The organism is Salinivibrio sp. PR932, from assembly GCF_001996125.1.
In the GTDB taxonomy this organism is placed as follows: domain Bacteria; phylum Pseudomonadota; class Gammaproteobacteria; order Enterobacterales; family Vibrionaceae; genus Salinivibrio; species Salinivibrio proteolyticus.
Genome location: NZ_MUFM01000003.1, coordinates 115,344 through 165,649, shown reverse-complemented (window position 1 = coordinate 165,649; position 50,306 = coordinate 115,344). Strand labels below are relative to the sequence as shown.

The 50,306-nt window shown below is 48.5% G+C and carries 42 protein-coding genes, 1 rRNA gene, 1 other RNA gene and 3 pseudogenes (1 of these 47 only partly in view); 25 read left to right on the top strand and 22 right to left on the bottom strand.

Annotated features, from left to right (window positions below):
* The 5 genes from BZG84_RS02380 to BZG84_RS02360 all read right to left on the bottom strand — a co-directional run.
* A 16S ribosomal RNA gene (locus BZG84_RS02380) occupies window positions 1-138 on the bottom strand; the annotation flags it as partial.
* A gap of 405 nt (window positions 139-543) precedes the next feature.
* Window positions 544-966, bottom strand: a complete 423-nt coding sequence (locus BZG84_RS02375; RefSeq protein WP_069591131.1) for a type IV pilus modification PilV family protein — start codon at window positions 964-966, stop codon at window positions 544-546.
* 5 nt (window positions 967-971) lie between these two features.
* Window positions 972-2,357, bottom strand: a complete 1,386-nt coding sequence (locus BZG84_RS02370) for a hypothetical protein (protein ID WP_077480958.1) — start codon at window positions 2,355-2,357, stop codon at window positions 972-974.
* Entirely contained in the window at window positions 2,354-2,992 is a 639-nt protein-coding gene (locus BZG84_RS02365; RefSeq protein WP_077677960.1) for a hypothetical protein, read from the bottom strand. Before BZG84_RS02365 ends, BZG84_RS02370 begins: the two co-directional genes overlap by 4 nt.
* Window positions 2,979-3,596, bottom strand: coding sequence for a pilus assembly FimT family protein (locus tag BZG84_RS02360; RefSeq protein WP_077480962.1), 618 nt, complete (start codon window positions 3,594-3,596; stop codon window positions 2,979-2,981). Before BZG84_RS02360 ends, BZG84_RS02365 begins: the two co-directional genes overlap by 14 nt.
* Before the next feature lie 100 nt (window positions 3,597-3,696).
* Between BZG84_RS02360 and BZG84_RS02355 the strand changes: the two genes are divergently transcribed.
* Window positions 3,697-4,152, top strand: a complete 456-nt coding sequence (locus BZG84_RS02355) for a type IV pilin protein (RefSeq protein WP_077480982.1) — start codon at window positions 3,697-3,699, stop codon at window positions 4,150-4,152.
* Window positions 4,153-4,216: 64 nt separating this feature from the next.
* Here BZG84_RS02355 and dnaJ read toward each other — a convergent pair whose 3' ends face one another.
* From dnaJ to grpE, 3 genes are all read right to left on the bottom strand, one after another.
* Window positions 4,217-5,365 (bottom strand): molecular chaperone DnaJ, encoded by a 1,149-nt coding sequence (dnaJ, locus tag BZG84_RS02350; protein ID WP_077457704.1) that lies wholly within the window; start codon window positions 5,363-5,365, stop codon window positions 4,217-4,219.
* Between the two features lie 119 nt (window positions 5,366-5,484).
* The gene (gene dnaK, locus BZG84_RS02345; protein ID WP_077480964.1) at window positions 5,485-7,407 is read right to left on the bottom strand and encodes a molecular chaperone DnaK; all 1,923 of its coding nucleotides are present in this window, start codon (window positions 7,405-7,407) and stop codon (window positions 5,485-5,487) included.
* Between the two features lie 233 nt (window positions 7,408-7,640).
* A complete protein-coding gene (gene grpE / locus BZG84_RS02340) occupies window positions 7,641-8,288 on the bottom strand; it encodes a nucleotide exchange factor GrpE (RefSeq protein ID WP_077480966.1) in 648 nt (215 codons plus the stop codon).
* Window positions 8,289-8,461: 173 nt separating this feature from the next.
* Between grpE and nadK the strand changes: the two genes are divergently transcribed.
* From nadK to BZG84_RS02320, 4 genes are all read left to right on the top strand, one after another.
* Window positions 8,462-9,343 carry an NAD(+) kinase gene (nadK, locus tag BZG84_RS02335; RefSeq protein WP_077480968.1) on the top strand — a complete coding sequence of 294 codons (882 nt, stop codon included), beginning with the start codon at window positions 8,462-8,464 and terminating at the stop codon, window positions 9,341-9,343.
* Window positions 9,344-9,516: 173 nt separating this feature from the next.
* The gene (gene recN, locus BZG84_RS02330) at window positions 9,517-11,184 is read left to right on the top strand and encodes a DNA repair protein RecN (protein WP_077480970.1); all 1,668 of its coding nucleotides are present in this window, start codon (window positions 9,517-9,519) and stop codon (window positions 11,182-11,184) included.
* 256 nt (window positions 11,185-11,440) lie between these two features.
* Window positions 11,441-11,797 (top strand): outer membrane protein assembly factor BamE, encoded by a 357-nt coding sequence (gene bamE, locus BZG84_RS02325; RefSeq protein WP_069591158.1) that lies wholly within the window; start codon window positions 11,441-11,443, stop codon window positions 11,795-11,797.
* A gap of 91 nt (window positions 11,798-11,888) precedes the next feature.
* Complete coding sequence (locus tag BZG84_RS02320; RefSeq protein WP_077480972.1) at window positions 11,889-12,710, top strand: alpha/beta fold hydrolase; 822 nt, start codon at window positions 11,889-11,891, stop codon at window positions 12,708-12,710.
* Window positions 12,711-12,803: 93 nt separating this feature from the next.
* Here the strand turns inward: BZG84_RS02320 and BZG84_RS02315 are convergent, their stop codons facing one another.
* Together BZG84_RS02315 and BZG84_RS02310 are read right to left on the bottom strand one after the other, a co-directional pair.
* On the bottom strand, window positions 12,804-13,154 hold the full coding sequence (locus BZG84_RS02315) for an RnfH family protein (protein ID WP_077480974.1): 351 nt from the start codon (window positions 13,152-13,154) through the stop codon (window positions 12,804-12,806).
* Window positions 13,147-13,578, bottom strand: a complete 432-nt coding sequence (locus BZG84_RS02310) for an SRPBCC family protein (protein ID WP_069591154.1) — start codon at window positions 13,576-13,578, stop codon at window positions 13,147-13,149. The genes BZG84_RS02315 and BZG84_RS02310 overlap by 8 nt, the downstream gene beginning before the upstream one ends.
* Before the next feature lie 157 nt (window positions 13,579-13,735).
* Here BZG84_RS02310 and smpB point away from each other — a divergent pair, with 157 nt between their 5' ends.
* The 9 genes and pseudogenes from smpB to BZG84_RS02265 all read left to right on the top strand — a co-directional run bounded on the left by smpB (window position 13,736) and on the right by BZG84_RS02265 (window position 23,932).
* A complete protein-coding gene (gene smpB, locus BZG84_RS02305; RefSeq protein ID WP_069591156.1) occupies window positions 13,736-14,221 on the top strand; it encodes an SsrA-binding protein SmpB in 486 nt (161 codons plus the stop codon).
* 47 nt (window positions 14,222-14,268) lie between these two features.
* Window positions 14,269-14,635, top strand: a transfer-messenger RNA (tmRNA) gene (gene ssrA / locus BZG84_RS02300).
* Between the two features lie 96 nt (window positions 14,636-14,731).
* Complete coding sequence (locus BZG84_RS02295; RefSeq protein WP_077677959.1) at window positions 14,732-16,021, top strand: site-specific integrase; 1,290 nt, start codon at window positions 14,732-14,734, stop codon at window positions 16,019-16,021.
* A gap of 263 nt (window positions 16,022-16,284) precedes the next feature.
* Window positions 16,285-17,448 (top strand): site-specific integrase, encoded by a 1,164-nt coding sequence (locus tag BZG84_RS02290; protein WP_077480978.1) that lies wholly within the window; start codon window positions 16,285-16,287, stop codon window positions 17,446-17,448.
* Window positions 17,449-17,537: 89 nt separating this feature from the next.
* Window positions 17,538-18,593, top strand: coding sequence for an AAA family ATPase (locus BZG84_RS02285; RefSeq protein WP_241825745.1), 1,056 nt, complete (start codon window positions 17,538-17,540; stop codon window positions 18,591-18,593).
* A 436-nt stretch (window positions 18,594-19,029) separates the two neighbouring features.
* Window positions 19,030-19,326, top strand: a pseudogene (locus tag BZG84_RS02280) (cytosolic protein).
* Between the two features lie 616 nt (window positions 19,327-19,942).
* Complete coding sequence (locus tag BZG84_RS02275) at window positions 19,943-20,566, top strand: hypothetical protein (RefSeq protein ID WP_077481540.1); 624 nt, start codon at window positions 19,943-19,945, stop codon at window positions 20,564-20,566.
* Window positions 20,566-22,689, top strand: coding sequence for a hypothetical protein (locus BZG84_RS02270; protein ID WP_131826260.1), 2,124 nt, complete (start codon window positions 20,566-20,568; stop codon window positions 22,687-22,689). Before BZG84_RS02275 ends, BZG84_RS02270 begins: the two co-directional genes overlap by 1 nt.
* 142 nt (window positions 22,690-22,831) lie before the next feature.
* Window positions 22,832-23,932 (top strand): hypothetical protein, encoded by a 1,101-nt coding sequence (locus BZG84_RS02265; protein WP_077677957.1) that lies wholly within the window; start codon window positions 22,832-22,834, stop codon window positions 23,930-23,932.
* Between the two features lie 108 nt (window positions 23,933-24,040).
* Here BZG84_RS02265 and BZG84_RS16430 read toward each other — a convergent pair.
* Window positions 24,041-24,226 (bottom strand): annotated as a pseudogene (locus BZG84_RS16430) (IS3 family transposase); the annotation flags it as partial.
* Window positions 24,227-24,282: 56 nt separating this feature from the next.
* Between BZG84_RS16430 and BZG84_RS16375 the strand changes: the two are divergent.
* Window positions 24,283-24,530, top strand: a pseudogene (locus BZG84_RS16375) (transposase); the annotation flags it as partial.
* A 488-nt stretch (window positions 24,531-25,018) separates the two neighbouring features.
* On the opposite strand, the gene BZG84_RS02245 reads toward BZG84_RS16375, so the two are convergent.
* Window positions 25,019-25,354 (bottom strand): hypothetical protein, encoded by a 336-nt coding sequence (locus BZG84_RS02245; protein WP_077481548.1) that lies wholly within the window; start codon window positions 25,352-25,354, stop codon window positions 25,019-25,021.
* A gap of 200 nt (window positions 25,355-25,554) precedes the next feature.
* Here BZG84_RS02245 and BZG84_RS02240 point away from each other — a divergent pair, with 200 nt between their 5' ends.
* The 3 genes from BZG84_RS02240 (at window position 25,555) to dgt (ending at window position 29,923) form a co-directional block, all read left to right on the top strand.
* A complete protein-coding gene (locus tag BZG84_RS02240; RefSeq protein WP_077481550.1) occupies window positions 25,555-26,388 on the top strand; it encodes a hypothetical protein in 834 nt (277 codons plus the stop codon).
* A 594-nt stretch (window positions 26,389-26,982) separates the two neighbouring features.
* Entirely contained in the window at window positions 26,983-28,380 is a 1,398-nt protein-coding gene (locus BZG84_RS02235; RefSeq protein WP_077481552.1) for an alpha-amylase family protein, read from the top strand.
* Between the two features lie 94 nt (window positions 28,381-28,474).
* The gene (dgt, locus tag BZG84_RS02230) at window positions 28,475-29,923 is read left to right on the top strand and encodes a dGTPase (RefSeq protein ID WP_198536706.1); all 1,449 of its coding nucleotides are present in this window, start codon (window positions 28,475-28,477) and stop codon (window positions 29,921-29,923) included.
* A gap of 48 nt (window positions 29,924-29,971) precedes the next feature.
* Here the strand turns inward: dgt and BZG84_RS02225 are convergent, their stop codons facing one another.
* From BZG84_RS02225 to BZG84_RS02215, 3 genes are all read right to left on the bottom strand, one after another.
* Window positions 29,972-31,216 carry a dicarboxylate/amino acid:cation symporter gene (locus tag BZG84_RS02225; protein WP_077640211.1) on the bottom strand — a complete coding sequence of 415 codons (1,245 nt, stop codon included), beginning with the start codon at window positions 31,214-31,216 and terminating at the stop codon, window positions 29,972-29,974.
* A gap of 247 nt (window positions 31,217-31,463) precedes the next feature.
* Entirely contained in the window at window positions 31,464-31,868 is a 405-nt protein-coding gene (locus BZG84_RS02220; RefSeq protein WP_069589189.1) for a hypothetical protein, read from the bottom strand.
* 13 nt (window positions 31,869-31,881) lie between these two features.
* On the bottom strand, window positions 31,882-33,702 hold the full coding sequence (locus BZG84_RS02215) for a S8 family serine peptidase (RefSeq protein ID WP_198536705.1): 1,821 nt from the start codon (window positions 33,700-33,702) through the stop codon (window positions 31,882-31,884).
* Window positions 33,703-33,973: 271 nt separating this feature from the next.
* Between BZG84_RS02215 and BZG84_RS02210 the strand changes: the two genes are divergently transcribed.
* Window positions 33,974-34,855 carry a sterol desaturase family protein gene (locus BZG84_RS02210; RefSeq protein ID WP_077677956.1) on the top strand — a complete coding sequence of 294 codons (882 nt, stop codon included), beginning with the start codon at window positions 33,974-33,976 and terminating at the stop codon, window positions 34,853-34,855.
* Complete coding sequence (gene yjjX / locus BZG84_RS02205) at window positions 34,818-35,333, top strand: inosine/xanthosine triphosphatase (protein ID WP_077479908.1); 516 nt, start codon at window positions 34,818-34,820, stop codon at window positions 35,331-35,333. Before BZG84_RS02210 ends, yjjX begins: the two co-directional genes overlap by 38 nt.
* A gap of 58 nt (window positions 35,334-35,391) precedes the next feature.
* Here the strand turns inward: yjjX and trpR are convergent, their stop codons facing one another.
* Entirely contained in the window at window positions 35,392-35,712 is a 321-nt protein-coding gene (trpR, locus tag BZG84_RS02200; protein ID WP_069589177.1) for a trp operon repressor, read from the bottom strand.
* Between the two features lie 41 nt (window positions 35,713-35,753).
* Entirely contained in the window at window positions 35,754-37,760 is a 2,007-nt protein-coding gene (gene sltY / locus BZG84_RS02195; protein ID WP_077479907.1) for a murein transglycosylase, read from the bottom strand.
* A gap of 158 nt (window positions 37,761-37,918) precedes the next feature.
* Here sltY and ettA point away from each other — a divergent pair, with 158 nt between their 5' ends.
* The 3 genes from ettA (at window position 37,919) to BZG84_RS02180 (ending at window position 41,235) form a co-directional block, all read left to right on the top strand.
* Window positions 37,919-39,586, top strand: a complete 1,668-nt coding sequence (gene ettA / locus BZG84_RS02190) for an energy-dependent translational throttle protein EttA (RefSeq protein WP_077456225.1) — start codon at window positions 37,919-37,921, stop codon at window positions 39,584-39,586.
* A 213-nt stretch (window positions 39,587-39,799) separates the two neighbouring features.
* Complete coding sequence (locus BZG84_RS02185) at window positions 39,800-40,180, top strand: PilZ domain-containing protein (protein ID WP_069589174.1); 381 nt, start codon at window positions 39,800-39,802, stop codon at window positions 40,178-40,180.
* Between the two features lie 50 nt (window positions 40,181-40,230).
* Window positions 40,231-41,235, top strand: a complete 1,005-nt coding sequence (locus BZG84_RS02180; RefSeq protein WP_069589171.1) for a peptidoglycan DD-metalloendopeptidase family protein — start codon at window positions 40,231-40,233, stop codon at window positions 41,233-41,235.
* 72 nt (window positions 41,236-41,307) lie between these two features.
* Here BZG84_RS02180 and radA read toward each other — a convergent pair whose 3' ends face one another.
* Complete coding sequence (gene radA, locus BZG84_RS02175; RefSeq protein WP_069589170.1) at window positions 41,308-42,684, bottom strand: DNA repair protein RadA; 1,377 nt, start codon at window positions 42,682-42,684, stop codon at window positions 41,308-41,310.
* Window positions 42,685-42,807: 123 nt separating this feature from the next.
* Between radA and BZG84_RS02170 the strand changes: the two genes are divergently transcribed.
* Entirely contained in the window at window positions 42,808-45,165 is a 2,358-nt protein-coding gene (locus BZG84_RS02170) for a PilZ domain-containing protein (RefSeq protein ID WP_077479906.1), read from the top strand.
* On the opposite strand, the gene serB is transcribed toward BZG84_RS02170, so the two are convergent.
* Window positions 45,162-46,133 carry a phosphoserine phosphatase gene (gene serB / locus BZG84_RS02165; RefSeq protein WP_077479905.1) on the bottom strand — a complete coding sequence of 324 codons (972 nt, stop codon included), beginning with the start codon at window positions 46,131-46,133 and terminating at the stop codon, window positions 45,162-45,164. The genes BZG84_RS02170 and serB overlap by 4 nt on opposite strands.
* Before the next feature lie 130 nt (window positions 46,134-46,263).
* Between serB and BZG84_RS02160 the strand changes: the two genes are divergently transcribed.
* The gene (locus BZG84_RS02160) at window positions 46,264-46,857 is read left to right on the top strand and encodes an AhpA/YtjB family protein (protein ID WP_077479904.1); all 594 of its coding nucleotides are present in this window, start codon (window positions 46,264-46,266) and stop codon (window positions 46,855-46,857) included.
* Window positions 46,858-46,947: 90 nt separating this feature from the next.
* On the opposite strand, the gene BZG84_RS02155 is transcribed toward BZG84_RS02160, so the two are convergent.
* From BZG84_RS02155 to deoC, 3 genes are all read right to left on the bottom strand, one after another.
* A complete protein-coding gene (locus BZG84_RS02155; protein WP_077663308.1) occupies window positions 46,948-48,168 on the bottom strand; it encodes a phosphopentomutase in 1,221 nt (406 codons plus the stop codon).
* An 11-nt stretch (window positions 48,169-48,179) separates the two neighbouring features.
* Complete coding sequence (deoA, locus tag BZG84_RS02150; protein ID WP_077479902.1) at window positions 48,180-49,511, bottom strand: thymidine phosphorylase; 1,332 nt, start codon at window positions 49,509-49,511, stop codon at window positions 48,180-48,182.
* A gap of 61 nt (window positions 49,512-49,572) precedes the next feature.
* Window positions 49,573-50,306, bottom strand: partial view of a deoxyribose-phosphate aldolase gene (gene deoC, locus BZG84_RS02145; RefSeq protein ID WP_069589160.1) — the 3' portion only. 43 nt of this gene lie beyond the right edge of the window; 734 of the gene's 777 nt are visible here — the last part of the coding sequence; its start codon lies off the right edge, out of view — the gene reads right to left on this strand; its stop codon occupies window positions 49,573-49,575.

Genomic DNA, 50,306 nt, shown 5'->3' with positions numbered 1-50,306 from the left:
CCCAGCCGTTACTCACCCGTCCGCCGCTCGACGTCCAGTAAATCCACCGAAGCTTCAATACTGCCGTTTCCGCTCGACTTGCATGTGTTAGGCCTGCCGCCAGCGTTCAATCTGAGCCATGATCAAACTCTTCAATTAAAGTTTTTTCGAAACCGAAGTTTCAGCTCAATGAATACTGATTACTGTTTCTCTCCRAAGAGAAAAACGAATTGACTGTGCCGAACAACTRTAAAAGTTGTCGTTTGGTCACTCAGTTCATCGAATAAATCTTTTTGTCTATTCTCAACGAGTGCCCACACAGATTGCATAGGTCAAATTGTTAAAGAGCATCGCTCAATCTTGAGCGGGAGTGGCATTTTACGCCACCGAGGCAGTGAGTCAAGCTTTTTGTTTACTTGGCTTTGCTGCCGTTTGTTAGCGCGGTTTGCCGTGCCAACGAGGAGCGCATTATAGAGATGTATTTTTGTGACGCAAGGGGTTTTTAAAGAAAAAACACCGACCGCACAAAAAACACACAAAAGGGTGTGTTAAAGGGGGCTGGGTTTAACCATGGCGATGGATAGAAGCGGTAAAATAAAAGGTTAACGACTGGGAAATTCCTCGGCTATCTTTCCAACTTACAATCACTTCCAACTGTTTAGCATAAGGGCCTGTCTCCCCCATCAAGGTTTTCGTGGTTTTCGCTTCTAGTTGGTAAGGCGTCTCTTTGGTTTCAATCAAGCACCCAGCAATATTTGAAAGCCCAATCATTTCTCCATTGTTTGCTGAGCATGGTGTATCAGTGTTGATGCGCTGCCAAAGGGCGAGTTGATCACTGGCAATATGCATGGCTCCTTCGGCTAGCCGAGCATTATATTGCCGAGCTTCAATCTCTGCGGTGAGGCTATACAGCCCTAACCCCGTGACAGAGACCAGCACCAGCGCAATCATTATCTCTAAAAATGAAAAGCCAGATTGAGACTTCATCGCCTTTACCCTCCACTGGGTGGTGTTAGGTTGTAATAGCTATTGGGTAAGGGCCTTAACTGTCCGAGCCCCTCAAAACTAGCACGCTTATTACCATCATCATAATTAGCAACCAACGAGCCATTAATGACGGTATTGCCATCAGGTACATCGATGATAAATGCACCATTGGTTTTAAAACTACCATCAAACCAGAAGGGGACACGGCTTGCCTCATCAAACGTGTTGACATTTCCAGTGATTATTTGACAAAGCACTTGAGTGTTTTCGGTGGCGGGATAAGAGCAGGAGGCCGAACTTCCTTTCTCAGTCATCCCCCACTGTTTTGCAAATTCATTGGCCTGAATAGTGGGGTTAAACTGATACACTGCGCCGTTAAAGGGATCGATCGTACCACGAAGTGCCATAATACCATCTTGTACAACCAACAACACAGGTGGGACGTGTGGGCCACTCGGCAAATTCTCTTCTCCTCCACGACTTAAATCACAAGGCCCATCGACCCAGACTTTCACGTTAAGTTGTCCGCGCCCCTGTTCCATCGCATTGTAGACCGATTCATAACATTTCGATGCATCGCCATGCGTTTCAACGATGGTTCCGCCTTTTTCCTCAAACTGCTGTTTGGCAAGCCGCCACTGTGAACGCGGGACACCAAAAAAGTCTTGGAAAAGATCCATGTCCTTCACATTGGTTTGTACATCTTTTCTGAGCAGCTTCCTTGTCTCATCGCGGCTATCCGCAACTTCGCCATACTCGACTTTAGTTTTATACTCATCTGCACATTCTTTACCCTCTTCTAAGTGGACGGTAAATGTGTTTTTGCTTTCGTGATTCCCCTGATTACTTTTATCTGGTTGATCTGGCTTTTTGGGGCTAATTTTCACCTCACCACCGGCAATAATGGACTGACATTCATAGCTATCATCGTCACGTTTTTTGCCCTTCGCCGGCCGCCAGTCATTCCCGCCGTAAAATAACGCCGAACCTGACGTGACAAATGCCGCCGCGCGACCGCCTCCCGCGCTTTGCAAGGTGACTCCAACCTCCTGCTGATGTGAGTGACTACTTAGCCGCCACAACGAGGGATTGTTTGGCCAAGGCGCTAGCTCTAATCGACTTCCAGCCACACCTTGGCACTCTGATAATTGAGTCAGCCCTTCGGCCGCCTCACCGGATGAGAGGTCGAGGCCCTCTTGATAAATTTTCGCCACCGCACAATCTAACCCCGCCCAAGCCCGAGAGAGGTACTCTTGGGTTTTAATTCGTGCCTGCGCTTGCTGGATATCATTAATCGCACGCCGACTCACGCCAAACACTATCAACAGTGCAATCAAAGCAATACTGGCCACCACAACGAGCGTTGCAATACCGGTTTGTGTCTTCCTCATAACTGCCTCATTGTGTTGCGTAATACCAGAGTACGAGATAGGGTTTCTTGCGTGTGTGGGGCCTCTTTTAATGCAGCAGATAAGGTGATAGTTAGGGCGGTAACTATGCGATCATTAGGCGTACTCACTTCTTCGCGCTCAAAAGTCAGGTTATCGATCACAATGTTGCGTGAAGAAATATCTCGCCAGTAACCGGACTGGCACGTCCAGTTGGATGTGTCGTCGTGGTTCTCGTAGATTTCTACAGCCTGCTTATCAGCATCAAACCGAAAGCCTTTGACATCATCTTTTCCTGCATCCAACTGAGGAACGACGCCCGTCTGTTGGTAGGCAAACCGAATGCATTGCCCCTGATTGTTGCTGCCAGTGTCGCCAATCAAAATCAGATGCTTATCTACTTGGAACGCTGCTGTCTCACCACACTGATAACACAATCCGGCTCGACGAATATCTGCCTCCATCATGGTCAGTAAGCGGCTTAGCTCAAGGGACAAGCTAGTCTTCGCATCAAGACGGGTTTGAGTCACACTGGCAGACGTCATCATCGATAATGCCGCTAACATGACCATTAAACTAACCGATAAACCGATAAGCAGTTCGAGCAAGCCATACCCCCACTGATTAACTACTCGCATCTTTTTCACCCTCAGTACGGCAAGTTGTGTTGTCTTTGTTTTTACAATAGCTGAAACCAAGGTACTGACGGACTTGCACGATATAGTCTGGCTGTTGGCTGTTGTCGGTGCTTAATCCCAGTGTGAGGTTGAGGCTTGGCCGCTGGGTGCGAAAGTCAACCGTAAATAGTCCGGGTGATTCTTCGTCTGCGTCTACTTCTTCTACATCTTGCCACTCTTCTTTAACTTTTCTTTTTAGCGTGACCTGTTTATCCAACCTCACCATCAAGGCTTGGGTTTGGTGACAGTCGAGAGACGTTGGCTGTCGGCCTGCTGATGTTCGGGCTGTGGACACTGGCTCTGCTTTGGCAACAATGCAATCCACCCCATCCTCACTCACGAAGCTGACAACATACGGACGATTTTCTTCAACGGCTCGGCTTTGTGCTAATTGAAACAAACTGGTGAGTGCCGCACTGTCGTTAGCAACCAGCGTCGCTTGGCGCGCTTTTTGAAAGTTAGGAAACGCAACACTGCAGGTAATCGCGACCACAGCCAGCGCAATCAGTGACTCAATTAAAGTAAAGCCATGAGAAAGCCGCCTAAGATGAAGGGTAAAACGCATACTGCCTCCCAAGTTAATCGCCCACCGATTGATGATGAGAGTACCACTGCCTTAGGCTGGATGACCGTTTAGTGACAGAGTCTTCGAGAGGCTAACAAAAATGAGCTTTAACAGTATCTCACGCTTACAAAAAGGCGTGACATTAGTCGAATTACTGTTTGGGGTCGCCATTATTGCTACGCTAGTCGGCATTGCGTTACCCGTCTATTCTCATTACAAACAGCAACAAGAAAGGCAACATGCAAAGCGTAACCTGGTCCAGTTACAAGCATGGGTAGAGGATCATTTTATTACCCATCAATCGTTTCCTAACGCCAGCGACCAAACTGAGTTAAAAGACAAGTTGTGCGAAAACTGTCAGCTATCTCAACGCTACAACTTTGCAGTGCATGGGCAAACAAAAAGCTATTATGTCACTGCCACGCCGCGTCAAGAAACCTCGCAGGAGAAAGACCCCTGTGGTGCACTAACCCTTTACCCGAGTGGCCTAATCGCCGCGCAATCGAACCATAAAGACTGCCCGCTTCCCCATCTTCAAGCTCCGACTAAAGGATAAAAAAATAGCCAGCACGGGGCTGGCTATTCATCACTTTAGTTGTTCTTTAGACAAGTGGTATTCATTAACCGGTAAGGTCATCGAAGAATTTCTTCACGCCATCGAAAAAGCCTTCTGATTTTGGCTTATGCTTTTTCGCTTCGCTTCCACTGAATGACTCTTCAAGCTCTTGTAAAAGCTCTTTTTGACGGCTGCTCAATTTGACAGGAGTTTCAACCACCAGCTTACAAATGAGATCACCCATACCGCCGCCACGTACGGATTGTACGCCTTTGCCACGCATGCGGAACATACGACCCGTTTGCGTTTCGGCCGGCACTTTCAAGCTTACACGGCCATCCAATGTCGGCACTTCAACTTCGCCGCCGAGTGCGGCCATTGTGAAGCTAACCGGTACTTCGCAGTAAAGATTATTACCATCACGGGTGAAAATATGGTGCTCACGAATGTGTACTTGTACGTACAAATCACCCGCTGGGGCACCGTTTTCTCCGGCTTCACCTTCACCTGATAGACGAATTCGATCCCCTGTATCGACGCCAGCTGGAATTTTCACATTCAGGTGTTTGGTCTTTTTCACACGACCTTGACCATGACAGCTGTTACAAGGGTCTTTAATAATGGAGCCGCTACCATGACAGGTTGGACAGGTTTGCTGCACAGCAAAGAAACCTTGGCGCATTTGCACCTGACCAATACCATTACAGGTACCACAGGTTTGCTTTTGCGAGCCAGGTTTGGCACCGCTGCCATGACACGTATCACAGCCTACATAGGTCGGGACTTCGATCTCTTTGCTGACGCCACGGACCGCCTCTTCAAGCGTTAGCTCCATGTTATAGCGCAGATCGGCACCACGTTGCGCGCGTTGCTGACCACCGCGACGCCCTCCGCCGAATATATCGCCGAATACGTCACCAAAAATATCGCTAAAGTCAGCGCCACCGCCGAAACCACCGCCGCCGAAGCCGCCGCCACCCATACCGCCTTGTTCAAAGGCTGCGTGGCCATATTGATCATAGGCAGCGCGTTTTTGTGGGTCGGTCAGCACTTCGTACGCCAGCTTAATTTCTTTGAACTGGTCAGCGGCATCTTCGCCTTTATTACGGTCTGGGTGATATTTCATCGCCAGCCGCTTATAGGCTTTTTTAATATCGCGCTCGCTCGCATCGCGGCTTAGACCGAGCACTTCATATAAATCTCTTTTTGACATGGTCTGACTGCACCTGTTTACGTCAACAAAACAAAGACGTTCAAATCACGGTTTGATAAAACGACGGGCGAAGGAGATTGCTCCCCTACGCCCGTGCTTACTAACGACAGCGCTTTCGCTTATTTCTTGTCGTCGTCTTTGACTTCTTCAAACTCAGCGTCAACGACGTCATCGTCTTGTTTCGCTGAATCTGCACCGGCGTCTTGTTGCGCCTGCTCAGCTTGTGCTTGCTGCTGAGCAATTTCCATCAGTTTTGATGAAGCCGCGACCAGTGCTTGTACTTTCGCATCGATGGCTTCTTTATCTTCGCCATTGCGCGCAGTTTCAAGCTCAGAGATCGCTGTTTCGATCTTCTCTTTGTCTTCTGCTGGCAGTTTGTCGCCGGCTTCTTCAACTTGCTTACGGGTGCCGTGAACCAGCTGATCCGCTTGGTTACGTGCAGTGGCGAGCTCTTCGAACTTCTTGTCCGCTTCTTTGTTCGCTTCTGCTTCTTGAACCATCTTCTCAACTTCTTCATCACTCAAGCCGCCAGACGCTTGGATGGTGATTTTCTGCTCTTGACCCGTTTGCTTGTCTTTCGCAGACACGTTCAAGATACCATCAGCATCAAGATCGAAGGTCACTTCGATTTGTGGCACACCACGTGGCGCAGGCTGAATGCCTTCTAGGTTAAACTGACCCAGTGATTTGTTATGCATGGCTTGCTTACGCTCGCCTTGAATCACGTGGATAGTTACCGCGCTTTGGTTGTCTTCCGCCGTCGAGAACACTTGGTTCGCTTTAGTTGGGATCGTGGTGTTTTTCTCGATGAGCTTGGTCATCACACCGCCCATGGTTTCAATACCCAGTGACAGAGGCGTTACGTCAAGCAGTAGCACGTCTTTTACGTCGCCTGCCAGTACACCACCTTGCACTGCCGCACCAACAGCAACCGCTTCATCAGGGTTCACGTCTTTACGTGGGTCTTTACCGAAGTACTCAGCAACTTTCGCCTGTACCATTGGCATACGGGTTTGACCACCTACCAAGATGACATCAGTGATTTCATCAACAGACAGCTCAGCGTCTGCCAGAGCAACTTTCATTGGCTCAAGAGAACGTTGAACCAAATCTTCAACCAAAGACTCAAGCTTGGCGCGCGTTACCTTGATGTTCATGTGCTTAGGACCAGTAGCATCCGCAGTCACATAAGGCAGGTTAACGTCAGTTTGCTGCGCAGAAGAGAGCTCGATTTTCGCTTTTTCTGCCGCTTCTTTCAGACGTTGCATCGCCAATGGGTCTTGACGCAAGTCGATGCCTTGCTCTTTCTTAAACTCGTCGACCAAGTAAGTGATCAGACGGTTATCAAAGTCTTCACCACCTAGGTGCGTGTCACCGTTAGTCGCCAGTACTTCGAACGTTTGCTCGCCATCTACTTCATCGATTTCGATGATAGAGATATCGAAGGTACCACCACCCAAGTCATAAACTGCGATAGTGCGATCGCCGCCTTTCTTGTCTAGACCATAGGCCAGTGCGGCTGCAGTTGGCTCGTTGATGATACGCTTAACTTCTAGACCTGCGATACGACCAGCATCCTTAGTTGCTTGACGCTGAGAGTCGTTAAAGTAAGCAGGTACTGTGATAACCGCGCCAGTCACTTCCTCACCGAGGAAGTCTTCAGCGGTTTTCTTCATTTTCTTCAGAACCTCAGCAGAGACCTGAGGTGCAGCCATTTTCTGGCCTTTCGCCTCAACCCACGCATCGCCATTGTCAGCTTTGACAATTTTGTATGGCATGATGCTAATGTCGCGCTGTACTTCTTCGTCTTCAAAACGACGACCGATCAAACGTTTGATCGCGAACAGGGTGTTTTCTGGGTTTGTCACCGCCTGACGCTTTGCAGGTTGACCGACTAGCGTTTCACCGTCTTGTGTATAAGCGATGATTGAAGGTGTTGTACGATCACCTTCTGCGTTTTCAATCACGCGTGCTTTTTCACCGTCTAGTACAGCGACACATGAGTTGGTTGTACCCAAGTCAATACCAATGATTTTACCCATCTGGTGCTCTCCGAAATTCGTTCTGTGGCTTTATTGCGTTACACCCTATGTGGGGGTAACCGTGAGAGGTTCAACCCCTCACCGCAAATTTTTATTTAACGCTGCAATCTAAATAAGGGCAGCATGCTTGTTTTCAAGGTCTGCGATAAAAAAAACCGCATTTTTTAGGCCTTTTATATCGAGTGGCTGACAAAAAGGCCTGTATTTATTGACGTTTTCGACGTCAGACCTTGTTACGCTTTTTCGTCAACGTTGCCTTGTGGTGCTTTAGATACCATCACCATCGCTGGGCGCACGACGCGACCATTTAGCTCGTAACCTTTTTGCATCACCATCATCACGGTGTTTGGCTCGTGCTCAGCGCTTTCTTGGATTGACATCGCTTGGTGCAGTTCAGGATTGAATGGCTGACCTTGCGGATCAATTGCGTTCAGGCCGAACTTTTCAACCGTATCAGTCATGGTTTTTAGGGTAAGCTCCACCCCTTCAACCATAGGCTTGATGGCTTCGTTTTCTTTATCCGCCATCTCGACAGCACGCTCCATGTTATCAATCACGGGCAACAGCTCACCGGCAAACTTCTCTAGCGCGAATTTACGCGCTTTATCGATTTCTTGCTCAGTACGACGGCGCATATTGTCGACATCCGCACGGGCACGCAGCACGCTGTCTTGCTGCTCTTTCACTTTCGCTTCACTGGCTTCAAGTGCGGCTTCAAGCTCGGTAATACGTGCAATCATGGCCTCGGTCTCGGCGTCTTCGATATCCGCCGCACTACCGCTCACTTGTTGCTCAGTGGCCTGCTCTGCGTTTTTGGCTTCAGCAGCTTGCGCTTGTTTTACGGCTTCCTGCTCTTGCTTCACTTTCTGTTCTTCGCTCATGATCACTCCGACACAAATGGCATTGCCCAGCACGCCACTGGGACTATTCAACTTGATTGACGGGGTTATTATGGGGATGAATATTCACGATTCAACCATCAGGCCAACCCAAATCACGACAATCGCGATTTTGCCGCGTTATACTGGGCACAAATAGACACAGGATCCGCATTATGTCGACACCTTTTACACGCATTGCGCTTATCGGTAAGCCTCGTAACCCAGAGGCCGTGAACACACACATTAGCCTTTATCATTGGCTCACCGAGCGTGGTTATGAGGTGTGCATTGATACGCGTCTTAGTACTAATTTGGGATTACCCGATGCGCATTACTTGGATCTTGTTACGATTGGTCAACATGCTGACTTAGCCATTGTGATTGGGGGCGATGGCAACATGCTGGGCGCTGCACGCGTGTTATCGCGCAGTGACATCAAGGTGATTGGAGTGAATCGGGGCAATTTAGGCTTTTTGACCGACTTAGATCCCGACGCCTTCGAAAACGCGCTTGAAGCCGTCTTGAGCGGTGAATATATGGAAGAAGATCGGTTTTTACTCGAAACCGAGATCCACCGTCATGACCAAGTCAAAAGTCATAATGCCTCATTGAACGAAGCAGTGCTCCACCCAGGGCAAGTGGCGCATATGATTGAGTTTGAAGTTTACATTAACGAACAGTTTGCCTTTTCTCAGCGCTCCGACGGGATCATTATTTCAACCCCCACCGGCTCCACGGCGTACAGTTTATCGGGAGGCGGCCCAATTCTCTCTCCGAGCCTAAACGCGATTTCACTGGTCCCTATGTTCCCTCACACCCTATCCAGCCGTCCGTTAGTCGTCGATGGCAACCGCCGCATTAAACTGCTGGTTTCGCCCGATAACCGCGGCACGCTGGAAGTCAGTTGCGACGGACAAGTCTCTCTTCCTGTGAACCCTGGCGACGAAGTGCATATTTATAAAAGCCCGGCCACGCTGAAGCTTATCCATCCCAAAGATTACAATTATTACAACACGTTACGCACCAAGCTAGGCTGGTCGTCGAAACTCTTCTAATCGCTTCCCTTGCCGTAAAAGGGCATAAAAGCAGGTTCGCCTGCTTTTTTGGTGTGCAATTTTTGTGCGGAAACTCCCAGAAGGAACAATTCTTCTTTTTACATATTCACTGGATGTAAAAACAGTATATACTGTATCTATACACAGTTGTTGATAGATACAGGTGTTTTCCTATGTTAGCCGATATGACCATTCAAAACTTTGCCATCGTGAAATCCTTGGAGTTGGAGTTTAGTAAAGGAATGACGGCGATCACCGGAGAGACAGGTGCAGGTAAATCGATTTCTATCGATGCACTCGGCCTTTGCCTAGGCGACCGCGCGGACGCCAATATGGTGCGTCCCGGTGAAAAACGCGCAGAGATCACCGCCAGTTTTACCCTCGAACAAAACAGTGCCGCGCGTCGTTGGTTGCAAGATAATGAGCTTGAAGACGGCGACGACTGTATTCTTCGTCGCGTGATTACCAAGGAAGGCCGCTCTCGTGCTTATATTAACGGTAACCCTGTCCCTGCCTCACAGCAAAAAGCCTTAGGACAACTACTGATTAATGTCCATGGCCAACACGCTCACCAACAACTGTTGCGCCCAGAACACCAGATCACCCTGCTCGACCAATATGCCGGACACCAATCACTGCTTGATAAGATGGCGTCTCGCTACCAACGTTGGCGTCGTGCTAAAAACGAGTTAAAGGCACTGATCAAGAAAAAAGACGATCTCGATGCCCAGCAACAACTGCTGGAATATCAAGTCGGCGAATTGAACGAGCTGGCACTAGGCGAAGAGGAATACCAGCAGATTGAAGAAGAACACAAGCGCTTATCAAACAGCGGCGATATTGCGATGACAAGCCAAGCGGTCGTGGATTTGCTCAGTGATAACGAAGACGCTAACGCGCTCAACCTTTTAAATGCCGCGCAGCAACGCTTGGTTGAACTGGCCACACTGGACAGTCAATTTGAGCCCTTAGCCACACTTATCGAAGAAGCGCGCATTCAAGCGCAAGAAGCGAGTCAAGAAGTGACCAGTTACCTCGACCGGTTAGACATGGATCCGCAACGCTTACAATATCTTGATGAGCGCATGAGCACGATTATGAGATTGTCACGCAAACATCATGTGCAACCCGAAGCGCTTTATCAAACGCACCAACAATTGATCCAAGAACTGGATAAGTTAGCCCATAATGATGAGGCGATTGAGCAGCTCCAAGCCGACGTGGATGCGCATTTTGCCGCCTGTTTGGACACGGCAGAAAAACTCAGTAAAAGCCGACGTCGTTATGCCCGTGAGCTCAATAAACTGATCACGCAAAGCATGCACCAACTGAGCATGGAGCACGGTACCTTTGAAATCCAAGTCGAAAACAAAGCCGACACTCATCTAAGTCCCTTAGGGGGAGATGCGGTGGCCTTTTTGGTGTCAACCAACCCGGGTCAACCGCTGCAACCGCTCGCAAGGGTTGCCTCTGGCGGTGAGTTATCTCGGATTTCATTAGCCATTCAAGTGATCACCGCCCAAAAAGTGGAAACCCCGAGTCTGATCTTTGATGAAGTCGATGTCGGTATCAGTGGTCCAACAGCGGCGATTGTCGGTAAGTTACTGCGTCAATTGGGCCAATCGACCCAAGTAATGTGCGTAACACACTTACCACAAGTCGCCGGATGCGGGCATCAGCAAATGTTTGTCGCCAAGCAAACAGAAAAAGGCACCACGACCACCCGTATGTATCCGTTGGCCCGCGAAGAACGCATCAATGAACTGGCACGCCTACTCGGCGGTAGCGAGATCACCGAACGTACGCTGGCCAATGCCGAAGACTTGCTGGTTGCCGCATAGCATGCGTCAACCTATGGCACTCAACGATTCGCGACACCTCACAAACCTGTGAGCGTGTCGCCTTTTTCTCTTTTTAGGGCGAACTTTTTTCGATTCTTCCCATCCAATCGCTAGTCGCGAGCAGGTTTTTTACATATATTCCGAGCTTGTTTATACTCATTCGCCTTTCGTCAGGGACGAAAAAGCCTGTATCCACGGAACGATTTGCGTGTGAGTGATATTATTTGCCATCAACGAGACAGTGAAGATGTTAACTATGGGTTGGACTAAAGCCGCCATTGCTGCCCTAATGGCAATTGCCATTACTGGCTGTTCTTACGCCGAGAAACTGGTTTATCGCGTCGATATCAATCAGGGCAATTACATTGAAGAAAAAGCCGTAGACTCACTTAAGTTTGGCATGACCAAAGAGCAGGTTAAGTTCTTACTCGGCCCTCCTATGCTGGTCGAATCTGGCTACCCAAACACGTGGTATTTTGTCCAATGGCAACAGCCTGGTCACCAAGCACCAACACAAAAAGATCTCGTGCTCTCTTTTGATGACAACAACCAGTTAGTCAAGGTCGATGGTGACTTCACGCCGGGTGAAAGCTTTTTCGAAGCCGTCCAATAATTCACGTTTCCGCGCGGTATCGCCACTGCGCGGAGCTCCTATGCCTTCGCGTTCATGGTAGTCTTAAGCTTTTACGCTTAGCTATCACACTATGAAACATATCTTCGAACACCATGGAAAACGCCTTGCTTACCAAGATGTTGGACAAGGGCCTGTTCTGTTATTCGGCCATAGCTACCTGTGGGACAGTGCCATGTGGGCGCCTCAGGTTGAAGTGTTAAGTCGCCATTACCGTTGCATTGTGCCTGACTTGTGGGCCCACGGGGACTCAGACGATGCCCCCGAGCAGACACACTCGCTCGCTGATATTGCGGCAGATATGCTCGCACTGCTCGATCACCTCAACATTGAACAGGTCACGCTCATTGGTCTGTCCGTTGGCGGAATGTGGGGCGTTGAGTTTGCTCAGTTAGCGCCTTCGCGTTTGAAAGCATTGGTGTTAATGGACACCTTTGTCGGTCGCGAGCCCGAGGTAACGCACCAAAAATACATGGGAATGCTCACCACTATCGAGCAAGTCCAGCATGTCCCCGCGCCGCTTCTCGACGCCATCGTGCCACTGTTTTTCGCCCCCGCCACGCTGGCACAGCAACCGCACTTCGTCGACGCTTTCCATCACTCGCTCCAGCAACTTGAAGGCGATCGCGCTAACGCCGTCGCGCGTATTGGCCGTCTTACCTTTGACCGTCGCGATCAAATCGATGCTCTCGCCAAATTAGCATTGCCCGTGCTGATTATGGTGGGGCAACACGATGTGGCCCGTCCGCCGCTTGAGAGCTATTTGATGCAAGATGAGCTCACAGGCGCGGAGCTCACACTGATCCCAGAGGCAGGACATATTGCCAACCTTGAGCAACCAGAACGAGTTACCGAACGTTTGATGCATTTTTTACAACACGTCTATCGAGACTAATGCGTTAACAAGACAACTATCCGCGCTCTCTTGATACAAAAAACGCCGAGAGTCGGCGTTTTTTCATGTTCGTTGCGAAAGCCGTTGACGGCGTTAAGAGCGCTTGCGCTGGGTATCCACGCGTCCGCCCGTAACAGGATCCGCTTTTCCTTCTTGCTTCGCGCGTTCCGCTCGGCGTCGGCGAATTTCTTTGGGATCCGCCTGCAGTGGGCGATAAATCTCAATACGATCCCCATCACGCACTTGTGCATCCAGCTTCACGGTGCGGCTGAAGATGCCGACTTTATTATTGTCTAAATCAATCTCTGGGTAAGCTTTAAGCACACCAGATTGGCGAATAATCTCTTCAACGGTCGATTGTGGTTTCACCACACAATTAAAAATCCGCTGTTCATTCGGCAATGCGTAGACCACCTCAACACGGAGTAGTGTTTCTTCACTCATAGATCGTTTTCGCTCGTTCAGTAAATGCTTTCACCATACTACTTGTTAGCTCGCTGAAGATACGACCAAACGCCACTTCAACTAATCGATTGGTAAACTCAAATTCAAGATCGAGCTCAATTTTACAGGCGTCGCTGGAAAGCGGTGTAAAACGCCAACCTCCGCTCAGCCGTTTAAATGGCCCATCGACCAATGTCATATCAATGCGCGTGTTTTCCACCAAGTAATTTTTGGTCGTAAAGGTTTTCTTGATGCCTGCCTTCGCCACGTCTAACGATGCCACCATGGTTGTGTCAGTGTGCTCAATCAAGCGTGTGCTCACGCACCCAGGCAAAAACTGTGGATAGGCCTCAACATCATTCACCAAGGCAAACATTTGCTCAGCACTGTAGGGCACTAAAGCCGAGCGGATAATTTGCGGCATAAGGACTCCTTGCAAGTTAACCGCGAAATCATACCACCGCCGCATCTATTCACCAAAGCGTGCAGACGCGTGTATCGACAAATACAGATGCGCATCACTCAGGCTCGTGCGATAATCCTTTCATTCCTCAACACATAGCCTTTATAATGCGCCCACTATGGCTAAGAAAAACGCAAAGAACAAAGCAAGCAGTAACACCATCGCGCTGAATAAAAAAGCTCGCCATGAGTTCTTCATCGAAGATGACTTTGAGGCCGGGCTTGAGCTACAAGGCTGGGAAGTAAAATCTCTCCGCGCCGGTAAAGCCAATATCAGCGAAAGTTATGTGTTGCTGAAAGACGGGGAAGCCTTTTTGTTCGGGGCAACCATCACCCCGCTTAATGTGGCCTCCACCCATGTGGTGGCTGATCCTCAGCGTACACGCAAGCTCTTGCTTAAGCGTCGTGAGCTTGATACCTTGATCGGAAAAGTTAACCGGGATGGTTTCACAGTCGTGGCTCTTTCCCTGTACTGGAAAAAATCCTTCGCCAAGCTCAAAATCGGCTTAGCAAAAGGTAAAAAACTTCACGATAAACGCGATACCGCGAAAGACAGAGACTGGCAACGTCAAAAAGCCAGAATCATGAAAAACGCAGCACGTTAATCGTTGACGCGGCAGATCAATATGTTAGACTCTGCCGTCCAAACTCTGGGGCTGATTCAGGATTCGACAGGATTGAGAAGGCCCGTGGAGCATGCCGAGGGGCGGTTGGCCTCGTAAAAAGCCGCAAAAAAATAGTCGCAAACGACGAAAACTACGCACTAGCAGCTTAATAACCTGTTGAGTGCCTATCCTCCCTAGCCTTCGCCTGTAGGACGGGGATCAAGGATAGTCAAAACCAAACAGGATCGCGTGGATGCTTTGACCCGAAAGCTGAAGCGTTAAATCTAAGTCGGGTATGTCTTTGTGTGGCGTGTTTGTCCGCAGCACACTGACGAGATTAAAGACAAACTAAGCATGTAGCGCCATTGGTTAGACTGATTCTGGACGCGGGTTCAACTCCCGCCAGCTCCACCAATCGATTGGAAAGGGCGGTAAGTCACTGATTTACCGCCCTTTTTGTATTCAGAATTTCGATATTAGGCTGTTTGTACTACATTTTGGTACTAAAACATGCGCTATTTACATATCTCAAAATCTGGCATTTGGCAGTTCCGTTTTCAGATTCCCTCAGAGCATCGACACCTATTCGATGGACGCAAGGAGATCAAACGTTCACTTAAAACGTCAGATAAACAAGTTGCAACGATCCATGCGTTGCAACTTGAGATAGAAATACGAAAAAGCCTTACTTCACCTACCCCTTCTAGCAAAAATAATAAACTAGAGGTTCAAACGCCACCTAAATCGATTGCAGTGCAAAGACCCAAGCAACGTTTAAACAACACACCTCAACATGCTCTAGACCTATTCATTAAATACAAGCGTGCTCACCTGTCCGACAAGTCAGTGGTGATGCTGCAAGCAAAATGCAACGTAGTTTTAGATCTACTTAATAAAAAACAGCTTGCGCTGATTAGGCGAACCGATGCCGAACAAGTTATCGATTTATTGCGCCGCTACCCTACAAACCTTAAAAAGCACCGCCTGTTCAGCGGACTATCTGGTACTCAGGCGATCAAACTTAACAAAGAGCTTGGGTTGCCTACACTCAGCGAAGAATCCGTCAAAGATTATAGCCAAAAGATGTCTGGCTTTTTTGAATGCTGTGTTCTCAATGAACTGACTGATATCAATCCCTTCAAAGCAATCAGGTTTAAAAAGCAACGAAAGGATAGCGCTGCAAAATCTGCATATTCTTCTGCCGACCTGCATAAGCTATTCGGCACTCCAGTTCATTGTGAGAGAGATTTTAAGCACCCCTATTACTACTGGCTTCCACTACTTGGATACTTCACTGGTGCCCGCCTAAATGAACTCTGTCAGCTTTACAAAGCGGATATATATAGACAGGAAGGAATTTGGGTACTCCAAATTGATGATAGGTTTGAGGGACAGAAACTAAAGAACTTAACCAGTCGCCGAATTGTACCAATCCATCAACGACTAATTGATATCGGCTTTATTGATTATTTAACCTCTGTTCAACACGATCGATTATTTCCAGAGCTTAAGGATTCAAAGGATGGCTTCGGTAGTGCGGCTTCAAAATGGTTCGGCAGATTCAAGACTCGGTTAGGTTTTGCGAAAGGGTATGACTTTCATTCCTTCCGCCATACCGTTGCCACACAACTTAAGCAGCAACAGGTTTCCCATATTGCTGCCGGAGCAATTCTCGGTCACTCCCAAAATAACATTACCTACGACCGATACGGGAAGGATCTGAACATTGAGCAAGTGAAGACTGTCGTAAACCTGATTGATCCCCGCCCACTAGATAAGGTGCAAAACTATTCAACTTAGTGCCACTAGCCACCTCTTAAACTGCTATTTGGCTTTAGTTTTGGGCGTGATTTCACGCCCCCCAAAAAAAATTCAATTCGCTCACCCTTTGAGCAATTAGCTCTAAACAACCAAATAAACACATTAAAAACAAAAACTTAAAAAACATGTTGCAGTTAAATTTGCATACATGTATGAGATTCATAGGTTACCATTTTTTTGCTTTACGGGCGTGAAAGGTCTTCTTAGATTAATTGGAAAGCAATTAATCACTAGGAACTAGTATGAATTTATCCTCATCTGTGGCACAAGGTTTACGCTCCAATTTCAGCGATAATACAAACCTCGAAGCTATCCTCAACCTTAAAATTCCAGTGCCACGAAGCCATAAGACACTAGAACCACTAACAGGTGTAGAACTACTAGATGCTTACACAGATTCACGTATCAAACTCGGGAAATCTAAGCTAATAAACATCCAGCAAGATCATGAGCTTCTTACGAGAGTATTGAACCTCATCTGCTTTGATGACTTAAACGAGCTTGATCGTTCTGGCGCTGAAAACGTCCGAGACGCCTTGAGCCACTATCCCACGAACGCAAAGAAACACTCTGAGTTTATGGGACTAACAGGGTACGACGTAATCTTCAAAAATGCTGCATTGCCAACGCCTAAACCATGCCTTTCCCTTACAACCATTAAAGGGATAATCGAAAAGTTCTCTACTTTTCTTAAATGGAGCAAAGATCATGGATACATTAAGGACAATGTATTCTATCGACTTCCAAAAAAGAGTGAAAAAGGTGGCAAGAAACGCCTATGTTTCTCCGACCAACACCTTGCTGCCATTTTCAAAATGAAGGACTACAAATCGCATAGCTACCTTCACCCTTATTACTATTGGGTACCGTTATTGGGGCGCTACACAGGGGCAAGGCTGAACGAAATTTGCCAACTAACCATTGATGACATACTGCAAGTAGATGGTGTCGAGTGTCTAAATATTTCGGATAACTTCGAGGGGCAAAGTGTGAAAAATAGTTCATCTATCAGGCTGATCCCTATTCATAATGAATTGATTGCAAAAGGCTTCTTAGCATTCGTAAATTCAAAGAGTAGTGGTCGCCTCTTCCCAGAGCTACCACTTATTAAAGGGTACTACTCACACAATGCTTCGAAGTGGTTTCAACGTCGCAGGTATTCATTGGGTTTCGGTAAAGGGTTAGATGCGCACTCTTTCCGACACACGTTCATCAATGAGCTTAAACAGTTAGGTGTCTCTAAAGAGATAATAGAATGTATTGTTGGTCATAAACATAATTCTGAGTCGTTTGATACCTACAGCGAGCAATACAGCCCTAGCCTTCTTGCTCCTGTGGTAAACATGATCGGTACATCACATACAGCTTCTGTACTTCCTTACGCACAAAAGAAAGTAGCCGCTTAACTCTTAATTTAAATTCTCAATTATCCCTCCCCAAATCGTTGGGGAGGCGTCTCCATAAATAAACAAACATAAACTGTTATATGACCAAAATGAAAAACAACCATAATCAAACAAAAACGATGAAATTGCTTACGAATTTTTCTATTAACGAAGACCTAGCACAAATCAAACAAGAAGTAGCTGAAAGCTCCTTTGTTTTTGATCGATTCGTCCTCAAGGGGCAATCAAACATCCTGTTCGCACCACCGAATGCAGGTAAAACACTACTAATAATCCATCACCTAAAACAAGCCCATTGCGCTGGTCACCTCCATGGCTTATCTGTCTTCTACGTTAATGCTGATGATTCTCAGAATGGTATCATTGAAAAAACCGAAATCTTGGCCAGTATTGGAGTTCACTCGCTCGTTCCCGGCTACAACGGCTTTAAATCGCATTCACTACTTGGTGTTTTGGATGGATTGGCTGCCGATAACGACGCAAAGAATGTCGTTATCATTGTCGATACACTGAAAAAGTTTGCCGATACCATGGATAAAAAGAACATGCGCACATTTGGTATCAAAGTGAGCGAATTCATTCTCAAAGGTGGCACATTTATCGGCCTAGGCCATACCAACAAAAATCGAGATATGAATAACAATCTTGTCTACTCTGGAACATCAGATCTCATGGAAGATGTCGATTGTATCTACATGATGGACATTGAAGACGAGAAAATTGACAAAACAGGACGACAAACTAAATACATAAAACTGACCAACCAGAAGCTTCGAGGCAACAATGCCCTCGAACTCACATACGTTTATGAGAAGTCAAAAGACATGCCTTACGTTGATATGGTTGATTCTGTCTACAACGTCGACTCTGAGACTTACTCTCAAGAGAAGATTTTGCGTGACGAAGAGAACAAATACACTCACTTTATCAATCAGTATCAAGATGCTGTTTCACTCATTACAACGCTACTTAGCACCACTGAATCAGACAAAACAGAACTAAGGGATCATTTGGTCAAACATACCAACTATGGTCGTGACAAGTGTATTGAAATCATTGATAAGCTCTCAGGCAGGCTAATTGATTTTAAAGTGGGAGGCAAAACTGGGCGTAAAAAATTTTACTACCTCATCACCAACATCTAGCTTCTATAACCGTTTATTCCGTTCTTTCAGTTGATTAAAAAAACGTAAAGAACGTAATGTCCTAGAGCTTGAGCCAGTCATTAACGCTGGCTCCCTTCCCCCCCCCAAAAAAAATAACATCCTTTTCAGGTCTCCTCTCAAAAACATCTAACTCCCTATTCCAGAATATTTTTGTACTGTGGCATTTATGGTACTCAAAGACAAAAACCTAGATTTTGGGTAAGATATAGGCAATTAGCATCATAACCAAATCCATAGGCACATAATGGTTCAGCAACACCAACAAAAATTACAAAAACAGCTCTGGACATTGCCAACACGCTGCGTGGCAATAATGTCTGCGGATGATTTTCATGACTCCTGATAGTGATAAAATCCCCGCATCAGAATTACCGAGAAACTCTTTGTTATCCATCATGTTAACGGCATCGACTAGCTGGTGATTACAGCTTTGAAGACCTGAAAACTATGTTTATCGAAGAAACCGGTGCGATCCCCTCTTGCTTCTCTAACGCCAACGAGTTGAGCCTGACTGTTCAAACCAAGCGCACTTATGGATATTTGCCTATACTCAACGGCGTAATTACCGATACTGGCACTTTTCAAAGCCCAGATAACGAAGAAGATTTGAATCCACAGTTTGCCTGCCTAGCTGAGGGGCGTGGTCGAGTGTTTATCTATTACGGTAGGTTTTGTGGATGACGAGCAGACCTTTATCACCCGAATGGAGTGAAAATTATTCAGTTTAAAAGAGTCTGTTCCGATATTTACGATATCTAAACCTTCATTATGGTTTGCAATCGGGGCAATGAATTGATCGGATTGAACGCCCCACTAGACGCTTGTGTAATAGCATTAACAAAAACCATTCTTACGGTTAAAAACCAGCCATTTATCAGCAATTTACCCTTGATTCTCTTTGACTAACCATTAGTATATGTAACCCAGCACACTCCATGGCTACACGTAGCAGTTACGTATAAGTAAGAGGTAAGATGATCAGTAAACTTTCAAACTACATCCGAGATGTTATCGATAACCCTTGGATTTTATTCACTGACATAATGAGAATCGTCGTCATATGTTGCGGGTTGGGGGTTGTGTGGTCGTTTTTCTCGATATTCTACGCATTGGGTGGCGGCACAGCGGCTGATCTTATCAGCCCGAATAGCTGGTAGTAACGAAGCACTATACATTTGCCCTGATAGCAGCTTCCAGAGGCGTTGCTGTCAGGGCAATGCCTCTTCGACGGTGTCCCTATTCCTCACAAATCCTATCCTCTTAAATATTTAATTAGTGCAAATATTAATCTCATTAACTGTAATTAGGTAGTAACAAACAGGGTTCTAATGACTTTATCTTCAATTGAGTTCAAAGCGATTACGCAATTGTGTTCGCTGGGTCAACATCTACGTTTTTATTCAGCTCTGGCTCTCACATTCTTATTTACAGGTTGTGCAAGCACACAACCTAGCCAGTCTAAATGGTATGAACATCTTCCTGAGAACTTTGCCGATAAAACCTTGGCGGAGCTGATCCCGGAACTGAATACAAGCGGAAAACAGCGCTTTGAAACCTGTAGAGAAATGAAAGAGCAGGTAGCAGGATACTGCTTTATGTATGCATACCAAACGACGGATACAGCCAACAATGATCAGGTTTTTCCTTATGAATACTCATTCTGGGATTACATGAGGGCGATCGATGCCGGGAAATACATTCCTATTATTCAAGGTTATGAGCGTGAGTACATTAATAAGAAGAGGCTTGATGACCTGATGTCGAAGGCCAAGCCACCAAGCTCAAACAAACGCGGTAATCCCAGCAATGAAGTGCCAAAACAAAGGGCCGAAGGGTTAATACCTAGGTCGAGTAAAGGCACATACCATGTTGAAGAAGGGGTGAAAACCGAAAGAGGTGGTGTGATAGAAGCGCAAAAATCTCAAGTTATCTTGGTTTTTCCGGGTGAGTAATGACAAATACAATGCCGCACTCAACCCTTAAGTCGATTACAGGAAAACTAAAAAATCACATTGCGACCAAGCAAACGCTATTTGTTCTAGCACTACTGGCTTATCTCGGTTTCGAATCGAGCTTCCATGCAATATTAACGTCAACGGTGATCGACCCTTCCTCAAACATGGGCGACATTCATCGAGTAGAAATCTACGGGCGTTTAATATCCGGATTTGGTTCAGGTTTGTTGTTTACAAAACTCCTTGTTTCTATTTTATCGAACAAATTGAGAAAGCCCATTAGTTGGAGTGGCCAAAGTGTTACTTTCCTATTGGTGTTTTCTACGGTCTATTTTGGCCAAAAGGCCGCTATCGAACGATTGCTAATTGAGCCGAGTTCCGCAGAAGTTCGAAGAGACGCCGTGCTGGTCAACACCGTAAAGAAAGGACTGTATAATCAAGATCTGGCGAGCAAGTCATTTTCGTTTAGTGAATCTGTGGATGAGCAAATTGAGCAGAAAGTGATGTTATCGCTGCTCTCTGCAGGATTCCTTTACAATCAAGACTTCAAACAAGGTGCGATGGATCAGCTTCAATCCATTTTATTATCGATTGCGAGCAACAGTTACAACGTTATTTTCTATTCAGACATCCTCCCAACGTTTTACCGTAGCAAGCAAGATATCGAGCAGGCCTTTAGCCAGTACGCAGAAGCACATAAAGAGCGAGATCGTAACCTAAGGCACTTTGTTATTGATGATAAGTGGCGCGAACTCTATGAACAAGCAAGTACTGAATATGTCAGAAAAGATGTTGAAGCTCAGGTAGAAAAGGCTGGGTATTCGCTGCGCAATCGCCGCGTGAAACGAGAGTACGAAGCAAATGTAGAGCGAAGCCTCGTAGAACTCAGACGCTATCTAACGACAAATGGTCGCAGTGCTTTGACTCGCGGTTCAGCTAAAAGATTCATTGAGCAAGCAAGAAATCGATATTCAGACCTTAACCGTAGCATGCAAAAAGAAATGGATCTTCCTAAAGGATCTTTTCAACTTTACCCAGCAGCTAAGGCGCATGCATGGCTAGAACACCTGACGATAATTGAGTTTGAAAAAACACTACGAAATCAGCTATCTGATGTTGGCATTAAATCAATGAAGCCAAACATTCGTCGTTTCTCAACCTTCGAAAGGCATGCCGACATACAAAAGAAAGCTAAAGCTGCGATGGGGGATTACTATGTCACTGGCTTTAGCTTCAATTGGGGCGATGCTGAACTTTATGCTGCGTTAAGAGACGCTTTTATTGAAACCGAAGTCGATCATATGAATGACAATATTAAGGGGCAGTTGTCCTCATTCGAAGACGGAGGAGAGCTTGAAACGATCGGAAAAAATGCACTTCGCGCCATTTTGATTCCGTGTATCGCACTCGTTTTGTCGGTTGTGCTTTCGGTGTTCTCAGTTGTGAAACTACTGTCTATGGTCCTAGTTCGTGGTCCAATTCAAGGTGGCGGAGAAGCGCCAATATCAAAAGGGATTAAGGCTGTTTACCGAGCCAAGTTAAACGGCTTCATGGTCCAAAGGGCATTTGCGCTTGAATCTAAATTTATTCTGAACACATTAATTTTGTTAGCTATTGTGCTTCTAGTCTTAAACGCGCCTCGTTTGTTGGGCTGGCATGCTGAGGTTCTGCCAATGGTGCCTGCAAATACATCTATTGCGATTAACTTCGTTAACGCAGTGTCGCCTTCAGTAGAAGTACTTCTTAATCTTCTTGATAATTATTTGTACTGGTTATTGGGATGGGCTGTATTGATACGTTTAACCGAGTTTGGATTCGCGCATAAGGCTTCTTCTTTCGACGGTTGGCCTTGGGCTAATCGAGACTTACTGTTACGAACGTCAATCAAGACAATATGGTTTGCCGCATTAATGTTTGTACCAATCTTCTATCTGCTCGGTCAACCGAGTGATACGCAGGCGGCAGTGATCGCTTATGGGACCTACAAGTGGCTGCTTAGCGTTCAGCCTGTGGTTTATTTACAGGGGCAGTTTTTAAATGACATTGCTCATTTACCACATCTTGTTGATTCAATCAGTGCGCCTCTAAAAGCATTCGACTCTTACTTTTGGCCAGAGTAGCCGTTGATTCTAATTTCAAGTGGCGGCCAAAAGATTTTCATCAAAGAACAAAGGGGCTTTCATCGTGTTCTACTCAAAACGTTTTACCATTTTTTCAGGAATCCCAATCGTTGGGGAAGTTTTCAACATGGCAAGGAAATCAATGACGCGAGGCAATATGTTGTCCGGCATTATTGGGCTAGTGCTTGTAGCGCTCACAACCTCCTATACAGCGATGAATCCATTCCTTGTCGAGGAACTGTTCAAGAGCCGCTTATCCAGAGGCTGGGACTACATAGATTTTTCAAACGCCAGCGCCTATGAGATTATTGCATGGCTTCCGGCTCAAGTTATTGGTGGAGTTAGCGTTTGGTTATTTTTGGCTGTGATAGGTGTTTGTATCCGATGTTACTCACCATACGTAAAGGCCATTCTTGATGGTTCCGCCGAACGTAACACGACTTACTATGCGGTATGCACAATTGTGGCGCTGCCTTTAGCCTTTATATTCTTAGCCCTGATGTCTTTTAGTATTAGATTTGACAAGGGTTTGGAAATGTTCTGTTTCCTGACAGCTTTATATGCGTTCTTTGTTGTGCCTTTTTACACAACGCTGGTTACAGTGCTCTTTGGAGTAATTGGTTTTGCGCGTTCTTCGTTGTCAAACTCTAAGACTTCGCTAGAAAAGCACATTGACCCCAAGATTACTTCGAACTTGGGGGGGAAAGTTCTACTAGGAATTTGTGCTCTGTTTTGGTTGGGTTGCGCGATTGAAGCTGTGAAGTTTGGTATTGATCCGAATAGGCAACAGCAAAACATCATGACGGGATATAGCATAACTTGTTTGTGTGCGGTTGTGCTTTTCTATCTTCTGCATTTCACCAACCCGAAAAGACGCACGCGAACGGTAAAGGGGTTGTTTTTCACGTCGACAAAAGAAGTCACTGTCTTTGAAAAAATGTCAGCCGAAGAAATTGCGGCTGTGAAAGAACAGCTTAAGGTGTCGTTTTTTGTTTGTGGAGCAAATGTGGGCGCAATGACGTATGTGGCGTGGAAAATGATGGGGATTTCATTTGACAGTGCCATTGCCGCCATTTTGTCATTTGCTGTTGCAGCTATCGCAGTGCAAACCATTTGTGCGGTGATTGCCAATATTTCTTTTGAAGAAGTTCAAGAGGGCCGTTTTGGTATTGCGCGAGGTTTAAAGCCACTGATTTACATCGCACCGACTCTATTCGTGGTTTGGGGTACAATSAACTTCTAATAAAATACAAGTTCTTAAGAACTAAATAACCATTTAGATACAAAAATGGGTTTAATTATGATCTGATGTTCATTGCGAATGTGACCCATCCTAAATACGTTGACGGTTTTAAACAGCAGCCAGTGGGTACTGCCTACTGGCTTTTTTATGCATCTCATTTAGGGTTTTCATTCCTAGACTAAGGTGCGGCCTTAGTGTGTTGTAAATATCGACACTCTCCTTTACCAAGTCTGACAACTCCCCTCTGTTCTTGCATAGATAGAGCAAGAAATCTTGCTTGAGAATGCCATTGACTGTCAAACTCTTACTTAATACCGTGGATGATTTCACGCAAATAGGTCTTATGCGGTGAATTTAAAAATGGTCGCAACTTTGCCGCTTGTCTAGGCTTGCTTCCATACCAGTACTCTACGGGAGAATAGCCGCACATGCTCGGAATATCCAAGTACGGGAACAAAGAGCTTCGAGAGCTGTCATGTGGCGAGATGTATCAGCAGAAAAGTACTTTGGCTCTTGGCTGCTCGAACTAAAACAGCGAAAACCATTTAATGTAGCGCTTGTATCTTTGGCAAAAAAGCTCGCTAGGATAGCTTGGTAATTTATAGTATCCCACAAGGCCTTTGAAATAAGAACCTAGTCTAGATTTGCAAATGATATTTAAAGATGACAAAACGGTTAAACCGCCAAATTGAAGACCTTATGGACATAACAGCATCCACAGTGCTTTCACGCTTTTTAGGACAATCTGGCGCAGGTCCCATCGTAGAGCTGAGCCTGATGAACGGCCTCTATCAGACTCTGAATACATTGGCGCAAATCAGCTCCGTTATTTTTGAGTTATCAGCGTTCAAATTGGGGCGTATCATACATTATATTCAAAAGTTTCCATCTGCGACACCTTGATAAGTGGTGCCGCATTACTGTTCAGACTGAGGAAAGTTCGCCGATAGGTAGATTTCGACCGACAAACCAAAGCGGCCACTTTAACGCTTCTGAAGGCGGTAACGGCTAGCTCAGGTCGAATTACACCATCCACATCGTCAGATCGGGTATGAGTCACTGCAAACTATTGCATCAACCAACCTATTAGTCTCTATAATTAGGGATTGCTAACATAACCTGCTTAGCTATTATCTCGACGATTTCATCAGCCTGTTTCTTCTTACTTGCCATAATAGAATCCCAATCTGAGGGGTTAAGAGGCTCACTAACTTCCCCCTCTATCACGTCTTCCAACGCCATCGCATCTTTACAGTGCTCTGTAAGTTTGACAACCCATTGGTATCGGCTTGAGTTTTTTTTGATATCTTGATTAGTTAAGAACGCAGCTTTGATGCACAAGTTGATAACTAAATCGTCTATCGTTGTTTGTCGGCATTCTTCAAGCTTTACAGCCAGTGCTATTGGAGAATTATGATTCATAGTTTTTCTTCAAGTGTAATAACATAAATCATCAACTACAAATGAAGGGTAGTTAAGAAGGGAATCCCCTTCTTACCAGTGGACAACGAAGGAACGAAGTGAGTTGTCCTATCTGGAACCAACCATCGGGTATACAGGTTAGATGCTAGTTGTTTGAAATCATTGAGTTTAGTTTCTAAGCTTATAGAAAACACATCAATATGCTTAAAAACTGGACTGTAACGACACAACCCGTGCGCCTCGCTAGCGACGGCGTGTTAATCAGAGAACGTGATTATTTAGACCCGAAGCACGTAAATCACAAACACACCGAGGCTCTCATTTCCCTATTCGGTTGCACCGAAACTTCAAATCGAATTGCAATTTCTGGTGAGCAATTTCGACTTAACCAACAGCTCTACAATCGTCGTGGAGGACGACCTCTAGCGACCTATGCGATGGAATATTGCCTCACACTACCAAAAGGCTACCGACCTACTAAAAGTCAGTGGCAATCCATTGTAAAAGAATGCGCATTGGCTTTAGCAAAACTGTGTCGACTCAACAAATCTGAATTTTCCCAATACAGACAACAAATTCGAGCAGTATTGCATCAGCAGGAGCAACAAGGAAACAAAGGTAGTGGCGACCATGTGCATTTAATGATAGGTAAAGTTGTTGGTAATCGTGTCCTCACTGAGCTACAACAGAAAAAAGCTACAAAAGTCATTAAACAAACATTCAACAGTGCAGTGCTGCAACATGTCGGCATCGACTACCGGAGCTATGAGCCAATTGAAAAAGAGAGAGGACGCAGGCTATCAACTTGGCAATACCAGCACCAAAAAGCCACTGAAGCCCTAAAAATTGAAAAACTCATCAAGCAGATGCAAACCCAGTTTGAAAAGTGGTTAAACGCAAAAGAAGAGCGAAATGAGCGACAAATTCGACGCCAACAAAACAGGCTATTAAAAGGCTATGAGCAACTGAAGCGGCGCTCACTCAGTGCGTCGCAGTTGGAAAAGATTAACGTCCTTACAAGTCAGATTAAATGATTAGCTCAGTATAGATATCGGTTCAACTCCCTAATGAGGAACTGAACTGGCATCCATACTTTTGAACCTGCGCTTACATATTGATACTAGCTTCATATGGTACTAAAATGCGGTACTAAAGGGTTATTCTCAAAAAACACAAACACCCTAAATTATTGAAGTTACTGATTTTTAAGGGACTTGAAGGCGACTCCCGCCAGCTCCACCAATTTTATATTCAAAGACGTCCACGGACGTCTTTTTTATTGCCTAAAATAAATAAAAATCAATAACTTATCATTCATTAAGGTCCATAGAGGTCCACCAGCCGCTTTGATTTTTAGGTACACTAAGGTGTACATGGACGATGTAGAAAGACGTAGAGGGAACCGATTACAGGACACACTCCTCTCGTTGGTTTTGCACGTCTCTGTCGTCACAATGTACACGACGTGTTAGCTCGGGGCCCCCGACCTTACTTTTGATAAATACTTCAATATTTGAGTATTTTGTCCCCTACAGACCGTGACTATTCTTCCTAATCCTCTCAACCTCTCTTCTTAAAAAGAAATATATTAATAGCATTAAAGGGAACCCAATAACGAGGCCCTTATAATGAAAAGAAACTATCCATTCGCATTAGCAATCAGCCTGTTTATCTATTCAGCCACAGCACATGCAGAGGCTATTCTCCATGCTTTTAATTGGCCGTATCAGCTTGTAGAAGCAAGAGCGGAGCATATTGCTGAAGCTGGCTACAAGAAGGTGTTAGTGGCGCCAGCCATGAAGTCGTCTGGCACAGAGTGGTGGGCACGCTATCAACCTCAAGATCTGCGTGTTATCGACTCTCCTCTCGGGAATAAACAAGACTTTCAAGCCATGATCACTGCTCTCGACCAGCATGGTGTGGCTGTTTATGCCGATGTGGTGCTCAACCATATGGCGAATGAAAGCGGATTACGTGACGATCTTAATTACCCCAGCGCACAGGTCTTAGAACACTACGCGCAAAACCAAGAAGCGTTCGAGCAGCAAACACTGTTTGGACAGCTCTCGCAGCATTTGTTTTCCAGCACGGACTTTCATCCAGAAGGCTGTATCACTCAGTGGCATGACCCAGGCCATGTGCAATATTGGCGTTTGTGCGGTGGAGAAGGAGATGCAGGCTTACCCGATTTAGACCCGAATCAGTGGGTGGTTGAGCAACAGCGTACGTATCTATCAGCGCTAAAAGCGATGGGCGTGAAGGGGTTTCGGGTCGATGCGGTCAAACACATGAGCATGTATCACATCAATCAGGTCTTTACTGATGCGATTCGTGAAGGCATGCATATTTTTGGCGAGGTGATCACCAGTGGTGGAGCCGGCGATCAAAGCTATGAGGCGTTTCTTTTGCCTTATTTACAACAAACCACCCATAGCGCTTATGACTTTCCTTTATTTTCACAAATGCGTCGCGCGTTTTCGTTCCAAGGTAGCCTCACTCAGTTGCATCATCCTGAAAGTGTTGGTCAGGCGCTGGATAAACACCGTGCGATCACCTTTACCATTACCCACGACATACCGACTAACGATGGCTTTCGCTACCAAATCATGAACCCCACTGATGAAGCGCTCGCCTATGCCTATATTCTTGGCAAAGATGGAGGGAGTCCTCTGATCTATAGTGATGAGCTTTCTGTAGGCGAAGACAAAGATAACGGCCGGTGGCAAGGCGTATGGAAGCAGCCTGCAATGAAGGCCATGCTCCGCTTTCATAATGCAATGCACGGCAAGCCAATGACGGTGATTGGCAGCACCCAATGTCTGCTGTTATTTACGCGCGACCAAGCCGGTATTGTGGCGATCAATAAGTGTGATGAGCCTCAATCTTATACCATGGATACACGCGAATACCCACTTAACTGGTATCGCCCTTATTATGATGTGTTAAGTGATGCGACCACTACCATCTCATCGGATTTTCACACTATCACCATTCCTGCTCGCTCGGCGCAGATGTATATGCATTAATCTATGTCGCCGCCGTCTTGCTATGCCAAGCGGCGGATTGACAGTCAGTGAAATCCGCCGCACTCTATCTTAAAAAGTGGACAAGCTGGGTGTCATGATGACTGTGAATTTTGAGCAAAAAATCCGTCCAGATCGGCCTTTTAGAACGCACACGAACGGCGATTTAATGAAGCAGTTTGAAAGCGATCGTGGACGGATTATTAACTCTGCCGCCGTACGCCGTTTGCAACAAAAAACCCAAGTTTTCCCTCTTGAACGCAATGCCGCCGTGCGCAGCCGTCTCACCCACTCTTTAGAGGTCCAGCAAGTCGGGCGCTATATCAGTCAACTGATTGCCGACAAACTGTCTGCCTCGCAACTCGCTCCCCCGCTCGACCGCTGCTTGGAGACCTTGGTTGAGATGGCTTGCCTCATGCACGACATAGGTAACCCACCGTTTGGACACTTTGGCGAACAAGCACTCAGTGATTGGCTCAGTGAGCAGGTCCCGTCTATCTACCGCCAACATTTTAATGACGAACTGCCTGAGGAGGTACAACGCGATCTCTGTCATTTTGAAGGCAACGCACAAGGCATACGGCTGATCCATACCTTACAACAGCTGAACCTCACCTATTCGCAAGTCTCCGGCATTCTTAAATACACTCGGTGTGGTAGTGAGCCGAAACCTGCAGATGACGACACGCGCGCTTACCTGAAAAAGAAGGTCGGCTATTTTCTCAGTGAACAAGCGTACATCGGCGATTTGCAAGAAACGCTCGCCATCTCGCCCGGCTGTCGAGCCCCAGTCAGTTACATCATGGAAGCGGCCGACGATATTTCTTATGGCATTGCCGATTTAGAAGACGCCGTTGAAAAAGGTGTACTGACTCTCGCGGATTTGAAAGCGGCCCTAAAGGCAACCTTTGTACAACTTACCCAAGCCAGTGAGGAGCATGACGCCAACACCATGGCAACCATGTTAGAGAATGCGGAAAAACGCAGCCACGGCAGTGACAGTCAGTTTTTTGTCTTCTTGCGTGTGGAGGTCAATAAACGCTTGCCTCGCCATGCCGCCCAACGCTTTATCGACCATTTACCCGCTGTCATTGATGGCACCTTTAATCACGCGCTAATTGAAGATAACAGCGTCAATCATTTACTTGTACAAACCTTTAAAAACGTCGCTAAAGCGCATGCCTTTTGTCACCCAGAAGTGGAACGCCGCGAGCTACAAGGTTATCGCGTCATCCATGGTTTGATGAGCATCTATCGTCCACTCCTCACCTTGCCCAGTGAGGTGTTTACGGCTTTAGTCAACGGCGAACCGGTCAAGCCACATGCGTCGATATACACCCAGCGGCTATTTAAAAAACTGCCTGAAAAACATAAAAAAGCCTATCGTGACGCGGTGCAAAAACAGGCCCTGGCGGAGCAGATCCCTTCTGCCACTGCGCGTGAGTTCTATTTTCGTACTCGCCTGCTAATTGACTATATCAGCGGTATGACGGACCAATACGCATTCGACGAATACCGCGCCTTTCATGTAATTGAAGAGGGATAAAAAAACCGCTCCGTGGTTAGGAGCGGTTTTTTGCGGCATGGCCATTAATTAGCCAAAGCGCTTTTGCCACTTATCAATCACCGTGGCACCAATCAAATCGCCTTGCACATTGACCGCGGTACGGAAGGTGTCGAGTGGGCGCTCAATGATCAGCAAAATAGCAATGGCTTCCAGTGGAATACCCGCTGCCAGCAACACCAACTGCATACCCGACATCGAGCCTGACGGCATGCCCGGCGCACCTACCGACGAAACCATCGCCATAATAAAGATCATCACAATGCCGGTCGTCGACAGGTCAATCCCGAACAATTGTGCGAGGAACACCGCAGCAATGCCTTCAAACAACGCGGTGCCATCCATGTTCATCACCGCGCCCAACGGCAAGACCATGCTCGCGGTCGACGGAGTGACCTTGAGCTCTTCTTTGGCAGCCTGCATCGAAACGGGCAGTGTCGCAGCACTGGATGAAGTGGCAAACGCCATCGCCAGTGGTGCAGAAATGGCGCGAAACAGACTCACAAAGCCAATACCACCAGCAACGCGTGCAATAAGCGGCAACACGATCAGTGCATGAACCATCGTGAGTCCAAATACCAAGGCGGCGAAGCTAAATAGCTGGCCGAATAGATCGTTATCCCCTTTATGGGAGAATTGGAAAACAATCGCAAACACAGCAAACGGCGCCAGCTTGATAATGCCTGCCACCATGGTGTTAATGCCTTTATTCAGCCCGCGAATGGTCTCGAATAATGGGTGCGACTCTGGCAGCGCGACAATCAGCGAAATGCCGAACAAGATGGTGAACACCACAATCGCCAACAGGTTACCCTGAGTCACCGCGGCAAACGGATTCACCAACGCCATATTAATAAGTTTGGTGGCAATGGCTCCGGCTCCCGCTGCATCTTGGTTGATAAAGCTAATGCTCTCATCCACAGGCGGTGCATTGGTGAGCGGTTGCCATTCGGGCATCATCAGCGCTGCGCCAAGACCAATGGTGATCGCGATGGTGGTGGTAAAGCCGTAAAACAAAAGTGTTGCACCACCTAAGCGCTTAAGGCGAACCACATTGCCAATATTACTGATCCCCTCCAGTAACGAGAGCAATACCATCACGCCGACCACGGCTTTGAGTAGACCGATATAACTGACCTTGGCAAGCATAAGCAATGGATACCAAGTGGTCTGTTCTGCGTTTTCAATGGGGCCGAATACCGTGCCCACCAGCCAAGCCAGTGCGGCCGCCACCGCAATTTGCAATGGCAAAGAATGTCTAAGGGTTTTCCACATTGTCTTTTCCCTAATCACAGCGTCATAGCTGCATAATGATGATTTATCTGCATTTTTGTAGCGAATTGGCGACAAATCATAGCAAGTAGCGGAATTCAGCTCATGTAAAAGTTATGAACAATCTGGAATAACTAGTAACAAAATGGTTGGTTGGCGAATGAGGCCACACTTTTCACTGCAAATACCAAGAAAGCGCAAGATAAAAAAAGCCCGCCATGACGGCGGGCTAGGGATCACCACAAAGCCATTATTGGGGGCGTTGGTTTTGTGGGTTGAGCTCTAAGTTGACGGGGGTATCTAGCTCTTGGTTCAAGGCTTTTTCGAGTTCTGCCACATTGGTGCCCGGTGTGGCTTCAAGTAGGGCAACGCCCTCTAGGTAACTCACCAAACTTAAACCGTATTTTTGAGCCAGCTCACTCGCGTGCGCTTCGGTTGCTTTGACCAAAATAGAGCCAGTAACAGTCAAAGGCGTGCTTTGCGCGGATACAGCGACCTTATCGCCAACCATCACGCCCATTTGTTCACCGCTCATGCTGCGAGCGCTGTTGGCCGTATCCACCACCACGTAGTCTTGACCGTTCAATTGCACGCTACCTGCGCTAACACTCAAGCTAAAGCCCATGATAGCGAGTGCTGAGATCATCTTTTTCATACTTCGTCTCCTATTAACCACGGTGACCGATAACACGCAGTGACCATTGGGTCAGTTTGCCATCATCGCGGTTGTTGGGCATGGATTTAACCTCGCCACCTAAGGTGTACTGGCGTGTATCACCGTCAGTATCCGTGACATAGAGCGTCCACTGACCTTGCGATGCTTCACCATTAAATTTGTGCGATAGCATTAAATGGTCGGTAAAACCTTCTGGATAGGTAGGATCCAGGGTGTTTGAAAGCATACTGTTACGTGGTGACATCAATACGCTGCGAGTCCCTGAGGGCGACTCTAACTCAATGAGCAAATCAGACATACGGCTGTGCTCAATTGAGGTACGCACTTGTACCGCCTCAATAGTGAGGTTGTCGGCCACTTGCACACTGTCTGATGTCGCCACCGCCCCAGCATCGGCTATCGCAAGCCCAGTTTCACCCTCTTGGTTGTGATAAGACCACGCCCAATCCGTGAACACTTGTGCAGGAAGTGGCTGATATGTCTTCGCCGCATCGAGTGCCGCATTGACATCAATCAAACCAAACCCGTAGGTTGGGCTATACCAACGCCCCGCAGCATTTTGTTTCCAGCCTTCTAGGCCAGTCACCGTGCGCTCACCACCACGTGCTGTTTGATAGGTTAAAAGAACATCAGCATCGTCTGCATCAACCCGTGTCGCGGTCGTCGCTAATAGATGACGAATATCGCGCTGCGATAGGTTCGGGTAGGCTGACATCATCAACGCAAATGCCCCTGAGGTATTTGGCGCGGCGGAAGACGTCCCGTTCATCACGCTGTTGAAATCACAGGTGTTGTCTATCTCCGTGCCACCGTGCAGGTCGTGCGAATCGTAAGGAATACTATCATCACGGTTATATCCCATCGTACAACCGGTGAGGTCCGTGGTGATATGAGCGGGTTTATTGGTGCCATACTCCCCACCCGGTGCAGTCAGGAACACATTGCTCCCGACCGACGAGTAGGAAGAACGTTCGCCGTCTGCATTGAGCGCGCTGACCGTGACGTTCCAATAATTCGCATTATCAGACGATTGGTTGCTGTTCTGCCAAGGCAACCCGTGGTTCCCGTCGACAGGACCGAAGCGCTCACGATTAAATGAGGTACGCTTATAACCATTTCCCGCTGATTTGATGAATACCGCCCCCAGTCCGCCAAAGGCTTCCGTGCTCATTTTTTTGTATTGGGCATTCTGGCGACCATCATAGCTCATTGGGTCATCGCTGTAGGGATAGCTGCGCACCCCGGAACCACCATAGCTTTGGTTGAATATACGGACATCATCCGAATAGCCTTCACGGCCATGGCTGATCTCCCATGCATTCTGGCTTTGATATTCGAGGTAGTTATAACCTTGCAGGTTGGCAAGCGGTGCGACCCCCATACCACCAAGGCCGTTATCTCGCACTGCGGCGATGATGCCTGCGACTGAGGTACCATGTGCGGTATTACGATTACTCCAGCCTTCTGGCGTCGGATCATTGTCACGATTGACAAAATCGTAAGATTTACCTGCTCGGACATTGGCCGCCAAATCTGGGTGACCAACCTCCAACCCATCATCCACAACAGCGACATTGACGTTTTGGCCCAGAATAGCCTGTCGGTGAGCCCACCAAAGGTTTAGGTCGTTCCCCGCTTGCCCACCTTCGCGGGCAAAGGCTTTTTGACCACTGTTGAGTAGGTGCCACTGCTGCGCTGTAAATGGGTCATCACCCGGCAAACAGCGCTCTGCACTGGTGCGGCCAATATCAACAGGCTCATTGCCCGTTAACGCCACACAAGCTTGTGGATCGGGCTCGACAGAATCGGGCAATGTATGCCGCCAAACGGCGTGGTCGCAATCAGGTATGCGCGGATCCCCCATAAGCTGCCAATCACTTAGCCACTATTGTATTGGCAATGCGGTCTCTACCCCTAGTGAACGGCGCGCCAAGTACACATCATGCAAACTTGGGTCATCGGCCTCTCCTTTCACTGCATTGTCATTTTGACAGCCTAGATCTCAAATGCGACTTCATCCAACTCCGTTCGATGGGCGAGTGCTGCCGTTATCACGTATCATAAATCAACCCTAAGGAGCTTTTATGAGTTGGATTGAAACAAACGAGGCCATCTTCCGGCTGAGTGTGTTTGTCGCCGTGCTGGCGGTGATGCTACTCGCTGAGTGGCGCAGGCCAAAACGCCCCCTTACCAGAACACGGCGAGAACGCTGGCGTGGCAATATTAGTTTGACGGTGTTTAACACCCTAACGCTACGCTTGTTTGCCCCGCTAACAGCGGTCGGTACTGCGGCTTGGGCTCAAACCCATCATGTGGGCGTGTTCAATGTCCTCGCTCTGCCCGAGGCATTCGCGGTAATAGTGACACTGGTGCTGATGGATTTGGCCATTTGGTATCAACACAAGCTATTCCATCAATGGCCTTGGCTATGGCGTTTACATCTTGTCCACCACGCGGACATGGACATTGATGTCACCACAGGAGCACGTTTCCATACCGTAGAAATTTGGCTTTCCATGCTGATTAAATGTTTAGTTGTCATGATGCTCGGTGCGCCTGTGATGGGGGTGATCCTTTTTGAGACCTTGCTAAGCGGCATGGCCATGTTTAATCACAGCAATGTCGCCGTGCCCAAACAGATAGATGAGTGGTTACGCCGCGTTATCGTTACCCCCGACATGCACCGGGTGCACCACTCGACCCGTTTTCATGAGTGCAATGCCAACTATGGTTTCAATCTGTCTTGCTGGGACCGCTGGTTTGGCACCTATGTGCCACAACCGCGTAAAGGCCATAAAGGGATGCGTATCGGCTTAGCCGAAGTCAGCCAAGCCACTGACGCCAGTCATATTTTGGGGATGCTGCGTTTGCCTTTGCGTTGGCGTATACTTCAGCGCGCCTATCAAAATAACAAGGAGACGCAGGCGCATGAGCCAAGTCATCGTCACATCCAAAAACCCCGCTAAAATCGCCGCCGTTGAAGCTGCCTTTCGTGATGTTTTTCCTGAACACCCCTTTACGTTTACCGGTGTCGCGGTCCCCAGCGACGTGCCAGACCAACCCATGACAGAGAAAGAAACCTATGCCGGTGCCTGCAACCGTGTTCAGCATGCCAAAGCAAAATACGAAGGGGATTTTTACGTCGGGGTAGAGGCCGGATTAGACCACCAGCATACCTTTGCATGGATGGTAATCGACGATGGGACGACACGCGGTGAAGCGCGCTCAGCCTCTCTACCGCTGCCGCCAGAGGCACTGCGCGCATTACACCATGGCGAGGAGCTGGGTGATGTGATGGATCGTATGTTCAGCGAGCAGAACGTGAAGCAAAAAGGCGGTGCGATTGGTATGCTCACCGGGCATCGCTTAACGCGCTCAAGCGTTTACCATCAGGCACTTATCTTAGCCTTGATTCCTTTTCTGCACCCTCACCTATACCGCTGATAAACCAAGAAAAAACGGAGCCCGAAGGCTCCGTTATCAATAAAATAGTGGCGTTCCGCTAGTCGGTATGCGCTTTCTGCTCTGCTTCGCTTTTGAGTAAACGCGCCAGCCACGCTTTACTGTCATCATCAAGGCGTTTGAGCTCATTGGAGCCGCGCGTCACGGTAGCGATGCCAACCCCCAGCAACTGACTCAGTTGGCGCTGGCTCATTTTACCTTCCAATAGCTCGTGTAAAATATTGATCCTCGCGACCAAGGTATCACGCTCATCTGGCGTCAGTAGCGCCGTCAGCAACGCATCATCATGGCCATCTTGTCCGGCACGACGCACTAAAGCGATAACATCTTGCCACCCTGAAAATGCAGGTGATTGCGACATGGTTTCCTCTCACGGTTAACGTCAGTGCGGCAAGTGTACCATTAATAACGTTTCGCTAACTCGTTGGCCCGTAAAAATTGAACCGGCTCCCCCAATAGCTGACGGTAATAGATTTCAAACATCAGCACATTTTGTACATAATGACGGGTTTCATAAAACGGGATCGACTCGATAAAAGCAATCGCGTCCATATGGCCTTGCGATCGTTCCAACCAGCGCGATACCCGATGCGGCCCCGCATTATAGGCAGCAAAGGCTAAGATGCGATTGCTCTCAAAGCGATCTAGCATCATTTTTAGATAGCCACTGCCAAGACGAATGTTCACCCCAGGATCGCTTAAACTCGCCGGCCCTTCGTAGTCATAACCAAGCTCCCGCGATGTTTCTCGCGCCGTCCGCGGCATGAGCTGCATTAAGCCCCGCGCGCCAACATGAGACACCGCGTGAGTAAAGAAGGCACTCTCTTGCCGAGACAACGCCATTAACGTGGTTTTATCCACCCCTCGCTCACGGCTGAAAAACTCAAACCACCACTGATGGGCAAGCGGGAAACGCAACGATAAGTGATCCCACATTTTTCCGGCGATCGTTGCCTGCACCGCCAAGTGATACCAGTGCTTTTTACTGGCGTATGCCGCCAATAACGCAATTTGCGCATCGCTGGCGCGGTTGAGGACGTAATACCATTCACGTTTCGCGGCATAGATTTTGTTCAGCGCAATCAGCTCATCCACTCGCGCTAACACATCTTTCACTGGCATCAGCCCCTCTTCTTTGAGGACAGCTGATCGGGAAGGGATATGAATGGCTTGATCCAAATGCTGCGCCGCAGCGACACTGTAGAAGTTGCGCTCTCCCACCATATTGGCGAAGGCGCGATTGGCTTGCTCACTATCCCCTAACTCGAGCTGAATGCGCGCATCCCAATAGCGCCACTTCAGCGATTGCTTCTCGTTATCACTGAGTAGCGACAGCCACGCATTGAGCGCGTGCCAATCATTGTCCAATAACGCCAATCGAAAGCGTCGCTCAATCAAGCCATCGTTGTGGGTATTGCGCAGCATGCGATCGCGCCACCCCGCAAGAGCAGGATCGTCATCATTCATCAATTGGCTGATCAGGTAATCGGCAATTTCTTGGCGTTCACGCTTATCATAATGTTGCCCTTCAACCGTACGACGAAACTGACGAATGGCTTGCGCTTCGTCTTTACGCGACAAGCGTTCAAATGCCAGTCGGGTTAGCTTTTGGTTAAAAGGCGTCACCTGACTGCGCTTGGAAAAATCAGCGACGTTCTCAGGCTCATCATAAAGCGCCAGTACCTGCGCGCCTTGTGGCTGATAAGACGCCGGTAATTGGCGATTTAAATACCGCATCAGGCTACGGTTACGTGCTTCAAAGGTTAGTAGCATCCGCTGTAATACCAGCTCTCCGGTTAAGAGTTTTTGCTCAGATAAAAAACCGAATAAGGGATCGCAAGCGCTGTCTACCGACTGACCCGAGAGATAAAGCGATTTCGCCCCACTGCGTGCTAATGCGCGGTTACCAGCCTGACTGTGGGCGTAATAGTACTGGCACTGATAACGCTCACCACGCGGGACATCGGTCTGGAAAGACACCAAGGTTTTCCATTCCCCTCGATCGGCAAGCAAGGTCAAATAGTCGGCCCGCAAACTGTTTACAAAAGGCAACGAACTGTAGCGGTTGATAAAGTTAGTGACCGACTTGTGCGACTTTAATGACAAATTGCGAGTAAAGTCACGATAGTCCAAATAGGGATAAAGCGGGTAATCGCGAAGCTGGCCCTTTAAGGTACGAAAGCGCTTGAGATCACCACGCTCGATGGCGTCGATTGCGGCCTCATATTGGCGCTGTTGCGGGGTCAACTCGGTGCCGTCTGGGGTGGATGAGGCCAACACCGCCGGCGCGGCAAAGCTGGATGTCACTAATACGCCTGACACTAAAGGGCGTGAGAAGGCACGGACACAGACGACAGCGAGACGATACGCTGCGCCATATGACCGGGAGAAGGCAGTGAGTAATTCCATGTCAACGGTTGCTCCTGTGTTCCTAACATCGAGTAGACAACAGCCTGGAAGGCAAATTCCCTCGATGTTAACGCCTGAATATGACGATCACTGTTAAACTTGGCAAAGTTAACGTTAGAATAGCGTCTTTCACTCCACAACTATTAACGCGAGCAGAAATGGCTGAGTACGTATATACCATGTCGCGGGTGAGCAAGATCGTGCCACCTAAGCGCCAAATTCTGAAAGATATTTCTCTATGTTTCTTCCCCGGCGCCAAGATCGGTGTGTTGGGTCTAAACGGTGCGGGTAAATCGACCCTATTGCGCATCATGGCCGGTATCGATACCGACATTGAGGGTGAAGCCCGTGCGCAACCGGGCTTAAAAGTGGGTTATCTGCCCCAAGAGCCGGTATTGGACGAAGACAAAACGGTTCGTGAAACCGTCGAAGAAGCGGTTGCCGATGTTAAAGACGCATTGAACCGACTCGATGCAGTTTACGCGGCTTACGCTGATCCAGATGCAGATTTTGACGCCTTGGCGCAAGAGCAAGGCGAACTGGAAGCCTTGATCCAAGCAAAAGACGGTCACAACCTCGACAACGCCCTTGAGCGCGCCGCTGATGCCTTGCGTCTGCCTGAGTGGGATGCACAAATTAAGCACCTTTCGGGTGGTGAGCGCCGTCGTGTCGCCATTTGTCGCTTGCTCCTTGAGAAACCAGATATGCTGCTTCTTGATGAGCCAACCAACCACTTGGATGCCGAATCTGTTGCATGGCTTGAGCGCTTCTTGGTCGATTACACCGGTACTGTAGTGGCGATTACCCACGACCGCTACTTCTTGGATAACGCTGCTGGCTGGATTCTGGAGCTTGACCGTGGTGAAGGTATTCCTTGGGAAGGTAACTATACCTCTTGGCTGGAACAGAAAGACGTTCGCTTGAAGCAAGAAGCGTCACAAGAAAAAGCACGTCAAAAAACCATCGAGAAAGAGCTCGAGTGGGTGCGTCAGAATCCAAAAGGACGTCAGGCCAAATCTAAAGCGCGTATGGCGCGTTTCGAAGAGCTTAATACGTCAGATTATCAACGCCGTAACGAGACCAATGAGCTGTTTATCCCGCCGGGTCCACGCTTAGGCGACAAGGTTATTGAGGTGAACAACCTCACCAAATCCTTTGGGGATCGTGTCTTGATTGACGATCTGTCGTTCAGTGTGCCTAAAGGGGCCATCGTCGGTATTATCGGTCCAAACGGTGCAGGTAAATCGACGCTGTTTAAGATGCTAAGTGGCACTGAGCAACCAGACTCAGGCACCGTGGAAGTGGGTGACACCGTCCAATTGGCATCGGTGGATCAGTTCCGTGACAGCATGGATGACAATAACACTGTCTACGACGAGATCTCAGAAGGGGCGGACATTATTCGCATTAACAACTTTGAGTTGCCAGCGCGCGCCTATGTGTCACGTTTCAACTTTAAAGGGAGCGATCAGCAAAAACGCATCGGTGAGCTTTCCGGTGGTGAGCGTAACCGTGTCCACCTTGCCAAACTGCTTAAAGCAGGCGGCAACGTGCTCCTTCTCGACGAACCGACTAACGACCTTGACGTAGAAACCTTGCGTGCACTCGAAGAAGCCCTGCTTGAATTCCCAGGCTGTGCCATGGTGATCTCGCACGATCGCTGGTTCTTAGACCGTATTGCAACCCATATTCTTGACTATCGTGACGAAGGCCAAGTGAACTTCTTCGAAGGTAACTTTGCTGAATACACCGATTGGTTGAAGAAAACCTTAGGGGCGCAAGCCGCTGAGCCGCACCGCATCAAGTATAAGCGCGTCGCCAAGTAATTGCCGCACGACAGCCCTGCTAGGCGGGCTGAGGTGGCTATCTACCATCTCAGCCCCAGCGGGGCTTTTTATGCTTCCTAAACCGTATTGTCTCCGGTACATAGCGCAATAAAGGTAACCAAACGTTGCAAAAGTGAGACAAAACGTCTAATTCCCGTGCCAACTGCACCCCATTGCCTACACTGAAAACAGACATCTAGAGGAGATGCTGTCATGTCAGAGCGTAGAAAATATTCCCGCGTGATGTATCGTGCCCCCGCGATACTCAAACAGGATGGTCGTGAATGGCACGCACACGTACTCGATTTATCCCTAAAAGGCGTGCTACTTAGCTTGCCCAACAATTGGGAATCTGACCCTGAGCGTAAAGAGTTCGACTTGGTCTTTTTTCTCCATGATTCAGAAATAGAATTAGACATGGAGTGCATTCTCGTGAACAACTGCGCGAATTACTTACATCTTTATATCGATCACATTGACATTGATAGTGCCAGTCATTTAAAAAGGCTCGTTGAACTTAACGTCGGCAACGATGAACTTCTCCATCGCGAGCTCGCACAACTGACTGACCATATGGCGGAGCCACAAGCTTAGTGCCCGCGCGGTCATGGACGGTATTAAATGCAGGCCAGCAGTAGCCAGTCATGACAGATCACATTCATATCGCCGTCACGCACCCTAATGGCGTGAAGCACTTTACCCTCTGCCCCACTCGTAAAAAGGTGGTGCAGACGCTTGCGCTTGTGTTGCTCGCACTGCTCACCGTCACCTTTGCCAGCTTGTACTTTCTCTCTGCACGCTCAACAGAGGCCGAAGCCGCCGTGGAACGTTTGCGGGATGAACGGGCGGCGCTGAATGCGGAATTAGCGGTACTGCAACAAAAACGGGATGAGTTAACCGCGACCATTGAAAATAAAGACGTTGAACTCACTGCGCTCACGCAACGCGTGGTGACCGTCGAGGATATGCTGGGGTTAAACTCGGTCGCCAAAGACGCCTCACTCACTCACCGTTTAGACGTCGCGGCCATTAACTCTGCAGTGCGATACACCATGTTGCAGCTCATTCCCAACGGTAAACCGATTGAAAGCTATCGGCGCTCATCCGGATTTGGATCACGCACACATCCAGTCACCGGCAAAGCCAAATTTCATATGGGATTAGATTTGACCGCAGACAAAGGCACGCCCGTTTATGCACCTGCAGATGGCGTAGTGGAATACGTACGCCCGAGTCGCAAAAAAGGCTATGGCAACTTTGTCAAAATCGACCATGCTTTCGGCTTTATGACCTTGTACGCACACCTTGATAAATTCAATGTGCGCAGTGGTCAGTTCGTGAAAAAAGGCGATCTGATTGCTTGGTCCGGCAACACTGGCTTATCGACAGGTCCTCACCTGCACTATGAAGTCCGTTTTTTGGGACGCGCGCTGGACCCGCGCCGCTTTATTAAATGGAGCGCTGAGAACTTTGATACCTTGCTGGAAAAAGAAAAACGTGTGGGTTGGGGCCATTTAGTTTCGGTAGTAGAAAACTTGGTAGAAACTCAGGTTCAGGTCGCCAATATGCCCGACCCCGAGCCACCGCTAAGTACCGCGCAACAGCGCGAGGCGGATTTAGACGTGACGCCTACCAACGTATCGATGTAGTCACTCAACAAAGCTCACAGAGTTCGGCTCCCGGGCAGCAAGACACGTGAGCTTTGTTGTTTATCACTGCGGTTAGAGGTCTTCCAACACATCCAACGCATCAGACAGCTTGCTTACCCCAAAGACTTGCATGCCCTCAAGCGGCTGCTTTGGCATATTCGCTTTCGGGACGACCGCTTTTTTAAAGCCGTGTTTCGCCGCTTCCATCAAGCGCTCTTGACCACTCGGCACAGGTCGAATTTCACCGGCCAAGCCCACTTCGCCAAAGACCACCAAATCACGGGGTAAAGGCCGATCGCGAAAGCTTGAGATCAGCGCCAACAACAAAGCGAGATCGGCACTGGTTTCGGTCACTTTGACGCCACCCACCACATTGACGAACACGTCTTGATCCGACATTTGCAGCCCGCCATGTTTGTGCAACACCGCCAACAATAACGCCAGTCGGTTTTGTTCTAAACCCACCGCGACACGACGAGGATTGGCTAACTGCGAATAGTCGACCAGCGCTTGTAGCTCTACCAACAAAGGCCGTGTCCCTTCCCATACCACCATTACCGAGCTTCCCGACGTCTGCTCCTCGCCACGCGAAAGAAAAATCGCCGAAGGGTTGCTGACTTCTTTCAGCCCTTGCCCGGTCATCGCAAACACACCTAATTCATTCACCGCCCCAAAGCGGTTTTTGTGGCTGCGTAAGGTTCTAAACCTACTATCACTTGAACCATCGAGTAGAATCGAACAGTCAATGCAGTGCTCGAGCACTTTCGGGCCGGCCAAGGTGCCGTCTTTGGTCACATGGCCGACCATAAATATCGCCACATTGTGCTGTTTCGCGTAGCGCGTTAAAGCGGCGGCTGACTCTCTCACTTGAGAAACGCTACCCGGTGCCGATTGCACATCACCAACATGCATCACTTGAATGGAGTCGATGACCATGATTTTAGGTTGCTCTTTCTTAGCAACCTGACAAATGGTTTCTACACTGGTTTCGGACAATAGCTTGAGTTTATCTTTGGGAAGCCCAAGTCGGTCAGCACGCATCGCAACCTGTTGGAGTGACTCTTCACCGGTGATGTATAACGTCGGTAAGTGCTGCGCCAAACCCACCATGGTTTGTAATAGCAAAGTACTTTTACCGGCGCCCGGGTTGCCCCCAATCAAAATGGCCGCGCCAGGCACAATCCCACCACCTAGGACACGGTCTAGCTCTTTAAAACCACTGCTCAGGCGTGGCACTTCTTGCAAGTCAATCTCTTGCAACGTCTGTACTTTACCTTCAGCACTCCCCGCGTAGCCGGCATATTTTTCGTTGCGCGCGACTTGAGGGGACGCGGCAAGGCGTACTTCTGTGATGGTATTCCACGCACCGCACGCTGAGCATTGCCCTTGCCAGCGGGGAAAATCAGCGCCACAGTCATTGCACACGTAGGCCCGTTTTGTTTTTGCCATTCGCACTCCAATACGTATGATGTCAGCTAATTCACAAAATGATTGCTATCTTATTAATTATTCCCAAACTTTTTTGATAGCGTGCCGCTACAAAAGCAGGCCAATACTTTAACAGACTTTGCCATGAAGCAGGATGATTACCAGGGACTGATTGAGCAACTGCTTCCTCTTTCCCAAACCCCAAAATTTGAGGTGCTGCTCGACAAGCTAACGGCTAACGAGCCGAACTCTGCCAAGCTGCTGATCAAAATGGAGATCAGGCGGCTGATGGCGCCGTGCAATCGCACCATTGATTTGCGTGGAAAAGTCGATGGCGAATGTCACGAATATGACTTGCATGGCAAGAAGCATTGGTTGGACGACGTCGCCATTAACTATTACTACGAGCGCTTGCCACTTTATAATGGACAACTGACCCAAGGGTTATGGGAAGATCTACACAACACCCCAAATAACTTTCGCGTCCAACACGAGAAAGCCAAGCAGAACCAGCAAAAAGGGCAAGGCCCAGTCACCGATAGTGCCCAAACGGCGTTATTACCCGAGAAGCTGACCTTTGGCAGCTATCTATCACGCAGCGAAAGTCGCATTCACTATGCTACGCAAGTCTTGATCACCTTGCAGTCGGGCCAGGAAGTTCACGGGACCACCAGCGACTTATCAAACTCAGGCTGCCGCGTGCGCGTCCCCGCCGCCTTTGACTACCCGCCAAGCTCAGAAGTCACTGTCCGGTTTGCGGCGTTAGCAAAGAAGTATCTCGACCCTGATCTTGAAGATGGCTTGAGCTACCGCATTATTGGTGTGGACCAAAACAATGATAGTACGAGCAATGCTTGGTTACGCCTGCGTCTTGATACCAGCAGTGACGCCATCAAACGGGCGTTGGAGTCAGAGATGGCATCGCCAGACTTTCGCGGTAAACAAGATGGGGAAGATAAACTGCTGACCCTCAAGCTGCAAAGCTATGAGCAGTCTTTTTTGCATCACACCAGCGTACTGCCGCTCTATTTTGCGCAAGATAAAATGGCGTACGTGCTTAAAACGCGGCAAAACCACAGCCTTTGGGATTACTGGCATGATGAACGCAACCAGCCTGTGATCAATCACCTTTTCGACCCACAACGCCTTTCATTATTACAAGTCGAAGGGGCGGCCAATAGCCAACTGCTGCTTTACTGTTTTTATGTTGAAAAAAATAAACGTCGCTTTTTCTACTCAGCCTCCCCCAGTGAGATGAGTGTGGAAGAACGCCAGCTGTTTTGGAAATTAGGGGCCAAGCGGGCATCTTGGCGGGCATTTAAAGTGACCATGTCGGCCATCACGGCTGCCGATATCGAACGACTGCAGGATGTATCGCCAGACTGGCTCAACAAATTGAAGACGTTGACGCACGTAGCACTGGTACAGGATGTGACACATCATGATGCGCAGCAGGCCTATTTAAGTCACCCCAAACCCGAACGCTCAAGCCAAGCACTGCGCCGCTTTTTACATGAGCGTAATCCTGTGAGCCAAGCCAGCTTAATTTCCTCCGATATGCAGCCGCAGCGGCGTGAGCCACGTTATCAATACCGCTCTAAGGTCTCTTTGGTGCATGCTGAACAGGGGGTTATGGAAGGCGCGCTGTTGGATTTTTCCTCGGGCGGACTGAATGTTGCACTCAAGCAGCCCTTTCAAGGGGCAAAAGACGATCTGATCTCTGTCTCTCTCGATGCCTTTGTGAAGATCGACCGCCGCGCGCCTTTGGTAGATATGCCTTATCAGGTTATCCGAGTCAGCCCTAAACGCAATAATATCCAGCTAAAGCTGGTCAACGAAGCCCCGAATACTCGCCGACGCCAATACTTACGCCGTTTGATTGAGCACAACCAAGAAAAACTCACCGTGTTGGATGAGATCTTACCCGATCCGCCACTGGTGCGAGCTATGCACCAACTATTGCTGACCCGGCTCACCGTGCAGCCTTACTTTATACGCCGAGACAATGGCGTACTCTCGGTATCCGCGGTCGGCATTAACCTACCACCGAGCCGGTTGCACCGATTACTGGAGCGCGCCGGTGGAGGGCGGCAGATTTCCTTCTACCCCTTGTTTGGCGACAAAATTCATACGCGCACGCATGAGGTTTCTCGTCCCTCTCAACCGCAAAAAGAACTGATCCGCGAATACTATGTCTGGATGGACATGCAAGATGAAGTCGTACGCAGAGTGCATACCTTCGCGGATAGCGAGTTTGAGTCCGACGATGCCCGCCGCAAGTTTATTGAGCTAGCTCAGCGCGGAGGACTATTTGCCGTGCTGCGCAACCGAATGGCGCCGCTTGCTCATGCGGAACAAGAAATCAATCCCGAAAAACTCGCGGCATTGTTAAAACGCGATACCCACAAAGCGCGCCAGCTCGAGGATGAGTTTGCCGCACTGTGCGCGTATGGCGAGCTGGTCGATGTCACCGATGAGGTGCTGATGCGCCTTGGCTGTTAGCGGGTCTGCCAACTGATACGTCCCTCGCGCAAGCTTGCCGATAGGATACAAAGCACACCGCCTAACCAAGTATGTTTCACCGCCGCTTGCGCTTGGGCGTTGACCATCGGCTTAGCATGGTAGGCGACGCCAAGCCCGGCGGCGTTCATCATGGGTAAGTCGTTGGCACCATCCCCGACCGCAAGGGTATTTTCTGCTGCAATATCATATTGTTGTGCCAGCATCGTCAGCACGTCTGCCTTTCGCTGGGCATCGACCACCTGCCCTTCCACTTCTCCCGTCAGCTTTCCGTGCGCTATCGAGAGTTGGTTGGACTCGGCATAATCCAGTGACAGCGTGTCTTTAAGGTGATCAGAGAAATAGGTAAAGCCACCAGAGGCAATTGCCACCTTCCAGCCATGCGCACGCAAACTGGCGACTAAACGCGCCATATCCGGCATCAAAGGCAACGTGGATTTCACTGACGCTAGGATTTGGCTGTCCGCGCCTTTCAACGCGGCAACACGCTCGCGTAAACTAGCTTCAAAGTCTAGTTCACCCAGCATGGCACGTTCTGTCACCGCGGAGACCGCATCCCCGACCCCCGCTAACGCAGCTATTTCATCAATACATTCGATTTGAATCGCGGTTGAATCCATATCAAACACCGCAAGACCCGGCTGACTGAGATCTGGCAGACCGTGCACGTCCGCACAATCTAGGCCAAGCAAATGGACAATGGTTTGATGCGCATCGGTTAATGGCCCTGCCATTAATAAGACTTCATAGGGCCCCACTCGCCAGCCATCAATCGGTGTCACCGCTTCGCCGGTAAAAAAACCAATATCATCAAGCTGGCGCGGGTCTAACAGCTCACCAAAGAGCACCCATCCACCTTGACGTCGGGTATAGCGACTGTAGGTCGACAACGATGGGAAACGTTGATAAAGCGTTGGGGTGCGGTAAATTTTAAAGGGCGTCGCGTCCATGGTTGTAGGCGTCCTTGCGGCCAAAGCCGTCGATTGAATAGTGAATGAATCGTATTGAGGCTGTGATACCATAAAACCAGCACTGAGCTCCAGTGCAATTTATTCTGGCGGTTTAGCTTTTGAGGTGGCTATGTTTACGGTTTCGCGACAAGCACTGCGACGCGTGGTGAAATGGGGGATCTTGTTCAGTGCGATCGCTGCAATTGCGGCGTTGATGCTTTACAGCACGACATTAAGCCAGCGCCAATATCAAGCGCTCTACCAACAAACGGATGAACTGGCACAACTGATGACCCGTCAGATTGGCGCACAAGCCTACGACGCCTTGGTGGATAAGAACTATCAGCCATTACAAACTATGGCCGACGCCTTGGTCAAAGAGCCTCTGATCCGCGATGCGAGTTTCTACCGCCTAAACGGTCAGGCCGTGGTGCACTCGGCTAATGCCCTGCCACTCGAAACGGCGGTTGGATTAACCACACCGCTTGGGTTAGAAAGCCGCGGCCGTCAGCAACTCATGGCCCCCATTAGCCGAGAGGGCGATGTAGCAGGCTTTCTCCGTCTCACGCTAGAACATCAGGCGGTCACAGAAAAAGCCCATCACCAATTGCAAGAAAACATGAATCAGTTTCGTACGCTGTTAGTGCTCGCGATTCTGTTGGGGGCATTGCTGGTTGGCATGCTCAAGCGTCGCGACGGCCAAACTCCATTACTTCCTTGGTAATCCAACTCAGCGACGTACGCGCCTCAAACCTCACCCATAAAAAAAGAGATGGCCTAAGCCATCTCTTTCATGGGTTAATCCCCGTCATCCTTACAGGAAGGATTGTCCATAGTCCATCGGCGACGTGCCAAAGTAAGTCGCCAGCGATTGGCCAATATCGGCAAAGGTTTCTCGGCGACCTAATGACCCCGCAGGTACCTTGCTGCCATAAACCAGAGCAGGAATGTGCTCACGGGTATGGTCAGTGCCCGGCCAAGTCGGATCACAGCCGTGGTCGGCAGTGAGGATCAAGACATCATCTTCTTCCAGCATGGCCATGATTTCTGGCAAACGCGCATCGAAGTATTCCAAGGCCGCAGCGTAACCAGCCACATTACGGCGATGACCATATGCAGAGTCAAAATCAACAAAGTTGGTAAAGACTAAGCTGTTATCACCCGCATCTTTGATCGCGTCTTTGGTCGCGTCAAACAGCGCTTCAAGGCCTGTCGCTTTGATCTTTTTGGTGATCCCGCAATGGGCGTAGATGTCAGCAATCTTACCAATCGAAATCACGTCACCGCCTTTCTCGTCCACGATTTTTTGCAATACCGTGGCCGATGGTGGCTCAACTGACAAATCACGACGGTTACCCGTACGCTCAAATTGGCCTTTGCCTGGGCCCACAAATGGACGCGCAATCACACGACCAATGTTGTAGTCTTCCAGCTCTTCACGCACGATTTGGCACAGCTCGTACAGATTATCGAGGCCATAGGTTTCCTCGTGACATGCGATTTGGAACACAGAATCTGCAGAGGTATAGAAAATCGGCTTACCGGTTTTCATGTGCTCTTCGCCCAAATCGTCCAGCACTTGAGTGCCTGACGCATGACAGTTACCCAAATAGCCCGGCAGCTTGGCACGCTCGACAATACGATCCAGCAGCGCTTGCGGGAAACTATTGGTCTGGTCAGTGAAGTAACCCCAATCAAATAGTACGGGTACACCGGCAATTTCCCAGTGACCAGACGGGGTGTCTTTGCCAGATGACAACTCTTTCGCGTGCGCATAAGCACCGATGATCTCTGCGTTGGCATCTAGCCCTTCAGGGAAGTAACCCGATGATTCTTCACATGCCTTACCTAGACCTAATTTGGTCAGGTTTGGCAATGAAAGCGGGCCGCTGCGGTCGGCATTATCCGCTTCGCCTTTGGCACACGCTTGAGCAATGTGGCCCAAGGTATTAGCACCTTGGTCACCGAATTTAACTGCGTCTTCAGTGGCACCAATACCAAATGAATCTAAAACTAATACTATTGCGCGTTTCATGATCGCCTCCGTTAGACGTCTTCTAGGCTGATGCGACGGTAAACGTCTGGCGTCGCACTGGGCGCCGTATCAGCCACTTTTACTGCGGCTCGCACCGCATTCGCCGCTTGTTGCCATTGCTCTTCAGTTTGAGCATGGAGCATGGCGAGCGGTGTTTGCCCGTCCACGTGTTGCCCCAGACGAATCATTTCGTTCAGCCCAACGGCATAATCAATTTTATCGCTAGCAACCCGACGGCCGCCACCTATTTCTACCATAGCCATGCCCAATGCTCGGGTATCCATGGCACTGACTATACCTGAATCCGTCGCGTAGACTGGTTTAATGATAGCGGCGGTAGAAAGATAGCGCTCCGGCGACTCAACAAAGTCACGCGGACCGCCCAGTCCAGCCACCATTTTGGCAAAGCACTCAGCCGCACGGCCACTGTCTAGTGCTTCATCCAGTTTCTGTTTTGCGCTGTTCACATCGTCTGCAAGCCCGCTAATCACCAGCATATCCGCACACAGTGCCATAGTGACATTGTACAAGCGTGGATTGCGGTATCGACCGGTCAGAAAATCAACCGCTTCTTTGACTTCTAGCGCATTGCCGGCAGAGGATGCCAACACTTGGTTCATGTCGGTTAACAAAGCGCTCGTTTTCGTACCTGCACCATTGGCAACCGCCACAATCGATTTGGCAAGCGCCTCGGAATCTTCATACGTGGGCATAAATGCCCCCGACCCCACTTTGACATCCATCACCAATGCATCTAACCCTGCCGCCAGTTTTTTCGACAAGATAGAAGCGGTGATCAGAGAAATGTTGTCCACGGTTGCAGTGACATCGCGGGTCGCATAAACGCGTTTGTCCGCAGGCGCCAAAGACCCGGTTTGACCGATAATCGCAACGCCAGCATCACGTGTGACATCACCAAACACTTGGTTGCTCGGCATGATGTTATAGCCGGGAATCGATTCCAGTTTATCTAGCGTTCCCCCCGTGTGTCCTAAACCTCGGCCGGAAATCATGGGCACATAACCGCCACATGCTGCTACCATAGGGCCAAGCATTAATGAGGTCACATCACCGACACCACCGGTCGAATGTTTATCCACCACGGGACCATCAAAATTCATATGTGACCAATCGATGGTCATTCCCGAGTCACGCATTGCACATGTCAGAGCAACACGCTCATCCATGGTCATGTCGTTGAAGTAAATCGCCATCGCAAAGGCGGCAATTTGCCCCTCTGAGACCGACTCGTCGGCCACCCCTTGAATAAAGGTATAGATTTCTTCTTTGCTTAACGCGATGTTGTCACGTTTCTTACGAATAATTTCCTGAGGTAAGATCATCCATCCTCCTTACCGGCAAGACAGGGCAAGCAGTCACTTGCCCTGCGAACATCACTAAGGATTAGTAGCCGCCTTGTGCCGCTTTTTCACCTTCACCCAGCGTATGTAATAAGTTCGCTAACAAGCTTGAGGCGCCAAAGCGATAGTGGCGACTGTCTGCCCAGCTCTCGCCCAAGATACGATCCGCCATCGCGAGGTATTGCTGCGCATCCTCAGCAGTGCGTACACCACCGGCTGGCTTAAAGCCCACTTTATCCGCGACACCTTTGTCTTTAATCACGTTCAGCATAATTTCTGCCGCTTCTGGCGTAGCATTCACCGCCACTTTACCGGTCGAGGTTTTGATAAAGTCAGCGCCCGCATCAATTGAGATTTCAGACGCACGCTTGATAAGTGCGTCTGTTTTCAGTTCACCGCTTTCGATGATGACTTTTAGCAGCGCTTGATCGCCACAGGCAGCTTTGCATTGTTTGACCAGTTCAAAACCGATCTCTTCGTTACCCGCCATCAATGCACGATAGGGGAAAACAACGTCAACTTCATCGGCGCCATAGGCAACGGCCGCCTTGGTTTCAGCCACGGCAATATCGATATCATCATTGCCGTGAGGGAAGTTAGTAACGGTGGCGATGCGCACCTCAGGGGTGCCTTGCTCACGCAGCGCTTTTTTTGCCACCGGAATGAAACGGGGATAGATGCAGATCGCAGCCGTGTTACCGACTGGTGATTTCGCGTTCTGACACAAAGCGATCACTTTTTCATCCGTGTCATCATCATTCAGTGTGGTCAGATCCA

Coding starts and splice junctions, on each gene's coding strand:
- BZG84_RS02270 (WP_131826260.1), top strand. CDS start 20,566: ATGACAAATACAATGCCGCACTCAACCCTTAAGTCGATTACAGGAAAA.
- BZG84_RS02235 (WP_077481552.1), top strand. CDS start 26,983: ATGAAAAGAAACTATCCATTCGCATTAGCAATCAGCCTGTTTATCTAT.
- BZG84_RS02170 (WP_077479906.1), top strand. CDS start 42,808: ATGAAGCAGGATGATTACCAGGGACTGATTGAGCAACTGCTTCCTCTT.
- smpB (WP_069591156.1), top strand. CDS start 13,736: ATGGCTAAGAAAAACGCAAAGAACAAAGCAAGCAGTAACACCATCGCG.
- BZG84_RS02275 (WP_077481540.1), top strand. CDS start 19,943: ATGACTTTATCTTCAATTGAGTTCAAAGCGATTACGCAATTGTGTTCG.
- BZG84_RS02290 (WP_077480978.1), top strand. CDS start 16,285: ATGAATTTATCCTCATCTGTGGCACAAGGTTTACGCTCCAATTTCAGC.
- ettA (WP_077456225.1), top strand. CDS start 37,919: ATGGCTGAGTACGTATATACCATGTCGCGGGTGAGCAAGATCGTGCCA.
- BZG84_RS02375 (WP_069591131.1), bottom strand. CDS start 966: ATGAAGTCTCAATCTGGCTTTTCATTTTTAGAGATAATGATTGCGCTG.
- BZG84_RS02310 (WP_069591154.1), bottom strand. CDS start 13,578: ATGCCGCAAATTATCCGCTCGGCTTTAGTGCCCTACAGTGCTGAGCAA.
- radA (WP_069589170.1), bottom strand. CDS start 42,684: ATGGCAAAAACAAAACGGGCCTACGTGTGCAATGACTGTGGCGCTGAT.
- BZG84_RS02210 (WP_077677956.1), top strand. CDS start 33,974: ATGAGTTGGATTGAAACAAACGAGGCCATCTTCCGGCTGAGTGTGTTT.
- BZG84_RS02240 (WP_077481550.1), top strand. CDS start 25,555: ATGCTTAAAAACTGGACTGTAACGACACAACCCGTGCGCCTCGCTAGC.
- BZG84_RS02360 (WP_077480962.1), bottom strand. CDS start 3,596: ATGCGTTTTACCCTTCATCTTAGGCGGCTTTCTCATGGCTTTACTTTA.
- dgt (WP_198536706.1), top strand. CDS start 28,475: ATGATGACTGTGAATTTTGAGCAAAAAATCCGTCCAGATCGGCCTTTT.
- sltY (WP_077479907.1), bottom strand. CDS start 37,760: ATGGAATTACTCACTGCCTTCTCCCGGTCATATGGCGCAGCGTATCGT.
- dnaK (WP_077480964.1), bottom strand. CDS start 7,407: ATGGGTAAAATCATTGGTATTGACTTGGGTACAACCAACTCATGTGTC.
- deoA (WP_077479902.1), bottom strand. CDS start 49,511: ATGATCTTACCTCAGGAAATTATTCGTAAGAAACGTGACAACATCGCG.
- BZG84_RS02355 (WP_077480982.1), top strand. CDS start 3,697: ATGAGCTTTAACAGTATCTCACGCTTACAAAAAGGCGTGACATTAGTC.
- recN (WP_077480970.1), top strand. CDS start 9,517: ATGTTAGCCGATATGACCATTCAAAACTTTGCCATCGTGAAATCCTTG.
- BZG84_RS02295 (WP_077677959.1), top strand. CDS start 14,732: ATGCGCTATTTACATATCTCAAAATCTGGCATTTGGCAGTTCCGTTTT.
- bamE (WP_069591158.1), top strand. CDS start 11,441: ATGGGTTGGACTAAAGCCGCCATTGCTGCCCTAATGGCAATTGCCATT.
- BZG84_RS02285 (WP_241825745.1), top strand. CDS start 17,538: ATGAAAAACAACCATAATCAAACAAAAACGATGAAATTGCTTACGAAT.
- BZG84_RS02185 (WP_069589174.1), top strand. CDS start 39,800: ATGTCAGAGCGTAGAAAATATTCCCGCGTGATGTATCGTGCCCCCGCG.
- BZG84_RS02320 (WP_077480972.1), top strand. CDS start 11,889: ATGAAACATATCTTCGAACACCATGGAAAACGCCTTGCTTACCAAGAT.
- yjjX (WP_077479908.1), top strand. CDS start 34,818: ATGAGCCAAGTCATCGTCACATCCAAAAACCCCGCTAAAATCGCCGCC.
- BZG84_RS02225 (WP_077640211.1), bottom strand. CDS start 31,216: ATGTGGAAAACCCTTAGACATTCTTTGCCATTGCAAATTGCGGTGGCG.
- serB (WP_077479905.1), bottom strand. CDS start 46,133: ATGGACGCGACGCCCTTTAAAATTTACCGCACCCCAACGCTTTATCAA.
- dnaJ (WP_077457704.1), bottom strand. CDS start 5,365: ATGTCAAAAAGAGATTTATATGAAGTGCTCGGTCTAAGCCGCGATGCG.
- BZG84_RS02315 (WP_077480974.1), bottom strand. CDS start 13,154: ATGAGTGAAGAAACACTACTCCGTGTTGAGGTGGTCTACGCATTGCCG.
- BZG84_RS02180 (WP_069589171.1), top strand. CDS start 40,231: ATGACAGATCACATTCATATCGCCGTCACGCACCCTAATGGCGTGAAG.
- grpE (WP_077480966.1), bottom strand. CDS start 8,288: ATGAGCGAAGAACAGAAAGTGAAGCAAGAGCAGGAAGCCGTAAAACAA.
- BZG84_RS02220 (WP_069589189.1), bottom strand. CDS start 31,868: ATGAAAAAGATGATCTCAGCACTCGCTATCATGGGCTTTAGCTTGAGT.
- nadK (WP_077480968.1), top strand. CDS start 8,462: ATGTCGACACCTTTTACACGCATTGCGCTTATCGGTAAGCCTCGTAAC.
- BZG84_RS02370 (WP_077480958.1), bottom strand. CDS start 2,357: ATGAGGAAGACACAAACCGGTATTGCAACGCTCGTTGTGGTGGCCAGT.
- trpR (WP_069589177.1), bottom strand. CDS start 35,712: ATGTCGCAATCACCTGCATTTTCAGGGTGGCAAGATGTTATCGCTTTA.
- BZG84_RS02365 (WP_077677960.1), bottom strand. CDS start 2,992: ATGCGAGTAGTTAATCAGTGGGGGTATGGCTTGCTCGAACTGCTTATC.
- BZG84_RS02160 (WP_077479904.1), top strand. CDS start 46,264: ATGTTTACGGTTTCGCGACAAGCACTGCGACGCGTGGTGAAATGGGGG.
- BZG84_RS02245 (WP_077481548.1), bottom strand. CDS start 25,354: ATGAATCATAATTCTCCAATAGCACTGGCTGTAAAGCTTGAAGAATGC.
- BZG84_RS02155 (WP_077663308.1), bottom strand. CDS start 48,168: ATGAAACGCGCAATAGTATTAGTTTTAGATTCATTTGGTATTGGTGCC.